This window comes from Streptomyces sp. B21-105, assembly GCF_036898465.1.
Classification (GTDB): domain Bacteria; phylum Actinomycetota; class Actinomycetes; order Streptomycetales; family Streptomycetaceae; genus Streptomyces.
The window spans coordinates 8,078,277-8,135,717 of the sequence record NZ_JARUMJ010000001.1; the positions used below are offsets into that span (position 1 = coordinate 8,078,277).

The window sequence follows — 57,441 nt, forward strand, 5'->3', positions numbered from 1 at the left end:
AAGACCATGTGCAGGTTCTCGTCGGTCGCGATGCGCGCCAGCATGCGGTCGCAGACCGGGTCGCCGGACTGGTGGCCGGTGTTGCGGTGCGAGACACGGGTCGCCAGCTCCTGGAAGGACACGTACGCGACCGAGTGCAGCATCGAGTGCCGGTTGTCCGACTCGAAGCCCTCGCCCATGTGGGCCATCCGGAACTGTTCCAGCTTGTCCGGGTCCACCGCGCGTGAGGCGAGGAGGTAGTCGCGCATCACGATGCCGTGCCGGCCTTCCTCGGCGGTCCAGCGGTGCACCCAGGTGCCCCAGGCGCCGTCCCGGCCGAAGAGCGAGGCGATCTCGTGGTGGTAGCTGGGCAGGTTGTCCTCGGTGAGGAGATTCACGACCAGCGCGATCCGGCCGATCTCGGTGACCTTGGACTGCTCCTTGCCCCAGGCCTCGCCGTCCTCGAAGAAGCCGGGGAAGTTGCGGGCGTCGCTCCACGGCACGTACTCGTGGGGCATCCAGTCCTTGGTGACCTTCAGGTGCCGGTTGAGTTCCGCCTCGACCACTTCCTCCAGCGCGAACAGCAGCTTGGCGTCGGTCCAGACGGCCGGATTGCCGAGGTGAGGGGAGGTGATCGTCACGAGAGACTCCAGGGGACGTGAAGCGGAGCGGAACCGTCCGGCGAGCGGGGCCGGAACTTACGGGATCGTAGGCTACGAACCCGTAGGTTACGAAGCCTCAGACTAAGCGGGGCGTAAACATCGCTGATCAGCCGGGTTCCCCGGGCCATTCGGGGCATGCCGAAGACCCTCCGGGGAATCGCAGGTCCCGAGGCTGAAAGGGTGAATGGTTCACCCGGTCAGGCGTACAGCTCCCGCAGTCGCACCGAGAGGCAGGTCACACATCCCTCGAGCTTCTCGAACTCGCCGATGTCGACGAGGACGGGCTCGTGCCCGAGGTCGGCGAGCAGGTCCGCCGTCTTCGGGGCGCTCGCCGCCATGAGCAGGTGGGGACCGCCGAGGAGCACCACGTGCGCGCCGGCCTCCTCGGGCACGGACAGGAAGCGCGGGAACAGCGACGGCCGGTCCACCTGCGGGATGTGGCCGATCACCGTGCCGTCGGGCAGGGCGGTGACCGCCGACTTCAGGTGCAGCACCTTGCTCACCGGCACCGCCACCACCGTCGCCCCGAGCGGTTCGAAAGCGGCCCGCAGCTGCTGGACGCCGGCCGCGTTGGTCCGCCCGCCCCGGCCGACGTAGATCGTGTTCCCGACCTTGAGCACGTCGCCGCCGTCCAGCGTGCCGGGCTCCCAGATCCAGTTCACCGAGCAGCCGAGGCGGGCCACGGCCTCCTCGACGCCGACGGTCTCGCCACGCCGGGACTCGGCGCCGGAGCGCGCGATCAGGGCGACGTTGCGGTACATCACCACCGTGTCCTCGACGAAGACGGAGTCCGGGCAGTCGTCGGCCGGATCGACCTCGACGGTCTCCCAGCCGTGCGTCCGCAGGGCGTCGGCGTACGCCTCCCACTGCTCCAGGGCGAGCTCCACGTCGACCTTCTCCCGCTCGAGGTGCGTCACCAGGCCTTCGGCGAGGAGCGGGCTGGGGCGGCGGATGAGGGCCTTCTTGCTGGGCACGTCCAGGTCTCCGAATCGGGTGGCCGACCGGCGCCTCGGGCGCGGCGCCGGTCAGCCATCATGCAGCGCGGGACCACCAGGACAAAACCCCTCAGTAACACTGTGGCCCTCCCGAGACCCGCGCGGTCGAGGCGGGACCCGATGCGAAGGACTGGCGAAGGGCCCGGCCCGCAGGACCTGACGGCGACCCGCACGCGCCAGGGCCCGACGCGCAGGACCCGACGCACGGCCCGATGCGGAGGACCCGACGCGAAGGGCCCGATGCAGGTAGCCAACGCGAAGCCCCCGACGCAGTGCCCTACTCCGCGTCCGCCACCTCCTCCGCCGTCGTCTCCCTCAGCGTGCCGTCCATCAGCAGCCAGCGCGTGATGCCGATCGACTCCAGGAACGGCAGGTCGTGGCCGGCCACGATGACCGCCCCCTCGTACGACTCGAGCGCCGTCGTCAGCTGACGCACGCTCGCCATGTCGAGGTTGTTGGTCGGCTCGTCGAGCAGCAGCAGCTGCGGCGCCGGCTCGGCCAGCATCAGGGCCGCAAGGGCCGCCCGGAAGCGCTCCCCGCCCGACAGGGTCGCCGCCTTCTGGTCGGCGCGGGCGCCCCGGAACAGGAAGCGGGCGAGCCGGGCCCGGATCCGGTTGTTGGTCGCTCCGGGCGCGAAGCGGGCCACGTTCTCGGCGACGGTGAGGTCGCCGTCGAGGACGTCGAGGCGCTGCGGCAGGAAACGCAGCGGCACGTGCGCGTGCACCTCGCCCGCCTCCGGCGCCAGCTCCCCGGCGATCGTGCGCAGCAGCGTCGTCTTCCCGGACCCGTTGCGCCCCACCAGCGCCACCCGCTCGGGACCGCGCAGATCGAAACCGCCCTCCACGCGCGCGCCGTAAGCGAGCCGAAGGTCCATGAGGGTGAGGACCTCGCGCCCCGGCGGTACGGCCGTGTACGGCAGGTCGACGCGGATCTCGTCGTCGTCGCGTACGGCCTCCACGGCGTCGTCGAGCCGGTCCCTGGCCTCGGCGAGCTTCTCCTCGTGCATGATCCGGTGCTTGCCCGCCGACTCCTGCGCCGCGCGTTTGCGCGCCCCCATGACGATCTTCGGCTCGCGCTTGCTGTCCCACATCTTCTGCCCGTACCGCTTCCGGCGGGCGAGCTTGACCTGGGCGTCCGCCAGTTCGCGCTTCTGCTTGCGCAGGTCGGCCTCGGCGACGCGCACCATGCGCTCGGCGGCCTCCTGCTCGGTGGCCAGGGCCTCCTCGTAGGCGGTGAAGTTGCCGCCGTACCAGGTGATCTCGCCGGCGCGCAGGTCGGCGATCTGGTCGACGAGGTCCAGCAGCTCCCGGTCGTGGCTGACGACGACCAGCACGCCGGGCCAGGACGCGACGGCCGCGTACAGCCGTCGCCGGGCGTACAGGTCGAGGTTGTTGGTCGGCTCGTCCAGCAGCAGGACGTCCGGCCGGCGCAGCAGCAGGGCGGCCAGCCGCAGCAGGACCGACTCGCCGCCGGAGACCTCGCCGGTCGTGCGGTCGAGGTCGACGTGGCCGAGCCCGAGCTCGCCGAGGGTGGCCAGGGCGCGCTCCTCGACGTCCCAGTCGTCGCCGACGGTCTCGAAGTGCTCCTCGGCCGCGTCGCCCGCCTCGATGGCGTGCAGGGCGGCCCGCCGGTCGGCGATGCCGAGCGCCTGGTCGATGCGCAGGGCCGTGTCCAGGGTGACGTTCTGCGGGAGGTAGCCGACCTCGCCCGCGACGCGCACGGCGCCGTCGGCGGGTGTCAGTTCCCCGGCGATCAGCTTCAGCAGGGTGGACTTGCCGGAGCCGTTGACGCCGACGAGCCCGGTGCGGCCGCTGCCGAACGCGACGTCGAGGCCGTCGAAGACGGGGGTGCCGTCGGGCCAGGAGAAGGCGAGGGAGGTACAGGCGATGGACTGATGCAAAGTGGGCCTCGTGGGTGCGTGTGCGGTCAGGGACGACACGTGTCGAGACACCGGAGGGCGGCGACCACCGCGGTGAGCGGGGGCGCGGAGAGAGCACGGAAAGCCCTGCTCCGCCGGGACGGCTCGAGGCCGAGGTCGCACACGGCGCACACACCGACAAGGGGTGTGGCGCGGGTGTCTCGGGACCTCAGACGAGCAACGTCCTACTCCGATCGGCGGCAACAGAAGCGCTTCACACCGTAGGAGGGCAGGGGAGGGCCGTCAAAGGGATTTACGCGGGCCAGCAGGCGCCCGGGTCAGCAGGCGTCCCGCATAAGCTCCGCCAGGTCGTGGTCCAGGTCGAGCTGACGGTGCTCCGTCCCGGTCGGCACGAGCTCGCTCGCCGCCCGCAGGAAACGGCGGATGTCGGCCGAGTGGACGTGCACGACGGCGGTCCCCTCGGGCGCGTGGAACTCCAGCACGGTGCGGTCGTACCCGTAGGGGCGCACCCGGACGTCGCCATGGCCCTCGGCGTCGTGCAGGCCCGCGGCGAGCAGCTCGCGCGAGAACGTCCAGCAGACCTCGACGCCCTCCAGGGTGGCCGGAGCCGGGAACGTCATCCGGACGGCGAACGGGTCCAGGCGGTCGTAGTGCAAGGTGGCGGGGATGTTGGGCATCCGGGGCGCGGCGGCGACCAGACGGGCCTCTACGAGCTGTTCGATGACGGTGGACAACGCCTTGCTCCCTTGTGACGGCGGGACGAAACTCCGGGCGGGTGGGACCGGACACTGGAAGAGACGCCGGAACCGGCCGATCCGTGCACACCACTTCCGAGTGACCTCGGTCACCGCGTTTCATGCACGGGAGTGACTCAGCTCTCCTGCCGTGCCCCGTAAGGCGGTTGGGGCGGACGACGCCTTCTGGACGCCGGCGGGAGCCTGGACTAGCTTCGCCCGCCATGAGGCGCTTGGGGAAGACGCGACGCACGTTACGGACAAAACACAACCGCAACCGCCACCGCACCCGCAATCGCGGCCGCGTGGTGGCGGCGGCCTGCGGGGCGGTGCTCGCCGCGCTCACCGCGCTGCCGGCGCACGCCCATCCGGCACGGCCGGCGGCGCCGCACTGGGAGCTCAAGGACACCGGCGTCACCGCGCGCCTGCGCGGTCTCGCGGCGGTCGACCGGGACACCGCCTGGGTGGCCGGCACGCAGGGCGTCGTCCTGCGCACCGCCGACGGCGGCGAGACCTGGCGGGACGTCTCCCCGCCGGGCGCGGCGGGCCTGCAGTTCCGTGATGTGGAGGCGTTCGACGCGCGCCGCGCCGTGGTGCTCGCCATCGGCGAGGGCGACGCCTCACGCGTGTACCGCACCGAGGACGGCGGGACGACCTGGACCGAGTCCTTCCGCAACACCGACCCCCGCGCGTTCTACGACTGCATGACCTTCTTCGACCGCCGCCACGGACTCGCCGTGAGCGATCCCGTCGACGGAAGGTTCCGCATCCTGTCGACCGGCGACGGCGGCCGCACCTGGAAGGTGCTGCCCGACGCGGGGATGCCGCCCGCCCAGGAGGGCGAGGCGGGGTTCGCCGCGAGCGGCCAGTGCCTGGTCGCGGCCGGGTCCCGGGACGTCTGGCTGGCGACCGGCGGGGCCGCACGCGCGCGGGTGCTGCATTCCTCCGACCGCGGGATGACCTGGCGGGCCGCCGACGTCCCCGTCCCCGCCGCGGATCCCGCGCGCGGCGTCTTCGCCCTCGCCTTCCGCGACCGCGCGCACGGCCTCGCCGTGGGCGGCGACTACCGCCCCGACCAGCCCTCCCCGCAGGCCGCCGCCACGACCACGGACGGCGGCCGCACCTGGCGGCCCGCGGCAGGCCCGCCGCCCGCCTACCGCTCCGGCGTCGCCTGGCTGCCGCACAGCCGCACCGCCGCCCTCGCGGTCGGCCCCGCCGGCGCCGACCTGACCACCGACGCGGGCCGCACCTGGCGCACCCTCGACACCGGCTCGTACGACACCGTGGACTGCACGCCCGACTTCGGCTGCTGGGCCGCGGGCGAACAGGGGCGCGTGGCACGCCTGGAGAGCTGAGCCCCTCTCCGGGTACACGGAAGTTCCTCTCCGGGTACGCGAAAGTCTTTTCCGCGTACGTGGAAGCCCTTTTCCGGGTACCCGGTGGAGACGAACGCGGAAGGAGTGAGCGTCCATGCCACGCGGTTCCAGCCCCAAGCGGGAGCGCCAGTACGAGCACATCAAGGAGAGCGCGCAGGACCGGGGAGAGAGCGCCGGCCGCGCGAAGGAGATCGCCGCGCGGACGGTCAACAAGGAGCGCGCCCGGTCCGGCGAGTCGAAGACCGCGAGCCGCACCTCCACCCAGGACATGTCGTCCGGCAAGCGGGGCGGTCAGCGGTCCGGCAAGGGTTCTCAGGGACCCACCTACGACCAGCTGTACGAGGAGGCCAGGCGGCGGGGCGTCAAGGGCCGTTCGGACATGAACAAGAGCCAGTTGCAGCGCGCACTCGGCGACTGACGCCGGCGCCGGCCGCGAAGGAAACATGATCGCGGGCCCGCCCGCGGGAGCAGTACGCTCGTCCTCACCATGACGACCGTCAGCATCCCCGCGGGCTGGCCCGCGACCGAGGAAGAGGCCCGCGCCGTCCAGGACGAGCTGCGGGCGCGGGTGCTGCTCGAGCCGGGGCCGCCCGTGGGCGCCGGACACGTGACAGGGGTCGACGTCGCCTACGACGACGCGCGCGACGTCGTCGCGGCGGCCGCCGTCGTGCTGGACGCGGCGAGCCTGGAGGTCGTCGCCGAGGCCACCGCCGTCGGCCGGATCTCCTTCCCCTACGTGCCCGGACTGCTCGCGTTCCGCGAGATCCCCACCGTGCTCGCCGCCCTGGAGGCCCTGCCGCACGGGCCGGGCCTGGTGGTGTGCGACGGCTACGGCCTGGCCCACCCGCGCCGCTTCGGCCTCGCCAGCCACCTCGGGGTGCTCACCGGCCTGCCCACCATCGGCGTCGCCAAGAACCCGTTCGCCGTCGCCTACGCCGATCCGGACGCCCCGCGCGGATCGGCGTCCCCGCTGCTGTCGGGCGACGAGGAGGTGGGGCGCGCGCTGCGCACCCGGGCGGGCGTGAAGCCGGTGTTCGTCTCCGTCGGCCACCGCGTCACCCTGGACGACGCCTGCGCCCACACCCTCGCCCTCACCCCCAGGTTCCGGCTCCCGGAGACCACCCGCCGCGCCGACTCGCTGTGCCGGCGAGCCCTTCAGGAGGCCACCGTCCGCAGCTGACCACGTCGTCCGAGTACGCCGTCCGAGCGTTGCCTGGGTACGCGGTCTGAGTACACCCTCTGAGTACCCGTACGGATGTACGCCCGGCGTCGCGTCGGCAAGCTGGGCAGCATGACCACCACGCATCGTGCTCCGAAGCCCCTCGCCGCCCCGGGACGCCCGGTCGAGCGCGCCGTCAACGTCGCGCTGATCCTCGCCGTCCTGGCCGGCCTCGGCTGGATCGTCGGGATGATCTACACGCTCGTGCAGTGGCCGTTCTGAGGGCGGCAGTCGACCGCCAGGACGCGGGCGCACCGGTCAGCGGCGCGCCGCGACGCGGAAGCGGACGCCCGCGCGGGTCAGCCGCCCGGTCAGCGCGTCGCCCATCGCCACCGCCGTGGTGAGCTGCCCCGCCGCCGGCGGGAGGTCGTCGCAGGCCAGCGCCATCGCCGCCTCGGCGAACATCTTCGCCGTCTCGTCGTAGCCGGGGTCGCCGCCCGCGACCTCGGTGTACACCCGCCGTCCGCCGCCCTCGCCGACGAACCGGACGGAGAACCAGCTCCGCGCCCGCTTCTGCGCGCTCGGCCCCTCACCGGGCCCCAGCCGGTCCGACAGCCAGCGCCGGGCGGGCGGCATCTGGGCCGCCGCGGCGAGCGTCCCGACCGCGGCGACGCCGCCCACGGCGACGGGCAGCCGCCGGACGGCCGCGTAGTGCCGGTAGCGGAAGTCCGGGCCGTAGCGCTGCAGCGCCCGGGCCGACCGGAGCACGATCTGCGGGTCGATGGTCGGCAGCGGCAGCGCCCAGGCGCCGACCTCTCCCGCGAACCGGGGCGCGCCCACCGGTGCGACGGCCCGGCGGCCCATGAGCCGCGGCTCGTGCCGTCCCCGTTCCCGTGCGGCGGCCAGCATCTGGCGGCCACGGGCGAACTGGCCGAGCGCGGAGGCGAAGGTGCCGCCCGAGAAGGAGGCGTCGGCCGTCACGAAGCCGTCCACGGTCAGCGGCACGCCTTCGGGGAGCTGCCGGACGGTGAAGTACACGCCGAGGTCGTGCGGGACGGAGTCGAAGCCGCACGCGTGGATCAGCCGTGCCCCCGTCTCCCGCGCGCGTGCGTCGTGCCGGACGTACATCAGGTCGACGAACTCCGGCTCGCCGGTGAGGTCGAGGTAGTCGGCGCCGGTGTCCGCGCAGGCGGCCACCAGGTCCTCGCCGTAGCGCACATAGGGGCCCACCGTCGTGGCCACCACGCGCGCGTGCTCCGCGAGCGCGCGCAGGGACGCCGGGTCCGCGACGTCGGCGCGCAGCACCCCGACGTCCACGCCGAGCCGTTCGCGCAGCCGCTCCAGCTTGCGCTCGTCACGCCCGGCGATCGCCCAGCGCAGCCCGGCGGGCGCATGGGCGGCGAGGTACTCCGCGGTGAGCGTTCCCACGAAGCCCGTCGCCCCGAAGAGCACGATGTCGTACGGACGGTCGGTCATTTTCAGCCTGCTCATGACATCCCTTCGCGGTGCAGCCCGTGCCGCTGTCGGTGGCTGAGGCTAGCGTGAGGGGTGCGGAGGCCGACGACGAGCCCGGAGGCAGCAGGTGACCGTGGACCGCGACGCCCTGAGGAAGTGGGAGAAAGTGCGCGCGTTCGCACTCGGACTGCCGGGTGCGGCGGAGGAGTTCCCGTGGGGCGGGAGCGTGGCCAAGGTGAACAAGAAGGTGTTCGTCTTCCTCGGCGTCGACGACGGCAGTCACCCGCTCGGCGTCACCGTCAAGCTCACGGACGAGACCGCGCACGGCCACGCGCTGGCCGCCCCCGGCGCCGAGCCCGCCGGATACGGCCTCGGCAGGTCGGGCTGGGTGCGCCTCCCGCTGGGGGAGAAGGGCGCGCCCGAGGCCGAGCTGCTCTGCGACTGGGTGGAGGAGAGCTACCGCACGATCGCTCCCCGGCGGCTCATAGCGGAGCTGGAAAGGCGCTGAGCCGTCGGTCGACGCGCCGCGAACCGGCCGCGACCTGACCTAAGCGCTTGCTCGTCCGGCTCTTGTGTCCGCGGGGACACGTTCATAGCATCACTGGTGTTACATCAGTTCTGTCACAGCAAGGGGGCCGGATGACGACGGGACGGACGACCGGGCACGGCCCGCTGGCCGGCGTGCGCGTGCTGGAGCTCGCCGGGATCGGCCCCGGCCCCTTCGCGGGCATGCTGCTGGCCGACCTCGGCGCCGACGTGGTCCGGGTGGACCGGCCCGGCGGCCCCTCTCTCGGCATCGACCCGGAGTACGACGTCACCAACCGCAACAAGCGCTCGGTGGTCGTGGACCTCAAGGCGCCGGACGGGCCCGCGCGCGTGCTCGACCTCGCCGCCCGCGCCGACGTGCTGATCGAGGGCAACCGGCCGGGTGTCGCCGAGCGGCTCGGCGTCGGCCCCGCAGAGTGCCACGCCCGCAACCCCCGTCTGGTCTACGGCCGGATGACCGGCTGGGGCCAGGAGGGCCCGCTCGCCCAGCGCGCCGGCCACGACATCGCCTACATCGCAGTCACCGGAGCCCTGGGCCTGATCGGCCGCCCGGGCGCGCCCCCGCCGGCCCCCGCCAACCTGCTCGGCGACTACGCGGGCGGCTCCCTCTACCTCGTCGTCGGCGTCCTCGCGGCGCTGCACCACGCGCGCGTGAGCGGCGTCGGCCAGGTCGTCGACGCGGCCATCGTGGACGGCGCCGCCCACCTCTCCTCGATGATCCACGGCATGCTCGCGGCCGGCGGCTGGCAGGACCGGCGCGGCGCCAACCTGCTCGACGGCGGCTGCCCGTACTACGGCGTCTACGAGACCGCCGACGGCGGGTACATGACCGTTGGCGCGCTGGAACCGCAGTTCTACGACGCCTTCGTGGACCTCCTCGGCCTTGCGGAGTTCCGTGACGCCCGCACGGACCCGACGCGCTGGCCAGAGCTGCGCGAGGCCGTCGCCGCCCGCTTCCGCACCCGCACCCGCGACGCGTGGACGGCGGTCTTCGCGGGCTCCGACGCGTGCGTGGCGCCGGTGTTGTCGCTGCGCGAGGCCCCGCACCACCCGCACCTGGCGGCCCGCGGCACCTTCACCGACCACGGCGGCATCACCCAGCCCGCCCCCGCGCCCCGGTTCTCCGCGACCCCCACGGCCGTGCGCACCGGACCCGCCCTGCCCGGCGCCGACACCCACCAGGTGGCCCGTGACTGGGACCTGCCCGACGGGGACATACCCGAGCTCGCGCCCGACCTCGAACAGCCCCTCCCGAACACCGCGGCCCGGGGCGACTGACCCCGCCCGGCCCGGCCCACCCTCCCGAAAGGCCCACCAGTGAGCACCGAAGCGTACGTGTACGACGCGATCCGCACCCCGCGCGGGCGCGGCAAGGCGAACGGCTCCCTGCACGGAACAAAGCCCATCGACCTCGTCGTCGGCCTCATCCACGAACTCCGCGACCGCTTCCCCGGCCTGGACCCGGCCGGGATCGACGACATCGTGCTCGGCGTGGTCAGCCCCGTGGGCGACCAGGGCTCCGACATCGCGCGCACCGCCGCGATCGCCGCCGGCCTGCCCGACACCGTGGCGGGCGTGCAGGAGAACCGCTTCTGCGCCTCGGGCCTGGAAGCCGTCAACCTGGCCGCCATGAAGGTCCGCTCGGGCTGGGAGGACCTCGTCCTCGCGGGCGGCGTGGAGTCGATGTCCCGGGTGCCGATGGCCTCGGACGGCGGTGCCTGGTTCAACGACCCGATGACCAACCTGGGCGTCAACTTCGTGCCGCAGGGCATCGGCGCCGACCTCATCGCCACCATCGAGGGCTTCTCCCGGCGCGACGTCGACGAGTACGCCGCCCTGTCGCAGGAGAGGGCGGCGACGGCCTGGAAGGAGGGCCGCTTCGACCGCTCCGTGGTGCCGGTGAAGGACCGCAGCGGACTGGTCGTCCTCGACCACGACGAGCACCCCCGCCCCGGCACGACCGCGGACTCCCTCGCCAAGCTGAAGCCGTCCTTCGCCGACATCGGCGAACTGGGCGGTTTCGACGCCGTGGCGCTGCAGAAGTACCACTGGGTGGAGAAGATCGACCACGTCCACCACGCGGGCAACTCCTCCGGCATCGTCGACGGCGCATCCCTGGTCGCCATCGGCACCAGGGAGGCAGGCGAGCGCCACGGGCTCACCCCGCGCGCGCGGATCGTCTCCGCGGCCGTCTCCGGCTCCGAGCCGACGATCATGCTCACCGGCCCCGCGCCCGCCACCCGCAAGGCCCTCGCGAAGGCCGGGCTGACCATCGACGACATCGACCTCGTCGAGATCAACGAGGCGTTCGCCGCGGTCGTCCTGCGCTTCGTCAGGGACATGGGCCTGTCTCTGGACAAGGTCAACGTCAACGGCGGCGCGATCGCGCTCGGTCACCCGCTCGGCGCCACCGGCGCGATGATCCTCGGCTCGCTCGTCGACGAACTGGAGCGCCAGGACAAGCGCTACGGCCTCGCCACCCTCTGCGTCGGCGGCGGCATGGGCATCGCCACCGTCGTCGAGCGCGTCTGACCACCCCAGCGGAACCCACAGACTTCTACGGAGACCCCGTCATGACACAGAGCACCACCATCCGCTGGGAACAGGACCGAACCGGCCTCGTCACCCTTGTCCTCGACGACCCCGACCAGTCCGCGAACACCATGAACGCGGCCTTCCGCGCATCCCTGGCCGCCGTCGCCGACCGCCTGGAGGCCGAGAAGGACTCCGTCCGGGGCGTCATCCTCACCTCCGCCAAGAAGACCTTCTTCGCCGGCGGCGACCTGCGCGACCTGATCCGCGTCACCCCGGACACGGCCCAGGAACTGCTCGACGGCGGACTGGAGATCAAGCGCAACCTCCGCCGCATCGAGACCCTCGGCAAGCCCGTCGTCGCCGCCCTCAACGGCGCGGCCCTCGGCGGCGGCTACGAACTGGCCCTCGCCTGCCACCACCGCATCGCGCTCGACGCGCCCGGCTCGAAGATCGGCTGCCCCGAGGTCACCCTCGGTCTGCTCCCCGGCGGCGGCGGTGTGGTGCGCACGGTCCGGCTGCTGGGCATCACCGACGCCCTCCTGAAGGTCCTCCTCAAGGGCACCCAGTACAGCCCGCGGCGCGCCCTGGAGAACGGCCTGGTCGACGACGTCGCCACCACGCACGACGAACTGCTCGCCAAGGCCCGCGCCTTCGTCGACGCGAACCCCGAGTCGCAGCAGCCCTGGGACCGGCCGGGCTACCGCATCCCGGGCGGCACCCCGTCGAACCCCCGGTTCGCCGCCAACCTGCCCGCGTTCCCGGCCAGCCTGCGCAAGGAGACCAACGGCGCCCCCTACCCCGCGCCGCGCAACATCCTCGCCGCGGCCGTCGAGGGCGCCCAGGTCGACTTCGAGACCGCACAGGTGATCGAGGCCCGTTACTTCGTCGAGCTGGCCGCCGGACAGACGTCGAAGAACATGATCCAGGCGTTCTTCTTCGACCTCCAGGCCGTCAACTCGGGCCTCAGCCGCCCCAAGGGCGTCGCACCCCGCCCGGTCCGCAAGGCCGCCGTCCTGGGCGCCGGGATGATGGGCGCCGGCATCGCCTACGCGTGCGCCCGCGCGGGTATCGACGTCGTCCTGAAGGACGTCTCCCTGGAGGCCGCGCTGAAGGGCAAGGCCTACTCCGAGAAGCTGTGTGCCAAGGCCGTCTCCCGCGGCCGCACGACCCAGGACAAGGCGGACGCGCTCCTCGCCCGCATCACGCCCACCGCGGACCCCGCCGACCTGGCCGGCTGCGACGCCGTCATCGAGGCCGTCTTCGAGGACACCGCCCTCAAGCACAAGGTGTTCCAGGAGATCGAGCAGGTCGTCGCGCCCGACGCCCTGCTGTGCTCCAACACCTCCACGCTGCCCATCACCGCCCTCGCCGAAGGAGTCGAGCGGCAGGCCGACTTCATCGGGCTGCACTTCTTCTCGCCCGTCGACAAGATGCCGCTGGTCGAGATCATCAAGGGCGAGCGCACCGGCCACGAGGCGCTCGCACGCGCCTTCGACCTGGTGCGGCAGATCAACAAGACGCCGATCGTCGTCAACGACTCGCGCGGCTTCTTCACCTCCCGGGTGATCGGCCACTTCATCAACGAGGGCGTCGCCATGGTCGGCGAGGGCATCGAGCCCGCTTCCGTGGAGCAGGCCGCAGCGCAGGCCGGCTACCCCGCCAAGGTGCTCTCCCTCATGGACGAGCTGACGCTCACCCTTCCGCGCAAGATCCGGGGCGAGTCCAGGCGGGCCGTGGAGGAGGCCGGCGGCACCTGGACCGGGCACCCCGCCGAGGCCGTCGTCGACCGCATGGTCGACGAGTTCGGCCGCACCGGCCGCAGTGGCGGCGCCGGCTTCTACGAGTACGGGGAGGACGGCAAGCGGGCAGGTCTGTGGCCGGGACTGCGTGAGCACTTCACCCGCGCGGGCGCCGAGATCCCCTTCGAGGACATGCAGGAGCGCATGCTGTTCTCCGAGGCCCTCGACACCGTCAGGCTCGTCGAGGAGGGCGTCCTGACCTCCGTGGCCGACGCCAACATCGGCTCCCTCTTCGGCATCGGCTTCCCCGGCTGGACCGGCGGCGTCCTCCAGTACATCAACGGCTACGACGGCGGACTCCCCGGCTTCGTGTCCCGCGCGCGTGAGCTCGCCGCACGCTACGGCGACCGCTTCACCCCGCCCGCCCTGCTGGTGGAGAAGGCGCGACGGGAGGAGACCTTCACGGACGCGCGCTGAACGCCCGGACCGTCACGGGGAGCCGTCCGCCGGCGGCTCCCCGAGCCACTCCCGCAGTTCCTCCGTGAGCGAGCGCTGGAAGGCCGTCAGCAGCGCCTGGACGACCAGCGGCTGCATGTGCGCCGACAGCGACCGCACCGCCCGCGCGTCGCGCTCCGGCACTTCCTCGCGCAGCAGCCGCGACAGCTCGTGGGCCGCCGCGCGCGCATGGTGGAGCAGGACGGCGCGCGCCGCGCGGATGGACTCCGGCGACAACGGCACGTCCAGCAGCCGGACCCCCAGCCGCAGCAGGCCGGGGTCGACCCCGTAGCCGTCGTCGTCGCGGCGTACGACGTTCATCGCGACGAGCCGGTCCAGATCCTCCTCGCCGAGCGTGCGCCCCGCCCGCCGCTGCAGTTCCTCCCGGGTCACCGTCTCCTCCGCGTCCGGCGCCCAGGAGGCCACCACGGCCCGGTGCACGGCGAGGTCGTGGGCGTCCAGACCGGGCGGCAGCCGCTCCAGGTAGCGCTCGATCGCCGCCAGCGTCAGCCCCTGCCCGCGCAGTTCCTCGATCAGCGCCAGACGCGCGAGATGCGCGGCCCCGTAACGCCCCACCCGGCGCGGTCCGATGACCGGCGGCGGCAGCAGCCCCTTCGTGCCGTAGAAGCGCACCGTGCGCACCGTGACCCCGGCGCGCGCGGCCAGCTCGTCGACCGTGAGGGCCGGCTCCTCGGTCTCGCTCGTCATGTGCAGCAGTATCGCTGTCACACCGGTGCTGTGAAACCCGCGACGGCGGCACGACCGACGGACCGACGGACCTGCGTACCGGTTCACCTGCGTACCGGTTCACCTGTGGGCGGCCTCGATGTCAGTGGCGTCGCCTACCGTGGCGTCATGTCGGAGATCACTCATGTCCGGGGCGACGCCATCGACGTGCTGGTTCTCGGCGGGGCCGGCGTGGACACGATCGTGTACGTGCCGCAGCTGCCGCTCCCGTACGCCGACAGCTACCTGATCGACAGCGGGATCCGCGCCCGCGCCGGCCAGACCGGCGACTTCGTCGCCCTCGGCCTCGCCGCCCTCGGCCTGCGCACCCACCATCTCGACTTCCTCGGCGACGATCCCGAGGGCGACCTGGTCCGCGCCCTCCACGCCGAGCACGGCATCGCCCTCACCGCGGTCCCGCAGCCCGCCGGCACCAAGCGCGCGGTCAACCTGGTGAGCCCGGACGGCCGGCGGCTGTCGCTGTACGACACCAGCCGCGGGCGACCCGGCGACCGCTTCCCCGAGGACACCTTGCGCGACCTCGCTGCGGCGAGCCGCCACGCGCACGTGTCCATCACGCAACCCTGCGCCGAGGCGCTGCCCGTACTGCGCGAAGCGGGCGTCGGCATCTCCACAGACCTGCACAACTGGGACGGCGAGAACCCCTACCAGGCGGCCTTCGCCCACGAGGCGGACATCGTGTTCGTCTCCGCGACAGCCCTGACCGACCCTCGGGCGACCATGCGCCGCATCGCCGAGCGCGGCCGCGCCGAAGCGGTCGTCGCCACCGCCGGAGCCGAGGGAGCGTATCTGCTGGCGGGCGGCGAGCTGACCCACGTCCCCGCCGTCGCCCCGCCCGGACCGGTGGTCGACTCCAACGGCGCGGGCGACGCCTTCGCCGCCGCGTTCCTGTTCGGCCGACTCCACGGCGAACCGCCCCGCCGGTGCGCCGAGTTCGGGGCACTGGCGGGGGCGTACGCGTGCACGGTGCCGGCCACCGAGAGCGCCGCGATGTCCCGCGCCGAGCTGCTGACACGGGCGAGCGCCCGCTGACCCGGCCGGCAGCAGCCATGGCCGCCCCCGCTCTCCGCGCAGTGTCTGTACGACGCGTTACCCACAACCGCCGCATGCCGGACAGGAGTTCACGGGCCCCGACATCGCGGCCTTTCCGACCACGACGACCTCACCGTCCACCCGAGTGTCCACGCCCGGACGCTGACCGACCACGCCTCGGATCGGCGACCGGACGGGACGACGACGCCCGCGGCGTCGACGTTCGGGCACCCGCCGGACGGGGACCCGGGCGCCCCGGGCGCCGCACGCGCACGGAAGCTAGGATCTGCTGTCTGATGACTGCCACTCTCGTCGCCAAGAACCTCGCCGCCGGGCACGGCGACCGCTCCCTCTTCTCCGGGCTCGACCTCGTGGTCGCCCCCGGGGACGTGATCGGGCTGGTCGGCGCCAACGGCGCGGGCAAGTCCACCCTGCTGAAGCTGCTCGCCGGGCTCACCGCGCCCGAGCAGGGCGAGCTCAGGCTGTCCCCGCCGACCGCGACCGTCGGCCATCTGCCCCAGGAACCGGAGCGCCGCCCCGGTGAGAGCGTCCGTGACTTCCTCGCCCGCCGCACCGGCGTCGCCGAGGCGCAGCGCACGATGGACGAGGCGACCCAGGCCCTGGTCGACGGGGCGCCGGGCGCGGACGACGCCTACGCGACCAGCCTGGAGCGCTGGCTCGACCTCGGCGGCGCCGACCTCGAGGAGCGCGCCGAGGAGGTCGCCGACTCGCTGGGGCTCGGCGTGGACCTCGGCCGGCCGATGACCTCCCTGTCCGGCGGCCAGGCCGCCCGCGCGGGCCTCGCCTCCCTCCTCCTGTCCCGCTACGACGTCTTCCTGCTCGACGAGCCGACCAACGACCTCGACCTGGACGGGCTGGAGCGCCTCGAACGGTTCGTGACCGGGCTGCGCGCCGGCACGGTCGTCGTCAGCCACGACCGCGAGTTCCTCACCCGCACGGTCACCAAGGTCCTCGAACTGGACCTGGCGCAGCAGCAGATCAACCTCTACGGCGGCGGCTACGACGCCTACCTGGAGGAACGGGACGTGGCCCGCCGGCACGCCCGCGAGGACTTCGACGAGTACGCCGACAAGAAGGCCGCCCTCCAGGACCGGGCGCAGACCCAGCGCTCCTGGATGGACAAGGGCGTCAAGAACGCGCGCCGCAAGGCGGCCAACGACAACGACAAGATCGGCCGCAAGTTCCGCAGCGAGGCCAGCGAGAAGCAGGCCGCGAAGGCGCGGCAGACCCAGCGCATGATCGAGCGCCTGGAGGTCGTCGAGGAGCCGCGCAAGGAGTGGGAGCTGCGCATGGAGATCGCGGCCGCCCCGCGCTCCGGCGCGGTCGTCGCCTCGCTGCGCGACGCGGAGGTGCGCCGCGGCGGCTTCACGTTCGGTCCGGTGACGCTGCAGATCGACTGGGCCGACCGGGTCGCGGTGACCGGCGCGAACGGCGCGGGCAAGTCCACCCTCCTCGGGGCGCTGCTCGGCCGGGTCCCGCTGGACGCCGGACACGCGGCCCTGGGTTCGGGCGTCCTGGTCGGCGAGGTCGACCAGGCGCGGGCGCTGTTCCACGGCGCGGAGGCGCTGCTGGACGCGTTCCGTGCCGCCGTCCCCGACACCGAACCCGTCGAGGTGCGCACCCTGCTGGCCAAGTTCGGCCTGAAGTCCGACCACGTCATGCGGTCGGCGGCCACCCTGTCGCCCGGCGAGCGCACCCGTGCCGCTCTCGCGCTGCTCCAGGGAAGGGGCGTCAACCTCCTCGTCCTCGACGAGCCGACCAACCACCTCGACCTGCCGGCCATCGAACAGCTGGAGTCGGCCCTCGACGCCTACGAGGGCACCCTCCTGCTGGTCACCCACGACCGGCGCATGCTGGACGCGGTCCACGTCACCCGCCGCCTGGAGGTCGCGGACGGCAAGGTGACGGAGCGGTAAGCCGCTACGCGGGCCCGTCGGCGTCCCGTGCCGCCCGCTCGACGCGCTCACGGTGCGCCGCCCACCACGCCGGATCCCCGTCCGCGGTGTTCGCGCCGCTCCTGCGCTGGCCCGTCGCCCCGTCGATCAGCTCCCGGACGATGTCGGCGTGGCCGGCGTGCCGCTGTGTCTCGGCGATCATGTGGGCGAGGCTGTGATGGAGGGTGAGCTCGGTGCCCGCGTCGCCGGGGATCCGGCCGACCGCGTCGAGCGGCAGGGCCGCGATCGTGGCGTCCGCGTGCGCGCAGGCCCGCCGGTACAGCCCGGTGATCTCCGTCCGCGTCTCGTCGGCCCGCGCCCGCAGATCCGCGTTGGGCTCGGCGTCCACCGTGATCCACAGCGGGGTGCCGGCGAAGGGCCGCCCGAAGGCCGCCCCGAAGTAGAACGCCTCGGCGCCCGCGAGATGCTTCACCAGCCCCAGCAGGTTCGTGCCGGTGGGCGTCACGGGGCGCCGTATGTCGTACTCCGACAGGCCCTCCAGCTTCCACATCAGTACGTCGCGGGCGTCCTGGAGGTAGGTCTGGAGGTCGGCCTTGGGATCGCGTCCGGTCATGGGTCAAGTCTGCTGATCGGATGATCCCGATCAACGCGTTTTCCGCGGAGACCGAGCCACACGCCACCCCCGCCGCCACTCTCCGAGCCCACAGCGCCGTGCCGGGCAGGCGCCGTGCCGGGCAGGCGCCGTGCCGGGCCCGCGGCTTGGAGCGTGCCGCGGGCCCGGTGCACTCGTCGGTCAGCCCCTGCCCCTCTTCGGGTCCGCCAGGCCCGCTCGGCGCAGGGCGTCGGCCATGGCGCTGTTGGCCGGCGGCGGAGCCTGGCGTGAACCTCCGCCTCCGCCACCGCCGCGCTGACCGCCCTGCTGCCGCTGCTGCGGCGGTCGCCCGCCGCCGCGCTGCGGACGGCCCCCGCCGGAGGGCTCTCCCTGGCCGCCCCGCGGGGCGGCCTCGTCGTCGAGCCGCAGTGTCAGCGAGATCCGCTTGCGCGGGATGTCGACGTCGAGCACCTTCACCTTGACGATGTCGCCGGGCTTGACGACGTCCCGGGGGTCCTTGACGAACGTCTTCGACAGCGCGGAGACATGTGCCAGCCCGTCCTGGTGGACGCCGATGTCGATGAACGCCCCGAAGGCCGCCACGTTCGTCACCACGCCCTCCAGGACCATCCCCGAGGTCAGGTCGGAGATCTTCTCCACGCCGTCCTTGAAGGTCGCCGTCTTGAAGGCGGGCCGCGGGTCACGCCCGGGCTTCTCCAGCTCCCTGAGGATGTCGGTGACGGTCGGCAGCCCGAACGTCTCGTCCACGAAGTCCGCCGGCCGCAGCGAGCGCAGGACGCCCGTGTTGCCGATCAGGGCGGCCACCTCCTGGCCGGAGGTCTTCACCATGCGCCGCACCACCGGGTACGCCTCGGGGTGCACGCTGGAGGAGTCGAGCGGGTCGGAGCCGCCGCGGATCCGCAGGAAGCCGGCGCACTGCTCGTAGGCCTTCGGGCCGAGCCGGGCCACCTTCTTCAGCTCGGAGCGGGAGGTGAAGGGCCCGTTGGCGTCCCGGTGCGCCACGATGTTCTCGGCGAGACCGGAGGAAATGCCGGACACCCGCGACAGAAGCGGCGTCGAGGCCGTGTTGACGTCCACGCCGACGCCGTTCACACAGTCCTCCACCACCGCGTCCAGCGAACGCGACAGCTTCACCTCGGACAGGTCGTGCTGGTACTGGCCGACGCCGATCGACTTGGGGTCGATCTTCACCAGCTCGGCGAGCGGGTCCTGGAGCCGGCGGGCGATCGACACGGCGCCGCGCAGCGACACGTCCATGTCGGGCAGTTCCTGGGAGGCGAAGGCGGAGGCCGAGTACACGGACGCGCCCGCCTCGGACACCATCACCTTGGTGAGCCGCAGCTCCGGGTGCTTCGCGATGAGTTCACCGGCCAGCTTGTCGGTCTCGCGGGACGCGGTGCCGTTGCCGATCGCGACCAGGTCGACCGCGTGCTCCCTCGCCAGCCGCGCGAGCTTCGCGATCGCCTCGTCCCACTTGTTCGCCGGGACGTGCGGATAGATCACGTCCGTGGCGACGACCTTGCCGGTCGCGTCGACGACGGCGACCTTCACGCCCGTGCGGAAGCCGGGGTCCAGGCCCAGCGTCGCGCGCGTGCCGGCCGGGGCGGCGAGCAGCAGGTCGCGCAGGTTGGCGGCGAACACGTTCACGGCCTCGTCCTCGGCGGCCGTGCGCAGCCGCAGCCGCAGGTCGATGCCGAGGTGGACCAGGATGCGGGTGCGCCACGCCCAGCGGACCGTGTCGCTCAGCCACTTGTCGCCGGGGCGACCGCGCTCGGCGATCCCGAACCGCGACGCGATGAGAGGCTCGTACGAGGAGGGGCCGGGCTGCTCGGAGGGCTCCTCCGGCTCCAGGACGAGGTCGAGGACGTCCTCCTTCTCGCCGCGCAGCATCGCCAGGATCCGGTGCGAGGGCAGCGCGGTGAACGGCTCGGCGAAGTCGAAGTAGTCGGCGAACTTCGCGCCCGCCTCCTCCTTGCCCTCGCGCACCTTGGCGGCGAGCCGCCCGCGCGCCCACATGCGTTCGCGCAGCTCGCCGATCAGGTCGGCGTCCTCCGAGAACCGCTCGGTGAGGATGGCCCGCGCGCCGTCCAGCGCGGCCTGCGGGTCGGCGACGCCCTTGTCGGCGTCCACGAACGCGGCGGCCGCCGCGAGCGGGTCCACCGAGGCGTCCCCGAGCAGGCCCTCGGCGAGCGGCTCGAGGCCCGCCTCGCGCGCGATCTGCGCCTTGGTGCGCCGCTTGGGCTTGAACGGGAGGTAGATGTCCTCGAGGCGCGCCTTGGTCTGCGCGCCGCGGATCTGCGCCTCGAGGACGTCGGTGAGCTTGCCCTGCTCGCGGACCGACTCCAGGACCGCCGACCGCCGCTCCTCCAGCTCCCGCAGGTAGCGCAGCCGCTCCTCGAGCGTGCGCAGCTGCGCGTCGTCGAGCATCTCGGTCGCTTCCTTGCGGTAGCGGGCGATGAAGGGCACCGTCGAGCCGCCGTCGAGCAGCTCCACGGCGGCCTTGACCTGCCGCTCCCGTACGCCGAGTTCCTCGGCGATCCTGCCTTCGATGGATCCTGCTTCGATGGACCCGGGTGTCGTCACGATCCCGTACCGCCTTCTCCACTGAGGTTTGCGCGGCAATTGTGGCAGGCGGCGCCGACAATCGGCGATCAGGGCACGGTCATCAGGCCCTGCGGCCGTGGGCCGAGCCCGACGCGCCGCCGAAGAGGCGGGCGAGCGCCCGGAAGGGCAGCGTCACCACGGTGGCGACGGCGCCACCGATCTGCCGCAGTACGTCTGCGATAGCACGGAACACGAGATTCCCCTTTCCTCGCCCGGTCGGTCACGGCCGGGTCCTGTCAGGACGGCTGCCTCGGCCGGGTACCTCGGGGCGGGCCGTCCATGCCGGTGATCAGCCCGGGGCATGGCAGGAAAGGTGGGAAATACGTCATTGCCGCCGTGCCGGGCCGGGCGAAGGACCGTCCGCATGGCGCAGGCCGTTCAGCTGGGCGTGGAGTACGACCCGCAGCCCCCTACGACGCGGGCGCCCCGGACGAGGCGCCCGCGCACCTGGTGGACGCGCCGAGGGCCCGCAGCCGCTTCATCCTGAGGTAGTCCAGGTGAAGCGCGGCTCCCGGCGCTGCAGGAACGCGGCGACGCCTTCCGCGGTGTCGCCGTTGCCGCGCGCCTGCGCGCTCCAGTGGGCGTCCCGGTCGGTGCGGCCGTTCGCGAACTCCTTGGCGGCGGCCTGGGTCAGCTGCGAGCGCGACGCCAGCAGGCGGGTGAACTCGTCGACCCGCTCGTCGAGCCCGTCCGCAGGGAGCACCTCGTCGACCAGCCCCGTGCGCAGCGCCCGCTCCGTGTCGATCAACTCGCCGGAGAACAGAAGGTACTTGGCGGTGGCGGGACCCACCAGGGACACCAGTCGCCGGGTGGCGGAGGACGGGTAGACGATCCCGAGCCGGGCCGGGGTCACCCCGAACAGCGCGCCCTCCTCGGCGAACCGCAGGTCGCAGGCGGCGGCGAGCTGGGCGCCGCCGCCGACGCAGTGCCCCCGCACGGCCGCCAGCGTCGGCTTCGGGAACGCCGCCAGGGCCTCCTCGGCCCGCACCGCCAGCGCCTGCGCCTCGTCCGGCGAGTCCTGGAGGGTGGAGATGTCGGCGCCCGCGCAGAAGGTGCCGCCCGCCCCCGTCAGGACGAGCACCCGTACGGCGGGATCGGCGGCCAGGGCGTCCAGCAGCGGGGGCAGCCCCGCCCACATCGCGGCCGTCATCGCATTGCGTTTCGCAGGGTGGTGCAGGACGACGGTGGCGACCGTCTCCGTGACGCCGTGCAGCAGTTCGGGCTCCATGCCCCGGATGCTAACCATCCCGATGGTCCCATGATCACCTCGGCAGCCGGGGACGGAAGCGGCGACGGTGGCAAAGGGAGTCAAAACGGCAAGAGCGCCGCCGCCGGACCACGTACGACCCGAAGAGGGCGCGAAGGCGGCGGGAACGCGAAAGAAACGGTCCTGCACTCGCCCCGGTCTTCCGGAGGCGGTCGATAACGCTCGATAACCGCTGACTTCTGTTCAGCCATCCGGAGCGGACCGCCTCGTTGCCAACATTTCGGACGTGGCGACAATCGAGCGCGAGGGCGGCGACCGGACGATGGACGATCACGGGCGCGGGCCCGACCCACGCCCAGAGGGCGGCCCAGGCGCACTTCCCGAGCCCCCCGCGGAGTCCGCGGAGTCCGTGCCGCGCCCCCTGCCCTACGAGGGCGTCTGGCGGTTCACCGCCTCCGCCGTGGACGCCTCGGTCCCGCAGGCCCGGCACGCCGTCCGGGACCTGCTGTACCGCCAGGGCGTACCGCTCTCCGACGACCTGGTCCAGGGGCTCCTGCTGATCGTCTCCGAGCTGGTGACCAACGCCGTCCGGCACGCGGCCCTGCTGTCGCCGGTGCTCGCCGTGGAGGTCGCCGTCGGAGCCGAGTGGGTGCGGGTCGCCGTGGAGGACGCCCACCCCTACCGCCCGACCGCCCTGGAGGCCGATCACGGCCGCACCGGCGGCCGGGGACTGCTCCTGGTGCGGGAGATCGCCAGGGAGGCGGGCGGGGTGTGCGACGTCGAGCACACGGCGGGCGGCGGCAAGGTGATCTGGGCCGCCCTGCCGCTCAAGCCCGTGCGGACGCCCTGAGCCTCACCAGCCGGCCGAGGGTCCCGTCAGCTCGCGGACCGCGGGCCGTGCCGAGTCCAGGACGGTCATGAACCAGGCGGAGAACGGCTCTTTCGCGTGGCGTTCCGCCAGTTCCGCGGGGGTCACGAAGGCAGTGTCGCCGACCTCGTCCGCCCGCGGTCGCAGCGGGGACTGCACCAGCCCGACGAAGAGGTGGTTGTACTCCTGCTCCACCAAGCCCGATTCCGGGTCCGGATGGTTGTAGCGGACCGTGCCCGCCTCGGCGAGCAACGACGGGGAGACGCCCAGCTCCTCGTGGGTGCGCCGGGCGGCCGCCGCGAACGGCGCCTCGTTCGGGTAGGGGTGGCCGCAGCAGGTGTTGGACCACACCCCGGGGGAGTGGTACTTGCCGAGCGCGCGCTGCTGGAGCAGCAGCCGGCCCCGCTCGTCGAAGAGGAACACGGAGAACGCGCGGTGCAGCTGTCCGGGCGGCTGATGGGCGGCGAGCTTCTCCGCGGTGCCGATCGTGACGCCGTTCTCGTCGACCAGTTCCAGCAGGATCGCTTCAGCGATCCCGGCAGACGAGTCGTGTGTCGCGGTGGCAGGTGTGATCGGCATACCCATCCTTAGCATCGGTTTTCGCGTCCCAGTCTGCCGCACTCGCCCGGCCCTCCCGGCTGTTCGCGGGAAAGCGCGCATGTCCGCGCGCGCGTCCCGTCGGCGCGGCGGGGGACCCCGAAGGCGATCTTGCCCGGCGGCGCGTCCACGGAACCGTACCGAACGGGTGTGCGCATCGAGTCGTGTGCCGCGAGTCGTGTGCCGCGGAAGCCCTCAGTGGCAGAGCCGCGCCTCGTGTTCGGCGTGCCCGCTCGGCTCCAGCTGGAAGGTGCAGTGCTCCACGTCGAAGTGGTCGCCCAGGCAGCCCTGGAGCTCGTGCAGCATCTTCTCGTGGCCGATCGCGTTGAGCGCCTCCGAACTCACCACCACGTGCGCCGACAGCACCGGCATGCCGGAGGTGATCGTCCAGGCGTGCAGGTCGTGGACGTCCTCCACCCCGTCCAGGTCGAGGATGTGGGACCGCACCTCGGCCATGTCGACGTCCTTGGGAGCCGACTCCAGCAGCACGTCGAGCGTCTCGCGCAGCAGCTTCACGGTCCGCGGCACGATCATCAGGCCGATGACCAGGGAGGCGATCGGGTCGGCGGTCTGCCAGCCGGTGGTCAGGATCACCGCCGCCGAGATCAGCACCGTCACCGACCCCAGCGTGTCGGCGGCCACCTCCAGGAACGCCCCGCGCACGTTCAGGCTCTCCGCCTGGCCGCGCATCAGCAGGGCCAGCGAGACCATGTTCGCCACCAGGCCGATCGCGCCGAACCAGAGCATCAGCCCGCCCTCGGTGGCGGCCGGCGTGAGGAACCGCTGGACCGCCTCGTACAGGACGTAGCCGCCCACCCCGAGCAGCAGCAGACAGTTGGCGAGGGCGGCCAGGATCTCGGCGCGGGCGAGCCCGAAGGTGCGGTTCGCGCTCGGCGGCCGGCCCGCGAAGTGGATGGCGAGCAGGGCCATGCCCAGCCCCAGAGCGTCCGTCGCCATGTGCGCCGCGTCCGCGACCAGCGCCAGGGAGTCCGCGAGCACCCCGCCGACGATCTGCACCACCATGACGCCGAGCGTGATCGCCAGAGCGCCGCGCAGCCTGCCGCGGTACGCCGCCGTGGCGGTGCCGGCGGGCGGTGCGTGCGTGTGGCCGTGGTCGTGCCCAGCCCCCATGGATGCAGCCTTCCTGTGGTCCGTGCGCGTGCTGCCCGGGCTCACAGTGAACTACGGGTGGGGGGTATCCGGCAACGCGGCACTGAACACCGTTGTCATGTGCCCTGACCTGCGGAAACGAAGTGCAGGTCAGGGCAGCTCCAGCCGGGTCAGGGGCGGTGCAGCCGCCAGCCCTGCCACGCCGACTCGACCATCTGCCGCACCCCTCGCCGGGCCGTCCACCCCAGTTCCCGGGCCGCCAGTCCCGCCGCGGCCACCGCGCGCGGCGCGTCCCCGGGCCTGCGCCCCTCCACGACCGCCGGGCGGGTGTCGCCGGTGACCTCGCCGATGAGGGTGACCAGCTCGCGCACCGAGACGCCCTCGCCCCGGCCGATGTTCACCGTCAGGTCGCCCGCCGCGTCCGGCGCGCTCAGCCGCCGGGCCGCCGCGAGATGGGCCTCGGCCAGGTCCGCCACGTGGATGTAGTCCCGCACACAGGTGCCGTCCGGCGTCGGATAGTCGGCGCCGAAGATCCGCGGGGCCTCGTCGCGGGTCAGCCGGTCGAAGACCATCGGGACGACGTTGAAGATCCCGGTGTCGGCCAGCTCGGGCGCCGCCGCCCCGGCCACGTTGAAGTAGCGCAGGCACGTCGTCGCGATGCCGTGCGCCTGCCCCGCCGCCCGCACCAGCCACTCCCCGGCGAGCTTGGTCTCGCCGTACGGGTTCACCGGCGCGCACGGGGTGTCCTCGGTGATGAGGTCCACATCGGGATTGCCGTAGACGGCGGCGGAGGAGGAGAACAGGAACCGCCGGATCCCGGCCTCGGCGACCGCCTCGAGCAGTGTGGCGAGACCGCCCACGTTGTCCCGGTAGTAGCGGGTGGGCTGCGCCACCGACTCGCCGACCTGCTTGTGCGCGGCCAGGTGCACCACACCGGTCACGGCGTGCTCCGCGAGGGTCTTGCGGAGCAGGTCGCCGTCGAGCGCAGAGCCCCTGACGAGCGGGACGTCCGCCCCGAGCCGGGCGGTGACGCCGGTCGAGAGGTCGTCCAGCACGACGACCTTTTCTCCGGCCCCCGTCACGGCCCGCGCCACATGGGCCCCAATGTATCCGGCTCCGCCGGTGATCAGCCACGTCATGCCTGTGACCCTATGCCGAGCGTGCGGAAGGCCCGGGCCGTGGGCGCTGTCCCGGATGTCGGATCCGGGGGGCGCGGTTTGTCGGCCGGGCCGCCGATCACCCATGATGATCTCGGCGAAGGCCGGTTCCACCGGGGGCCGGTGGCGCCGGGGGACCGTGTCGGCCGTGCCGGAACGGGCGGTGAACGCGGCCTTCCCGGCATCCGATAGCCTCTGCCGACATGCCGCCCGCCTGGTGCGGCGCCGGTGAGGTCGCCGGTGCAGCCAAGGGGCGCCCCCCCATCGTTCATGACCGGTGTGAAGCGCGCCGGACCCAGGGAGTGAGTTCGGTTGCCGACCGCCATCCTCACCGGCTCGCCGGTCCCCGGATCGTCGATCGAGGGCGACCTGCGGTCCCTCGGCTTCGACGTCCTGACCGCCTCCGACGCCGGTGACGCCGAAGCGCTCCTCGCCGCCGTCCCCGGCGACCAGCGCGTCGCCGTCGTGGATGCCCGCTTCGTCGGCCACGAGCACGCGCTGCGCCTGGGCCTCACCGACCCCCGCTTCCCGCTCGCCGCGATCCCGGGCGCGCTGACCGCGCAACCGGCCGGCCGGCAGGCACTGACCCGCGCGATGGCCCGCGAGAACTCCGCGAGCGGCGGCACCCTGCTGGCCGTCGACAGTCTCGCCGACCGCGTGGTCGCCGCCCTGGACGCCGACGGCGCCGGCGTGCACCGCCCCGAACTGGGCAGCCTCGTCGCGCAGGTGCCCGCCGACCCGCAGACCCGCAACGAGGCCCGGCAGGCTGTGGCCGCCCTGGACGACGAGGCGGTACGGCTGAAGTCGGCCGTCAAGGCCCGCGACGGCTTCTTCACCACCTACTTCATCAGCCCGTACTCCCGCTACATCGCCCGCTGGTGCGCCCGCCGCGGCCTCACCCCGAACCAGGTCACCACCGCCTCGCTGATCACCGCGCTGATCGCGGCGGGCTGCGCGGCCACCGGCACCCGCGGCGGGTTCGTCGCGGCCGGCGTCCTGCTGATCGCCTCCTTCGTCCTGGACTGCACCGACGGCCAGCTCGCGCGCTACTCCCTGCAGTACTCCACGCTGGGCGCCTGGCTCGACGCGACCTTCGACCGGGCCAAGGAGTACGCCTACTACGCGGGCCTCGCCCTGGGAGCGGCCCGCGGCGGCGACGACGTGTGGGCGCTCGCGCTGGGCGCCATGGTCCTGCAGACCTGCCGGCACGTCGTGGACTTCTCCTTCAACGAGGCCAACCACGACGCCACCGCCAACACCAGCCCCACCGCCGCGCTCTCCGACAAGCTCGACAGCGTCGGCTGGACGGTCTGGGTGCGGCGGATGATAGTCCTGCCCATCGGCGAACGATGGGCCATGATCGCCGTCCTCACCGCGGCCACCACACCCCGCATCACCTTCTACGCGCTGCTCGTCGGCTGCGCCTTCGCCGCGACGTACACGACGGCGGGCCGCGTCCTGCGCTCGCTGACCCGCAAGGCCAGGCGGACCGACCGGGCGGCGCAGGCGCTGGCGGACCTCGCGGACAGCGGGCCGCTGACCGAGGCGCTGGTCCGCCTCCTTCCCGGCAGGCCCCGGCCGACCGCGCCCCTCAGCGCCGCCGTGGGCGCCGTCCTGGTCACCCTCGGGGCCTGGATGTGGGGCCCGAGCTGGTGGGTCGTCCTGATGGCCGGCGCGTACGTGCTGGCGTGCGCCGAGGCCGTCACCCATCCCCTCAAGGGCGCCCTCGACTGGCTGATCCCCCCGCTGTTCCGCGCCGCCGAGTACGGCACGGTCCTGATCCTCGCGGCCCGCGCCGACGTGGACGGAGCCCTTCCGGCGGCTTTCGGGCTGGTCGCCGCCGTCGCCTACCATCACTACGACACGGTGTACCGCATCCGCGGCGACGCCGGAGCGCCGCCGGCCTGGCTGGTGCGCACCGTCGGGGGACAGGAGGGGCGGACGCTGCTCGTGGCCGTGCTGGCCGCGCTGCTCACCGCTTCGCAGTTCACGGTCGCGCTCACGGTCCTCGCCGTGGCCGTCGCCGTGCTGGTGCTCCTGGAGAGCATCCGCTTCTGGGTGGCCGCCCACAAGGGCGGCGCTCCCGCCGTACACGATGAAGGAGAACCCGCATGATCGGCCTCGTGCTGGCGGCCGGCGCCGGACGGCGTCTGCGGCCCTACACGGACAGTCTGCCCAAGGCGTTGGTGCCGGTGGGGCCCGCGGGCAGGGAAGGCGAGCCCACGGTCCTGGACCTGACGCTCGGCAACTTCGCCGAGATCGGGCTGACCGAGGTCGCGGTCATCGTCGGCTACCGCAAGGAGGCCGTGTACGCGCGCAAGGCGGCGCTGGAGGCCAAGTACGGCCTCAAGCTCACCCTCATCGACAACGACAAGGCCGAGGAGTGGAACAACGCCTACTCCCTGTGGTGCGGTCGTGACGCTCTCAAGGACGGCGTGATCCTCGCCAACGGCGACACCGTGCACCCGGTGTCCGTGGAGAAGACGCTGCTCGCCGCCCGCGGCGAGGGCAGGAAGATCATCCTCGCGCTGGACACCGTGAAGTCCCTCGCGGACGAGGAGATGAAGGTCGTCGTCGACCCCGAGCGGGGCATGACGAAGATCACCAAGCTGATGGATCCGGCCGAGGCCACCGGCGAGTACATCGGCGTCACCCTCATCGAGGGCGACGCGGCTCCCGAACTGGCCGACGCCCTCAAGGCCGTGTGGGAGACCGACCCGCAGCAGTTCTACGAGCACGGCTACCAGGAGCTGGTGAACCGCGGCTTCCGTATCGACGTGGCGCCGATCGGCGACGTCGAGTGGGTGGAGATCGACAACCACGACGATCTCGCCCGTGGACGGGAGATCGCGTGCCTGTACTGACCCGGCTGATCCCCTCGCCGCTCGTCGTGGACATCCGCCCGGGCGCCCTCGACGACCTCGCGTACGTCCTTGCCGACGAGCGGATCTCGCACTCCGGCAAGCTCGCGGTCGCCGTCAGTTGTGGCTCGGGCGCGCGGCTGCGTGAGCGGCTGGCCGCCTCGATGCCGGACGCCACCTGGTACGAGGTGGGCGGCGGCACGCTGGACGACGCGATCAGGCTGGCCGGCGACATCAAGGCCGGCCACTTCGACGCGGTTGTGGGCCTGGGCGGCGGCAAGATCATCGACTGTGCGAAGTTCGCCGCGGCGCGGGTGGGCCTGCCGCTGGTCGCGGTGCCGACGAACCTCGCGCACGACGGGCTGTGCTCGCCGGTCGCCACCCTCGACAACGACGCGGGCCGCGGCTCCTACGGAGTGCCGAACCCGATCGCCGTGGTGATCGACCTGGACGTCATCCGCGAGGCCCCGGTGCGGTTCGTGCGCGCCGGCATCGGCGACGCGGTGTCCAACATCTCGGCCATCGCGGACTGGGAGCTCGCCAACCGGGTCAGGGGCGAGAAGATCGACGGTCTCGCGGCCGCGATCGCCCGCCAGGCCGGCGAGGCCGTGCTGCGACACCCGGGCGGCATCGGCGACACCGGCTTCCTCCAGGTGCTGGCCGAGGCGCTGGTGCTCAGCGGCATCGCGATGTCGGTGTCGGGCGACTCCCGCCCCTCCTCCGGCGCGTGCCACGAGATCAACCACGCCTTCGACCTGCTCTTCCCCAAGCGGGCCGCCGCCCACGGCGAACAGTGCGGACTCGGCGCGGCCTTCGCGATGTACCTGCGCGGAGCCCACGAGGAGTCGGCCTACATGGCCCAGGTGCTGCGCCGGCACGGACTGCCCGTCCTGCCCGAGGAGATCGGCTTCACGGTGGACGAATTCGTCCGCGCCGTGGAGTTCGCCCCCGAGACCCGGCCCGGCCGCTACACGATCCTCGAACACCTCGACCTCGAGCCCGACCAGATCAAGGACGTCTACACCGAATATGTCAAGGCCATCGGTAGCTGAACTCAGACCGGTCGTCCACCCCCCGGGGGTGAAGGACCGTCGCAGCGGTGAGCACTGGATGGGACGCCTCTACATGCGTGAGGTGTCCCTGCGGGTGGACCGCTGCCTGGTGAACACCAGGGTCACGCCCAACCAGCTCACGTATCTGATGACCGTCTTCGGGGTGCTCGCGGCCCCGGCCCTGCTGGTGCCGGGAATCACGGGCGCCGTGCTCGGCGTGGTCTGCGTCCAGATGTACCTGCTGCTGGACTGTGTGGACGGCGAGATCGCGCGCTGGAAGAAGCAGTACTCGCTGGCCGGGGTCTACCTGGACCGGGTCGGCGCGTACCTGACCGACGCGGCGGTGCTCGTCGGCTTCGGTCTGCGCGCCGCCGACCTGTGGGGCGGCGGGCGGATCGACTGGCTGTGGGCCTTCCTCGGCACGCTGGCCGCGCTCGGCGCGATCCTGATCAAGGCGGAGACCGACCTCGTCGGCGTCGCCCGGCACCAGGGCGGGCTGCCTCCGGTCAAGGAGGCGGCGTCCGAGCCGCGCTCCTCCGGCATGGCGCTGGCCCGCCGGGCCGCCGCGGCGCTCAAATTCCACCGGCTGATCCTCGGCATCGAGGCGTCCCTGCTCATCCTGGTCCTGGCCGTGGTCGACCAGGTGCGCGGCGACCTGTTCTTCTCCCGTCTCGGCGTGGCCGTGCTGGCCGGCATCGCGCTCCTGCAGACGCTGCTGCACCTGGTGTCCATCCTCGCCTCGAGCAGGCTCAAGTGAGCGCGGCGGCGAAGGTCGGCGCGGTCGTCATCACCATGGGCAACCGCCCCGACGAGCTGCGCGCCCTGCTCGACTCGATCGCCGGGCAGGACGGCGACCGGGTGGAGGTGGTCGTGGTCGGCAACGGCGCGCCCGTCCCGGACGTCCCCGAGGGCGTGCGCACGATCGAGCTGCCCGAGAACCTCGGCATCCCCGGCGGCCGCAACGTGGGCATCGAGGCCTTCGGGCCCGGCGGCCGCGACGTCGACGTCCTGCTCTTCCTGGACGACGACGGACTGCTGGCCCACACGGACACGGCCGAGCTGTGCCGCCGGGCCTTCGACGCCGATCCGGAACTGGGCATCATCAGCTTCCGGATCGCCGACCCGGACACCGGCGTCACCCAGCGCCGCCACGTGCCCCGGCTGCGCGCCTCCGACCCGATGCGCTCGTCCCGGGTCACCACCTTCCTCGGCGGCGCGAACGCCGTCCGCACGAAGGTGCTCGCGCAGGTCGGCGGTCTCCCCGGCGAGTTCTTCTACGCCCATGAGGAGACCGACCTGGCGTGGCGGGCGCTCGACGCGGGCTGGATGATCGACTACCGGTCGGACATGGTGCTGCACCACCCGACGACCGCGCCCTCGCGGCACGCGGTGTACCACCGCATGGTGGCCCGCAACCGGGTGTGGCTGGCCCGCCGGAACCTTCCCGCCCCGCTGGTCCCGGTCTACCTCGGGTCTGGATGGCGCTCACGTTGGTCCGCCGCCCCTCGGGGCCGGCCCTGAAGGCGTGGTTCGGCGGTTTCCGGGAGGGCTGGAGCACTTCCTGCGGGCCGCGCAGGCCCATGAAGTGGCGTACGGTGTGGCGGCTGACCCGACTGGGCCGGCCTCCGGTGATCTGACAAGCTCGTCCCTGAGGGCCCCGGGACGTAACCCGGGCCCCCGGCTCATGCGGGTCCCCCAGGGGCTGCGCATTCCGAAGACGAAGGTTCCTACCTGTGAGTGAGACAACGCATGACGTCGGAGTCGCCGTGAGCGCGCTTCCGTCGCCCGACGAGGGCCTCACGGCGGCGCAGCTGGCAGCCAAGTACGGGCTGGCCGTGAGCGGCGCCCGGCCTCCGCTGCGGGAGTACGTCCGCCAGCTGTGGGGGCGCCGTCACTTCATCCTGGCGTTCTCCCGGGCGAAGCTGGCCGCGCAGTACAGCCAGGCCAAGCTGGGCCAGCTGTGGCAGGTGGCCACGCCCTTGCTGAACGCTGCCGTGTACTTCGTGATCTTCGGCGTTCTCCTCAACACCAGCCGCGGAATGCCCAAGGACGTGTACATCCCGTTCCTGGTCACCGGTGTCTTCGTGTTCACCTTCACGCAGACCTCGGTGATGAGCGGCGTCCGGGCGATCTCCGGCAACCTCAGTCTGGTGCGCGCGCTGCACTTCCCGCGTGCCTCGCTGCCGATCTCCCTCGCGCTGCAGCAGCTCCAGCAACTGCTGTACTCGATGCTGGTGCTGTTCGCCGTGGTGATCGGCATGGGCAGCTACCCGGACCTGTCCTGGGCGCTGATCGTCCCCGTGCTCGCCCTGCAGTTCTGCTTCAACATCGGCCTGGCGCTGGTGTTCGCGCGGGCCGGCGCCAAGACCCCCGACCTGGCGCAGTTGATGCCGTTCGTGATGCGGACGTGGATGTACGCCTCCGGCGTGATGTTCTCCATCCCCGTCTTCCTCGCGGACAAGCCGCAGTGGGTGGCGAACGTCCTGCAGTGGAACCCCGCCGCCATCTACATGGACCTCATGCGCTTCGCGCTCATCGAAAAGTACGGCGCGGAGAACCTGCCCGACCATGTCTGGGCGGTCGCGGGCGGCTGGGCGGTCCTCATGGCCGTCGGCGGGTTCGTGTACTTCTGGAAGGCGGAGGAGAGGTACGGCCGTGGTTGATCCGCTTCCGGGAGACCAGGCGGGACGCAGGGTCCCGACGGTCATCGCCGACCAGGTCCACATCGTCTACCGCGTCAACGGCGCGAAGAGCGGGAAGGGCAGCGCCACCGCCGCCCTCAGCCGTATCGTCAAGCGCGGCGAGGAGCGCGGCGTGCGCAGGGTGCACGCGGTGCGCGGCGTCTCCTTCGTCGCCCACCGGGGCGAGGCGATCGGCCTGATCGGCTCCAACGGCTCGGGCAAGTCCACCCTGCTGCGCGCCATCGCCGGGCTGCTGCCGCCGGAGAGCGGCAAGGTCTACACCGACGGCCAGCCCTCGCTGCTGGGCGTCAACGCCGCGATGATGAACGACCTCACCGGCGAACGCAACGTCATCCTGGGCGGTCTGGCCATGGGCATGTCCCGTGAGGAGATCAGGGAGCGCTACCAGGGGATCGTCGACTTCTCGGGCATCAACGAGAAGGGCGACTTCATCAGCCTGCCGATGCGTACCTACTCCTCCGGCATGCAGGCCCGGCTGCGGTTCTCCATCGCCGCGGCCAAGAACCACGACGTCCTGATGATCGACGAGGCCCTCGCCACCGGCGACGCCAAGTTCCGCAGGCGCTCCGAGGCGCGGGTGCGGGAGCTGCGCGAGCAGGCCGGCACGGTGTTCCTGGTCAGCCACAGCAACCAGTCGATCAGGGACACCTGCGACCGGGTGCTCTGGCTGGAGCGTGGTGAACTGCGCCTGGACGGGCCGACCGAAGAGGTCCTGCGGGAGTACGAGAAGTTCTCGGGCAAGTAGGGCGTGCTGCGAAAGTCCTGACGCGGGGCCCCGCCGGAAGAGTCCGGCGGGGCCCCGCGTCTGCAAAGGAAGCGTCAACTCCCGCGCCCGCAAGGAATCTTGACGCCGATCGGTGTGTTGTTGTGATGTGCAGGACACCCCTGCGCACCTCGCTGCGTTGTACAACGTAAGCTGGACCGGTCCCGAAACGCGTCAAGTGGGGCGATAACGCTCAGCCCCAAGGCCGGGGCCCCGTGCCGACGTGCGGGCGGCGTGTCCGAAATAGTGTGCCTTGGGTCGGCAGTGTAGAACGGGAGATGTGACGGCAATGGCTACGGAAACTCCCCAGCTCAGCGCAGGCCGCGCCGTTTCCGCAGCGGGCGGCCGGGGATGACGGCGCCCGCCGCGCCACGCACCGGCGACCCGGTCGACGGCACGCTGGACAAGGCCGCGCAGGAGAACTTCCCCGTGGCCCCCTTCTTCCTGCCCCGGGCCTGGCGTGCCGACCTCATGGCCGTCTACGGCTTCGCCCGTCTCGTCGACGACATCGGCGACGGAGACCTCGCGCCGGGCGGCGTCGACGCCCGGCTGCTCGGGGTGCCGGCCGCCGAGGCCGCGGACCGCACGGTCCTGCTGGACGCGTTCGAGGCCGATCTGCGGCGGGTCTTCGACGGGTCCGACGGCCCGCCCCGACATCCCCTGCTGCGTCGCCTCCAGCCGACCGTGCGCCGTCAGGCGCTCGGTCCCGAGCCCTTCCTCGGCCTGATCGCAGCCAACCGGCAGGACCAGCTCGTCACCCGCTACGAGACCTACGACGACCTCGTCGCCTACTGCGAGCTGTCCGCCAACCCCGTGGGCCGCCTGGTCCTCGCCGTCACCGGCGCCTCGACCCCCGAGCGGATCCGCCTCTCCGACGCGATCTGCACCGCACTGCAGATCGTCGAGCACCTCCAGGACGTGGCCGAGGACCTCGGCCGCGACCGTGTCTACCTTCCCGCCGCGGACATGAAGCGCTTTCACGTCCAGGAAGCGGACCTCGCCGCGGCGACCGCGGGCGCGTCCGTGCGCGCGCTGGTCGCCTACGAGGCGCAACGCGCCCGCGATCTCCTGAATGAAGGCGCCCCTTTGGTGGGTAGCGTCCACGGCAGGCTGAGACTGCTGCTCGCGGGGTTCGTGGCGGGAGGAAGGGCGGCGCTCGAGGCGATCGCCGCCGCCGAGTACGACGTACTTCCCGGCCCGCCCAAGCCCGGCAAGCTCCGGCTGCTGCGCGAGGTGGGCGTGACCCTGCGAGGAGAGGGGTGATCCGGGCCGTGGAGCCGTCTGTGCACGCGTCCGCTCCGGTGCTCGCCGCCTACAGCTACTGCGAGACCGTCACCGGACACCAGGCCCGCAACTTCGCGTACGGGATCCGGCTGCTGCCCACGCCCGAACGCCGGGCGATGTCGGCGCTCTACGCGTTCTCGCGCCGGGTCGACGACATCGGCGACGGGGCGCTGGACGGCGACGTCAAGAGCGCCCGCCTCGAGGACACCCGGGCGCTGCTGAGCCGCGTCCGCGCGGGCGAGATCGAGGAGGACGACACCGACCCGGTCGCGGTCGCCCTCGCGCACACGGCCCGGGCCTTCCCGGTCCCGCTGGGCGGCCTGGACGAGCTGATCGACGGCGTGCTGATGGACGTACGCGGCGAGACGTACGAGACCTGGGACGACCTGAAGGTGTACTGCCGCTGTGTGGCGGGGGCCATCGGGCGGCTCTCCCTCGGAGTGTTCGGGACCCAGCCGGGGGCGCGCGGAGCCGAGCGCGCGCCGGAGTACGCCGACACGCTCGGGCTCGCACTCCAGCTCACGAACATCCTCAGAGACGTCCGCGAGGACGCCGCGGGCGGCCGGACCTATCTGCCCGCCGACGACCTCGCCAAGTTCGGCTGCTCGGCCGGGTTCGACGGGCCGAAGCCGCCGGAGGGCTCCGACTTCGCGGGTCTCGTCCACTTCGAGGTGCGGCGGGCCCGCGCCCTGTTCGCCGAGGGCTACCGGCTGCTGCCCATGCTCGACCGGCGCAGCGGCGCCTGTGTCGCCGCGATGGCCGGCATCTACCGCCGGCTCCTCGACCGCATCGAGCGCGACCCCGAGGCCGTGCTGCGCGGCCGCGTCTCGCTGCCCGGGCGGGAGAAGGCCTATGTCGCCGTGCGCGGACTGTCGGGCCTGGACGCCCGCCACGTGTCGCGACGGAGAGTCAGGAGGCACACCTGATGGACGTGCCGGGCGACGACGTGGACCACGGTGACGCCACCGGGGAAAAGCGGCGCGCAACCCTCCGGTGCGGCGCGGCGTCCCTGACAGCGACGACCTGCGGTGCAGCATTCAAACACCACGGCCGGCCTGCACGGGAGGGGGCACGATGAACCACGAGCAGCTCGCGGACGCCGAGCAGGCGCCCGAACCTTCGGGGCGCACCGCCGTCGTCGTCGGGGGCGGGCTGGCCGGAGTCACCGCCGCGCTCGCGCTGGCCGACGCGGGCGTGCGCGTCACCCTGCTCGAGGGCCGTCCGCGCCTGGGCGGCCTCGCCTTCTCCTTCCGGCGCGGAGAGTTGACCGTCGACAACGGACAGCACGTCTACCTGCGCTGCTGCACCGCCTACCGGTGGTTCCTCGACCGCATCGACGGCAGCGCGCTGGCGCCGCTGCAGAACCGTCTCGACGTGCCCGTCGTCGACGCCGGCAAGCCCGAGGGGCGGCGGCTCGGCAGGCTGCGCCGCGACCCGCTGCCGGTGCCCCTGCACCTGGGGCGCAGCCTCGCCGCGTACCCGCACCTCTCGCTCGCCGAACGCGCCAAAGTGGGCCGCGCCGCACTCGCCCTCAAGGGCCTCGACCTCGCCGATCCGGCCCTGGACGCCCAGGACTTCGGCAGCTGGCTGACCGCCCACGGACAGTCGGCGCGCGCCGTCGAGGCCCTGTGGGACCTGGTCGGGGTCGCCACCCTCAACGCGGTCGCGGGCGACTGCTCGCTGGGGCTCGCCGCGATGGTGTTCAAGACCGGCCTGCTGTCCGACCCGGGAGCGGCCGACATCGGCTGGGCGCACGTCCCGCTGGGCGAGCTGCACGACGGGCTGGCCCGCAAGGCGCTCGACGCCGCGGGCGTGCGCACCGAGGTCCGTACCCGCGTCACCTCCCTCGTTCCCGACGGCGACGGGACGTGGAGCGTGCGGGTTCCCGGCGTGACGCTCCGCGCGGACGCCGTCGTGCTCGCCGTACCGCAGCGCGAGGCGTACGACCTGCTGCCCGACGGAGCGCTCCCCGACGCGGGACGACTGCTGGAGATCGGCACCGCGCCGATCCTCAACGTGCATGTCGTCTATGACCGCAAGGTGCTCGACGCGCCCTTCTTCGCGGCCCTCGGCACCCCCGTGCAGTGGGTTTTCGACCGCACCCACGCCTCCGGGCTGCGCGAGGGCCAGTACCTCGCCCTGTCGCAGTCCGCCGCGCAGGACGAGATCGACGAGCCCGTCGCCGCGCTGCGCGAGCGCTACCTGCCAGAGCTGCGGCGGCTGCTGCCGGGCGCGCGCGGCGCCGAGGTGAAGGACTTCTTCGTGACCAGGGAGCGGACCGCCACGTTCGCCCCCACCCCGGGCGTCGGGCGGCTTCGCCCCGGCGCCCGCACCGAAGCCCCCGGCCTGTACCTGGCCGGAGCGTGGACCGCCACCGGGTGGCCCGCGACCATGGAGAGTGCGGTCCGCAGCGGTGTGAGCGCGGCGGACGCCGCGCTCGGCGCCCTGGGCCGGCCCCGACCCCGTCGCCTCTTCGCTTTCGAGGAAGCGGCCCACTGCATCGTCCCGGGGGGCGACCCCCGCACCCCCGGCCGAGAACCGGCGGGAACCGGCGTGCCCCTGCGAGGTGGCACCGGGTGACGTTCGATCAGCACGGCTCGGCACACCCCCGCACCCCCTCCGGTACCGCGACAAGAGGAGAATCTGTGCCCACTGTGCCCCCGGCCACGTCGGCCGCCCGGCGGACCGCGGTGGACGTGACCGCGCTCCTGGAGCGCGGCCGCACCCTGGCCACACCGGTGCTGCGGGCGGCCGTCGACCGTCTGGCGCCGCCCATGGACACGGTCGCCGCCTACCATTTCGGCTGGATCGACGCGCAGGGCAACCCGACCGACGGCGACGGCGGCAAGGCCGTGCGCCCCGCACTCGCCGTGCTCTCCGCGGAGGTCGCCGGGCCGCTCCCGAGGTCGGCGTGCCCGGCGCGGTCGCCGTGGAGCTGGTCCACAACTTCTCGCTCCTGCACGACGACCTGATGGACGGCGACGAGCAGCGCCGGCACCGCGACACCGTCTGGAAGGTGCACGGTCCCGCCCAGGCCATCCTGGTCGGCGACGCCCTGTTCGCCCTCGCCAACGAGATCCTGCTGGAACTCGGCACGGCCGAGGCCGGCCGCGCCACGCGCCGGCTGACCACCGCCAGCCGCGCCCTCATCGACGGCCAGGCCCAGGACATCTCCTACGAACACCGCGACCGGGTCAGCGTCGAGGAGTGCCTGGAGATGGAGGGCAACAAGACCGGCGCCCTGCTGGCCTGCGCCAGCTCCATCGGCGCGGTCCTCGGTGGCGCCGACGAGCGCACCGCGGACACCCTGGAGAAGTACGGCCACCACCTCGGCCTCGCGTTCCAGGCCGTCGACGACCTCCTCGGCATCTGGGGCGACCCGGAGGCCACCGGCAAGCAGACCTGGAGCGACCTGCGCCAGCGCAAGAAGTCGCTGCCCGTGGTGGCCGCCCTCGCCGCGGGCGGCTCCGCCTCCGAGCGGCTCGGCGAGATCCTCGCCGCGGACGCCAAGAGCAGCGACTTCGACAACTTCTCCGAGGAGGAGTTCGCGGCCCGGGCCGCCCTGATCGAGGAGGCGGGCGGCCGTGAGTGGACCGCCGGGGAGGCCCGCCGGCAGCACGCGGTCGCCATCGAGGCCCTGAACGCCGTGGACATGCCCGAGCCGGTGCGGGAGCGGTTCACGGCGCTCGCCGACTTCGTCGTCGTACGAAAGAGATGATCACTATCGGTCGAATAGCCCTCGCGTAGTCGCCGGCCGGTGTGCGAGGAGAGAGCACCGGCCGACGGCGGACCCACAGCAGACGCAACGCCATGCACACTGCACGAAGGGGAAGCCATGACAGCGACGACCGACGGAAGCACCGGGGCGGCCCTGCCGCCCCGCGCTGCCGCGGCCAGCGAAACCGCCCTCACCATCCCCGCGCCGGCCGGGGTACAAGAAGCCGCCGCACGCGCCACGCAACGCGCCACCGACTTCCTGCTCGCCCGGCAGGACGCCGAGGGCTGGTGGAAGGGCGACCTCGAGACGAACGTCACCATGGACGCCGAGGATCTGCTGCTCCGCCAGTTCCTGGGCATCCGCGACGAGGCCACCACCCGCGCCACCGCCCTCTTCGTCCGCGGTGAGCAGCGCGAGGACGGCACCTGGGCCACCTTCTACGGCGGCCCGCCCGACCTCTCCGCCACCGTCGAGGCGTACGTCGCCCTGCGGCTGGCCGGCGACGAACCCGACGCGCCCCATATGGCCCGGGCCTCCGCCTGGATCCGCGACCAGGGGGGCATCGCCGCCGCGCGGGTCTTCACCCGCATCTGGCTGGCCCTGTTCGGCTGGTGGAAGTGGGAGGCCCTGCCCGAACTGCCGCCCGAGCTCCTGTTCTTCCCCAGATGGTTTCCGCTGAGCATCTACAACTTCGGCTGCTGGGCCCGCCAGACGATCGTGCCGCTCACCGTCGTCTCCGCGAAGCGCCCGGTGCGGCCGGCGCCCTTCCCGCTCGACGAGCTGCACACCGACCCGGCGAACCCCGATCCGCCCCGGCCCCTCGCCCCCGTGCACAGTTGGGACGGCCTCTTCCAGCGGCTCGACAAGGTGGTGCGCGGCTACCGCAGGGTCGCGGTGCGCGGGTTGCGCAAGGCGGCCCTGAACTCCGCCGCCCGGTGGATCGTCGAGCGCCAGGAGAACGACGGCTGCTGGGGCGGGATCCAGCCGCCCGCCGTGTACTCGGTCATCGCCCTGCACCTGCTCGGCTACGACCTCGGCCACCCAGTGATGCGGGCCGGCCTGCGGTCGCTCGACCGTTACGCCCTGTGGCGCGAGGACGGCGCCCGGATGATCGAGGCCTGCCAGTCACCGGTGTGGGACACCTGCCTGGCGACCATCGCGCTGGCCGACGCGGGAGTGCCCGCCGACCATCCGCAACTGGTGAAGGCCGCCGACTGGATGCTCGGCGAGCAGGTCGTGCGCCCCGGCGACTGGTCGGTGCGACGACCTCAACTTCCGCCGGGCGGCTGGGCGTTCGAGTTCCACAACGACAACTACCCGGACATCGACGACACCGCCGAGGTGGTGCTCGCGTTGCGCAGGGTCGCGCACCACGACCCGGAGCGGATGGAACGGGCCATCGCGCGCGGTGTGCGGTGGAACCTCGGGATGCAGTCGAAGAACGGCGCGTGGGGCGCCTTCGACGTCGACAACACCAGCCCGTTCCCCGACCGGCTGCCGTTCTGCGACTTCGGCGAGGTCATCGACCCGCCGTCCGCCGACGTCACCGCCCATGTGGTCGAGATGCTGGCCGTCGAGGGGCTCGCGCACGACCCGCGCACCCGGCGCGGCATCGCCTGGCTGCTGGCCGAACAGGAGCCGGAGGGTTCGTGGTTCGGGCGCTGGGGCGTCAACTACGTCTACGGCACCGGGTCGGTGGTGCCCGCGCTCACCGCAGCCGGGCTCTCCCCCCGGCATCCCGCCATCCGCAGGGCGGTGGCCTGGCTGGAGCGGGTGCAGAACGACGACGGCGGCTGGGGCGAGGACCTGCGCTCCTACCGGGACCCGGCCCGCTGGAGTGGCCGGGGCGCCTCGACGGCCTCGCAGACCGCCTGGGCCCTGATGGCGCTGCTGGCGGCGGACGAGCGGGACTCCAAGGCCGTCGAACGCGGTGTCGCGTGGCTCGCGCAGACACAGCGGGAGGACGGCTCCTGGGACGAGCCCTACTTCACCGGCACCGGCTTCCCCTGGGACTTCTCGATCAACTACCACCTCTACCGGCAGGTCTTCCCGCTGACCGCGCTGGGCCGGTACCTGCACGGGGAGCCGTTCGGCACGAAGCCCGCCCCGCACGCGGCCGTCCCCGAGGCCGAGGGGAGCTGATGAGCGCACAGCCCGTCCCGGCCCCGCTGCTGATCGCCTGCGCGCTCGGCATCGAGCACCTCGCCCTGCGCCTGGGCGACCGCAGCGGGGCCGACGGGCCGGTCACCGTCCTACGGACGGGCATGGGCCCGAAGGCGGCCGAACGCTCCGTCACCCGGGTGCTGACCGGCCCGGTGCTCGGCGGGGCGGCCGTGCTGGCCACCGGCTTCTGCGCCGGTCTCGCCCCCGGCATGCACCCCGGCGACCTGGTCGTCGCCGAGGAGACCCGGGACCCGCGCGGCCGGGTGCCCTGCGTCGGCGTCGACCTGCTGGTCAAGGAGCTCGTGCGGATCCTGCCGGGGCGCACCGTGCACACCGGCCCGCTCACCGGCTCCGACCACGTGGTGCGCGGACCCGAGCGGGCCGACCTGCGTGCGACGGGCGCGATCGCGGTCGACATGGAGTCGGCGTCCACGCTCTGGAGCGCCGTGCGCGCCGAACCGCGCCCGGTTGCGGCCGTACGGGTGGTCGTGGACGCTCCTGAACATGAACTCGTCCGGATCGGCACGGTGCGCGGTGGAATATCGGCCTTCCGCGTCCTTCGCCGCGTCCTGCCTGCTTTTTTCGAATGGCACCGTAATGTTCTGCTCCCCCGGAGGTGAGCCACATGGCCATGCCGCTGCGCCAGTCCATCAAGGTCGCTACATACCTGGCTGAACAGAAGCTCCGCAAGCGGGACAAGTTCCCGCTCATCGTCGAACTGGAACCCCTCTTCGCCTGCAACCTCAAGTGCGAGGGCTGCGGCAAGATCCAGCACCCGTCGGGAGTGCTCAAACAGCGCATGCCGGTCGCCCAGGCCGTCGGCGCGGTGCTGGAGTCCGGCGCGCCGATGGTGTCCATCGCGGGCGGCGAGCCCCTGATGCACCCTCAGATCGACGAGATCGTCCGCCAGTTGGTGGCGAAGAGGAAGTACGTGTTCCTCTGCACCAACGCCATGCTGCTGCGCAAGAAGATGGAGAAGTTCACGCCCTCGCGCTACTTCGCGTTCGCCGTGCACATCGACGGTCTGCGGGAGCGGCACGACGAGTCGGTGGCGAAGGAAGGCGTGTTCGACGAGGCCGTGGCGGCCATCAAGGAGGCCAAGCGGCGCGGCTTCCGGGTGACCACCAACTCGACCTTCTTCAACACCGACACCCCGCAGACCGTCGTCGAGGTGCTCAACTTCCTCAACGACGACCTCAAGGTCGACGAGATGATGATCTCGCCCGCCTACGCCTACGAGAAGGCGCCCGACCAGGAGCACTTCCTGGGGGTGGAGCAGACCCGCGAACTGTTCAAGAAGGCGTTCTCGGGCGGGAACCGGCGCCGCTGGCGGCTCAACCACTCGCCGCTGTTCCTCGACTTCCTCGAGGGCAAGGTCGACTTCCCGTGCACCGCGTGGGCCATCCCGAACTACTCGCTCTTCGGCTGGCAGCGGCCCTGCTACCTGATGAGCGACGGATACGTGCCGACGTACCGCGAGCTCATCGAGGAGACCGACTGGGACAAGTACGGCCGCGGCAAGGACCCGCGATGCGCCAACTGCATGGCGCACTGCGGCTACGAGCCGACCGCCGTACTCGCCACCATGGGGTCGCTGAAGGAGTCCCTGCGCGCGATGCGCGAGACCGTCAACGGAAACCGGGAGTGAGACGATGACCGCCGTCTCCCTGGGCGTCCCCGGGATGCCGGTCCGGCCGGTGGCGTCGCGACGCGAGTCGCGGCGGATCCAGGTCGGTTCCGTGGCGGTCGGGGGCGGGGCCCCGGTGCCGGTGCAGTCGATGACGACGACGCGTACGTCGGACATCGGGGCGACGTTGCAGCAGATCGCGGAGCTGACGGCGTCCGGCTGCCAGATCGTGCGGGTGGCGTGTCCGACGCAGGACGACGCGGACGCGTTGTCGACGATCGCGCGCAAGTCGCAGATCCCGGTGATCGCGGACATCCACTTCCAGCCGAAGTACGTGTTCGCGGCGATCGAGGCGGGCTGTGCGGCGGTGCGGGTGAACCCGGGCAACATCAAGCAGTTCGACGACAAGGTGCGGGAGATCGCGAAGGCGGCCGACGAGCACGGCACGCCGATCCGCATCGGCGTCAACGCGGGTTCGCTGGACCGCCGGCTGCTGCAGAAGTACGGCAGGGCCACCCCCGAGGCGCTGGTGGAGTCGGCCCTGTGGGAGGCGTCCCTCTTCGAGGAGCACGACTTCCGCGACATCAAGATCTCGGTCAAGCACAACGACCCGGTCGTGATGATCGAGGCGTACCGGCAGCTCGCCGCGCAGTGCGACTACCCGCTCCACCTGGGCGTCACCGAGGCCGGCCCCGCCTTCCAGGGCACGATCAAGTCGGCGGTCGCCTTCGGCGCGCTGCTCTCCCAGGGCATCGGCGACACCATCCGGGTCTCGCTGTCGGCGCCGCCGGTGGAGGAGGTCAAGGTCGGCAACCAGATCCTGGAGTCCCTGGGCCTCAAGCAGCGCGGTCTGGAGATCGTCTCCTGCCCGTCCTGCGGCCGCGCCCAGGTCGACGTCTACAAGCTCGCCGAGGAGGTCACGGCTGGGCTTGAGGGCATGGAGGTCCCGCTGCGCGTGGCGGTCATGGGGTGTGTGGTCAACGGCCCCGGCGAGGCGCGGGAGGCGGATCTGGGGGTCGCCTCCGGCAACGGCAAAGGGCAGATCTTCGTGAAGGGCGAGGTCGTCAAGACCGTCCCCGAGTCGAAGATCGTCGAGACCCTCATCGAGGAGGCGATGAGGATCGCCGAGCAGCTGGAGCAGGAGGGGGCCGCCTCCGGGGCCCCCGTGGTCACGGGGAAACCGGCAGTGACGGTGAGTTGAGGCAAGGCACCAACGGAGAGGGGGCCCGACGTGACGATCCTGGAGACCATCCGGCAACCACGCGACCTGAAGGCGCTGTCCGAGGCGGAACTCGGTGAACTGACCGACGAGATAAGAGAGTTCCTGATCCACGCGGTCGCCAGGACCGGTGGGCATCTGGGGCCCAACCTGGGCGTGGTGGAACTGACCGTCGCCCTGCACCGGGTGTTCGAGTCGCCGGACGACCGCATCCTGTGGGACACCGGCCACCAGAGCTATGTGCACAAGCTGCTGACCGGACGTCAGGACTTCTCCAAGCTGCGCGGGAAGGGCGGCCTGTCCGGCTATCCCTCGCGCGAGGAGTCCGAGCACGACGTCATCGAGAACAGCCACGCCTCCACCGCGCTGGGCTGGGCCGACGGGCTCGCCAAGGCGCGCCAGGTGCAGGGCGAGAAGGGCCATGTGGTCGCGGTCATCGGCGACGGCGCGCTCACCGGCGGCATGGCCTGGGAGGCGCTGAACAACATCGCGGCCGCCAAGGACCGGCCGCTGATCATCGTCGTCAACGACAACGAGCGCTCATACGCGCCCACCATCGGCGGCCTCGCCAACCACCTGGCGGCGCTGCGCACGACCGACGGCTACGAGAGGGTGCTGGCCTGGGGGAAGGACGTCCTGCTGCGCACCCCGCTGGTCGGGCACACCGTCTACGAGTCCCTGCACGGCGCGAAGAAGGGTTTCAAGGACGCCTTCGCCCCGCAGGGCATGTTCGAGGACCTCGGTCTGAAGTACGTCGGTCCGATCGACGGGCACGACGTCAAGGCCGTCGAGTCCGCGCTGCGGCGGGCCAAACGCTTCCACGGGCCGGTGCTGGTGCACTGCCTGACCGAGAAGGGCCGCGGCTACGAACCCGCCCTCGCCCACGAGGAGGACCACTTCCACGCCGTGGGCGCGATGGACCCGCTCACCTGCGCCCCGCTCGCGCCCGCCGGCGGGCCGTCCTGGACGTCCGTCTTCGGCGACGAGATCGTGGCGATCGGTGAGGAGCGCGACGACGTCGTGGCGATCACCGCGGCGATGCTGCACCCGGTGGGGCTCGGCAGGTTCGCCGAACGCTTCCCGGACCGCGTCTGGGACGTCGGCATAGCGGAGCAGCACGCGACGGTGAGCGCGGCGGGACTGGCGACCGGCGGCCTGCACCCCGTCGTGGCCGTCTACGCCACCTTCCTCAACCGCGCCTTCGACCAGCTGCTGATGGACGTGGCGCTGCACCGCTGCGGGGTGACGTTCGTCCTGGACCGGGCCGGGGTCACCGGCGTCGACGGGGCGTCCCACAACGGGATGTGGGACATGTCCGTGCTCCAGGTGGTGCCCGGGCTCAGGATCGCCGCGCCGCGCGACGCCGACCAGCTCCGCGCCCAACTGCGGGAGGCTGTCGCGGTGGACGACGCGCCGACGGTGATCCGCTTCCCCAAGGAGTCGGTCGGACCGGAGATCCCGGCGATCGGCACGGTGGGCGGCATGGACGTCCTGCACCGCGGCGAGGAGCCCGAGGTGCTGCTGGTGGCCGTCGGCGTGATGACGCCGGTGTGTCTGCGCGCCGCCGAGCTGCTGCGGGCGCGGGGCGTCGCCTGCACGGTCGTCGACCCGCGATGGGTCAAACCCGTCGATCCGGCGCTGCCCGGTCTCGCCGCCGAGCACCGGCTGGTGGCGGTCGTCGAGGACAACAGCCGGGCGGCGGGCGTCGGCTCGGCGGTGGCCCTGGCCCTCGGTGACGCCGAAGTCGACGTGCCCGTGCGGCGGTTCGGCATGCCGGAGCAGTTCCTCGCGCACGCCAAACGCGGCGAGGTGCTCGCCGACATCGGTCTCACGCCCGTCGAGATCGCCGGCCGGATCAGCGTGAGCCTTGCCGTGCGGGGCGTCACGTCCGCCGACGGTCCGCTCGCCGACCCACTCGAGGAGAAGGCTGAATGACCACGGAGTTCGACCTCGGCGCGCTGCTGGCCGAGCGCGGAGCCGAGCGCTACGAGCTGCACGGCAGGTATCTCAACCACCAGCTGCCGCGCATGCTGCACACCATCGGCTTCGACAAGGTGTACGAGCGCGGCGAGGGCGCCTACTTCTGGGACGCCGAGGGCAACGACTACCTGGACATGCTCGCCGGGTTCGGGGTGATGGGCCTCGGCCGGCACCACCGGGTCGTCCGCAAGGCGCTGCACGACGTCCTCGACGCCGGGCTCGCCGACCTCACCCGGTTCGACTGCCAGCCGCTGCCCGGACTGCTGGCCGAGAAGCTGCTCGCGCACAGCCCCCACCTGGACCGGGCGTTCTTCGGCAACAGCGGCACCGAGGCCGTGGAGACCGCCCTGAAGTTCGCCCGGTACGCCACCGGCCGGCCCAGGATCCTGTACTGCGACCACGCCTTCCACGGGCTCACGGCCGGCTCGCTGTCGGTGAACGGCGAGTCGGGCTTCCGGGACGGCTTCGCGCCCCTGCTGCCCGACACGCCCGTTCCGCTGGGCGACCTCGACGCGCTGGCACGGGAGGTGACGAAGGGCGACGTCGCCGCCCTGATCGTCGAGCCGATCCAGGGCAAGGGGGTGCACGAGGCGCCGCCCGGCTATCTCCGTGCGGCGCAGGAACTGCTGCACAAGCACAAGGCGCTGCTCATCGCGGACGAGGTGCAGACGGGCCTCGGACGGACCGGCGACTTCTACGCCTACCAGCACGAGGAGGGTGTCGAGCCGGACCTGGTGTGCGTGGCCAAGGCGCTGTCCGGGGGCTATGTGCCGGTCGGGGCCACCCTCGGCAAGGACTGGATCTTCAAGAAGGTCTACTCCTCGATGGACCGGGTGCTGGTGCACTCGGCGAGCTTCGGCGCCAACGCGCAGGCCATGGCGGCCGGGCTCGCCGTGCTGTCCGTCATGGAGAACGAGCAGATCGTGGCGAACGCGCGGGCCACCGGCGACCTGCTCAGGACCCGGCTGGCGGCACTCGTCGACACGTACGAGCTGCTGGCCGACGTCCGCGGCCGGGGTCTGATGATCGGCATCGAGTTCGGCAAGCCCAGGTCGCTGAAGCTGCGCAGCCGGTGGGCCATGCTCCAGGCGGCCCGCAAGGGACTCTTCGCGCAGATGGTGGTCGTACCGCTGCTGCAACGGCACCGGATCCTCACCCAGGTCTCCGGCGACCATCTGGAGGTGATCAAGCTGATCCCACCGCTGATCGTGGGGGAGCGGGAGGTGGACCGGTTCGTCGACGCCTTCACCGCGGTGATGGACGACGCACACAGCGGCGGCGGACTGATGTGGGACTTCAGCAAGACCCTGGTCAAGCAGGCGGTCGCCCAGCGCTGACGCCCAGCGCTGACACCGCACGGGTTGCCGCATCAGCGGTCCGTTTTGCCTCTGGGGCAAGAGATTTGCCGCAGAGGCAAGATCTCGCGTCCAATGGAGGCATGAGCCCAACCGAGTCCTGGCACCCGGCGGAACAGACCGAGGCACTCTCCGCCGTCGCCCCCCAGCTGCGCGCCCTGCGCCGCCGGGCCGCCCTCACCCTCGAGACCGCCGCCCGGGCGGCCGGGCTATCGCCCGCCCATCTCTCCCGGCTGGAGACCGGGCAGCGGCAGCCCTCGCTGCCGATGCTGCTCGCCCTCGCCCGGATCTACGGTACGACGGTCTCCGAGCTGCTCGGCGAGGCGGCCGCCGACCGCGACGCCGTCGTGCGCGCCGCCGCCATGGAGCCGACCCGCGCGGGCGGCTGGACGTACTGGCAGACCGGCGCCTCCGGGCGGGCGATGCAGGCCCTGCGCGTGCACGTCCCGTACGGGGCGCAGGGCGACATCGTGCGGGTGCACCCCGGCGAGGAATGGCTGCACGTCCTGCACGGGCGGCTGCGGCTGCGCCTCGCGGACACCGCCGACCTGCTCGGGCCCGGTGACAGCGCGCACTTCGACTCGCTCACCCCGCACCGCATCGCCGCGCAGGACGCCGACGGGGTCGAACTCCTCTTCGTCCACACTTTGCTGCAGAGCCCGACCGCCACGCTGTGCCTGGGCCCGAACCCGTCCGAGACCGGAGTGACGTCATGAGCGACATCGAGGAGAAGTTCCCCCGGGCCGTCTGGATCCGGCTGTTCATCTACATCGCCGTCGGGCATCTCTTCGCGGGGTTTCTCTGGCTGCTGTTCGAGGTGGGCGCCAAGCGGTAGGCGGAGCAGGTTGATCAGGTTGAGCAGCAGGCCGAGCAGTAGGGGGAGCAGGGGAGCGGCTGTCAGTCCACGAGTCGCTCGCGCAGTCGGGCGCGGGTCTCGTGGGAGAGACGGAGGCCCTGTTCCAGGTAGGGGTCGACACCGCCCCAGGTCTCCTCGATGGTCTCGAAGGCCGCCTCGAGGTACTCCGCGCGGGCGTCGAAGAGCGGGCCGAGCAGTTCCATGACCTCGGGGGAGTAGGCCGCGGCGGAGGTGGCGCTGCGGCGCACCCGGTAGCGACGGTGCTTGGCGTTGGACTCCAGGTAGTCGCCGAGGATCGCCTCGCGCTCCACGCCGACGGCGAGCAGCGTCACCGCGACGGACAGGCCCGCGCGGTCCTTGCCCGCCGCGCAGTGCATCAGCGCCGGCACGCTGTCCTCGGCGAGCGCGTGCAGCACCTGTGAGTGCTCCGCCGTGCGCTCCGTGACGATCCTGCGGTAGGAGGCGATCATCCGGCCGGCCGCCTTGCCTTCGCCGAGGATGCCGCGCAGCTGGTCGATCTCGCCGTCCCGCACCATCTTCCAGAACTCGGCGCCGTCCGCCGGGTCCGACAGGGGCAGGTTCACGTTGCGCACACCCGGCAGCTCGACGTCCGGCCCCTCCAGCTTCTGGTCCGCGGCGTTGCGGAAGTCGAAGACGGTGTGCAGGCCCAGGCCGGCGAGGAACGCGGCGTCCTCGTCGGTCGCGTGCGCGAGGTGGCCGCTGCGGAACAGCACGCCGTGGCGCACGCGCCGGCCGTCGACGGTCGCCAGACCCCCGACGTCCCGGAAGTTGCGCACGCCGGCCAGCTCGGGCTCGGTCGACGGGATCTGCTGCGTCACGGGGGCTCCCTCCCAGTCGGTCCGCGTCGGCGCGGCTCGTGGTGGCCGACGAGACCTCCTCGACCATACGACACGGGTCCCCGGGGCAACCGGTCGTCCGCCGGTCGTCCGCCGGTCCTCCACCGGCCGGTCGTCCATCGGGCGGCCGGATGGACGTCCGCCCAGGTGGAGCGTCGTCCGCCGGAAGTTGCCCGACGGGCCGACCGCATTCGATGATGTTGACGCTTGATCGCACCTGTTCGAATCAGTGGGGGTTTTTGATGCCCGAGATCGCCGACGCCGGCCGCACCTGGGTCCTTTCCGGGCCCACGGGCAGTTACGCCCTCCACCTCACCGAGGCCGACGAGCTGGTCCACCTGCACTGGGGCCCGCACATCTCGCTCGCCGACGCCGAGGCCCTGGCCGCGTTTCCCTGGTCGGAGCGCGGGGCGTCCTTCGAGTCCCCGCTCGACGGCCGCGAGGAGTACCCGGTCGAGGGCGGCCCCCGCTTCGTCCGGCCCGCCCTGTCGGTGCGCACCGACGAGCGTCGCGGCACCGAGTGGACCTTCGAGGCGCACGAGCGGGACGGCGACGAACTGCGGTTGCGTTTCCGGGACGCCGGACTCGCCGTCACCCTGCACTACCGGATGCGCGGCGACGTCGTCGAGCGGTGGACGACCCTGCGCAACGAGGGCGAGCAGCCGCTGGAGCTGCTCCGCGCGGACTCGGCCACCTGGACCCTGCCCGAGCGGGACGACTGGCGGCTGTCGCAGCTGCACGGCCGCTGGGCCGCCGAGTCGCGGCTCGCGCGCACCCCGCTCGGCCACGGCGAGACGGTCATCGGCAGCCGCCGCGGCCACACCGGCCACCAGCACCTGCCCTGGGTCGCCCTCGACACCGACGCCACCGAGGAGCGCGGCGAGGTCTACGGCTGTGCGCTCGGCTGGTCGGGCTCCTGGCGGATCGGCGTCGCCCGGCTGCCCGACGGGCGCGTGCAGATCACCGGCGGCGCCGGGTACGACGACTCGGGCCTGCTGCGCCTCGCGGCGGGCGAGTCCTTCACCACGCCGGTCTTCGCCGGACTGTGGAGCGACGCCGGCTTCGGCGGGGCCAGCCGCGCCTGGCACGTTTACCAGCGGGCCCATGTCGTCCCGGACGCCGAACAGGACCGGCCGGTGCTGTTCAACTCCTGGGAGGCCACCTACTTCGACATCTCCGAGGAGCAGCAGGCGACCCTCGCCCGGCGCGCCGCGGCGATCGGCGTCGAGCTCTTCGTGGTGGACGACGGCTGGTTCGGGGCGCGCACCGGCGACCACGCCGGGCTCGGCGACTGGCAGCCCAACCCGGACCGCTTCCCGAACGGCCTGAAGCCCCTCGCCGACTACGTGCGCGCCCTCGGCATGCAGTTCGGCATCTGGGTCGAGCCCGAGATGGTCAACCCGGACAGCGACCTGTACCGGGCGCACCCGGACTGGGTGCAGTTCCAGCCGGGACGAAAGCGGACGGAGTTCCGCAATCAGCTCATGCTGAACCTCGCGCGCGAAGACGTCCAGGAGTATCTCTGGGAACAGCTCGACGGGCTGCTGTCCAGCGCGCCGATCGACTACGTCAAGTGGGACTTCAACCGCTGCTTCACCGACGCCGGCTGGCCGGACGACCCCTATCCGCAACGCCTGTGGGTCGACCACGTGCGGGCTCTCTACAGCCTCCTGGACCGGTTGCGGGCAGCCCATCCGGGCGTCGCGTTCGAGTCCTGCTCGGGCGGCGGTGGGCGCATCGACCTCGGGATCATGAGCCGCACCGACCAGGTGTGGACCTCCGACAACACCGACCCGCTGGACCGCCTCGACATCCAGCACGGCTTCAGTCAGATCCACCCGGCCCGGGTCATGGCCGCGTGGGTCACCGACAGCCCCAACACGCAGCTCAACGGGCGGGTCAGCTCGCTGCGCTTCCGGTTCGTCAGCGCCATGGCCGGGGTGCTCGGCGTCGGCGGGGACCTCGCCGAGTGGAGCGAGGAGGAGCTCGCCGAGGCGCGCCGGTGGGTGGACCTCTACAAGGACGTCCGGCATGTGGTGCAGCAGGGCGACCTCTATCGGCTGCGTCCCCCGGCGGGCGGCCTGAGCGCCGTCCAGTACGTACTCGGGGACGAGACCGTCGTCCTCGCCTGGCTCCAGGCCCAGCGGTTCGGTGAGCCCGTTCCGGCGCTGCGGCTGCGCGGGCTCGACCCGAAAGCGTCGTACGAATGCCGTGAAACGGGTGAAATCCATCGAGGTGCGGTGCTCTTGCATCACGGAATGCACGCCGGACTGCGGGGCGACCTCGATGCGGCAGTTATCCGGCTGCGTCGCATCTGAGGTTTCTGTCCGAATTGGATTCTTCGTTACAACTCGCTCTGGAATAGGAAAAGCTGGACCAGTGTCACGTGAGCAGCGTCATATCTGTGACGGTAAGTCGCCCGTCATGTTCACGTAATGCATGTGGTTTTCCGGGGTGTTTGCCCCTATGGGGATCTTTGTATTCACGGAGCGTGACCGCGAATTCTCACAGCGGATCAAGAAAAATGCCCTGACCGTGCAACCTCTGCTTGTCCCTGTGCGTCTTGGTCGCTTACGTTCCACACCAATCCGGACGGACGCCTAATCCTGCCGCCGCCCGGAATCCGCACTCTCACCCGTACATGGCAGGAGCGGGGGACCCACAGGCACCACGCCTGTTCCGGTCCCGGAACAGGCTCGGGGTAAAGCCGCGTCCCGACGTGGCCGGACATCTCCAGTCCGCACCCGACAGCTCACCTCGTAGGCGCCGGAGAGGAATTCGTCATGCCCGCGAAGGGTAAGCACCGCCGTCCCAAGGCCCAGCGCCTCACTCGTTCCATAGCCGTCGCCGGAACCGGCGGGGCCGCGCTCGCCCTTCCGTTCATGGCCGCCTCCGGCGCCCACGCGGCCACTGCGGAATCCGCGCCCCAGGCGGTCTCCCGGGCCGTCGCGCAGACGGTTTCCCAAAAGGCCGTGCAGGCCGCTCCGGTGACCCGGAAGACCGCCGCCGCCACGACCTACACCGTGCGGTCCGGCGACTACCTCTCGAAGATCGCGACCGAGCAGCACGTCAGCGGCGGCTGGCACAGGCTGTACCGGGACAACCGTGAGGCCGTCGGCGCGGACCCCTCGCTGATCCATCCCGGCCTCAAGCTGACGATCGGCAAGAAGGCCGCGGCCGGCACCGCCAAGCCGTCCAGTTCCTCCTCCTCCTCCTCCTCCTCGTCCTCGTCCTCGTCCTCGTCGGAGTCTTCCGCGGACTCCTCGACGTCGTCGAAGTCCTCGGGGTCCTCGGGGTCCTCGGAGTCGTCGTCCTCCGCGAAGACGACCACCCAGGCCGCCGAGAGCAGCACGGGCGGCTTCACCCTGCCCGTGGCCGGCGCCACCGTCGGCACGCCGTACCACCAGTCGGGCAGCATGTGGTCCAGCGGCTACCACACCGGCGTCGACTTCGTCGTCCCGACCGGGACCTCGCTCAAGGCCGTCGGCGCGGGCACGGTCGTCTCCGCGGGCTGGGGCGGCGCCTACGGCAACCAGGTCGTCATCAAGCTGGACGACGGCTACTACGCCCAGTACGGCCACCTGTCCCAGCTGTCCGTCTCGGCCGGCCAGACCGTCGACGCGGGCCAGCAGGTCGGGCTCTCCGGCGCGACCGGCAACGTGACCGGCCCGCACCTGCACTTCGAGATCCGCACCACCCCGGACTACGGCTCGGACGTCGACCCGATCGCCTACCTCCGCTCCCACGGCGTCTCCGTCGGCTGACCCCCTCCGACGACCCCGCGCCTGACACGAAACCGAAGGCCGGCCCCGATCGCACGATCCGGGGCCGGCCTTCGGCGTGTCCGGTGTGGGTGCGGCGCGGACCCCACGGACCCGCGGACTCCAGGAACCCCGCCGACCCCCGCTGACTCCGCCGACTCCGCTCATTCATGATCGTTCGATTGCGGTCGTGTGGCGTGTCCGGTCGCACCGTCGACAGGCGACGCCGATACGGACACAGTGGTCCAGTCAGACGGCAAGCGCTTTCGGCGTCGGCCTCGGACCCGAGGGGACGCCGACCGGGCGTCGGCGCGGGGTCCGCCGCGCACGGAGGCCGCCCGCCGCCCCGGTCCCACCGAAGGAGCCGCATCCCGTGACGACGACGCGCAGAACATTCGGCACACTCGCCGCCTCCGCCGCCCTGGCCGCCCTCGCCCCGTCGACGACGGCGAGCGCCGCGCCCCGCCGCCGTCGGCTTATCGCCCACGACGACTTCCGGCACGGCCTCGGCCGATGGGCCGTCGAGCGGGAGCAGGGCGGTACGGTCACCGCCTCCTGCGGGAGCCTCGAGATCGACGTGCCCGCCGGCGCGACGGTCTGGTTCACGCAGCGGCTCGACGGTCCGTACGTCCTCGAGTACGTCGCCACGCCCGTCTCCGCCGGCGGGCCCAACGACCGCGTCTCCGATCTCAACAACTTCTGGAACGCCGTCGACGTCCGCTCCCCGGACGATCTCTTCGCCACCCCGCGTGGCGGCGCCCTCGCCGAGTACGACCACCTCAAGACGTACTACGTGGGCTATGGCGCCAACGGCAACACCACGACCAGGATGCGCCGTTACGTGGGCGAGGCGGGCGTGCGCCCGCTGCTGTACGACTACACCGAACCGCTGCTCGTCGCGAACCGGCCGCACCACGTGCGGATCGTCTCCGACGGCTCGGTCGTGCGCTGGTGGAACAACGGCCGGCTGGTCTTCGACCACACCGACCCGGAGCCCTACACGAGCGGCCACTTCGCCTTCCGCACCACCTGGAGCCACTTCCGCATCAACGACTTCCGCGTGTGGTCCCTTGTTCCCTGATTGGCAAATTCTTTAAGAGTGGCTTTTCTCACCGTCCGTCAATCCCTGCCTACGGTCGCGTAGGTCACATTCGAAGGTGAATCATGATCTGCTGTGGCAGACGATTCGAAGAGTGACAACAGATCAGTGATCGGGTCGTACGTGGCGGTGGGGGACAGCTTCACCGAGGGCGTCGGCGACCCCGGCCCCGACGGGGCGTTCGTCGGCTGGGCCGACCGGTTCGCGGTGCTTCTCGCGGACCTGCGACCCGAAGGCGACTTCGCCTACGCCAACCTCGCGGTCCGCGGAAAGCTGCTCGACCAGATCAAGCGGGACCAGCTTCCCCGGGCGGTGGAACTCGCCCCGGACCTGGTCTCCTTCTGCGCGGGCGGCAACGACATCCTCCGTCCCGGCACCGACCCGGACGAGGTCGCCGAGCGTTTCGAGCGCGCGATCTCGGCCCTGACCGCCGCAGCCGGCACAGTCATGGTGACCACCGGCTTCGACACCCGTGGCGTTCCCGTGCTCAAGCACCTGCGCGGCAAGATCGCCACCTACAACGGGCACGTCCGCGCCGTCGCCGACCGGTACGGCTGTCCCGTGCTCGACCTGTGGTCCCTGAAGTCCGTGCAGGACCGCAGGGCCTGGGACGGCGACCGGCTCCACCTCTCCCCGGAGGGGCACACGCGGGTGGCGCTGCGCGCCGGGCAGGTCCTCGGCCTCGACGTGCCGGCCGATCCGGAGCAGCCCTGGCCGCTGCTCCCGCCGCGCGGCGCCCTCGACGTACGGCGCGACGACGTGCACTGGGCGCGCGAGTACCTGGTGCCCTGGATCGGGCGAAGGCTGCGCGGGGAGTCGTCCGGCGACCACGTGACCGCCAAGGGCGCGCTCTCGCCGGACGACATCAGGATGCGCATCGCGGCCGTCGCGTAGCGGGTCGCGCGGCACGGCTCGCACGTGGGGGACGGCCGGCCGTCGGCGTCGTACGGCCGGCCGCTCCACCAGTGAGGTGATCGCACGGGAGTGGCGTGGGGGCGCGAGCGGGGTCCGGTGCTGGGATGACCGCACCCGCACCCGCACCCGCACCGTTCGCTCGCACCGCACCCTCCGCACCCGCACCCGCACCCGCACCGTCCGCGCCGACACCTCGAGGACCGGTTCCGTATGCCCCTTTCCCGTACGTCCGTCGCCGCGGCGCTCGTCGCCCTGCTCACCCTCGGCGTCCCGGCATTCACCGCGCCCGCGGCGGCGGCCCTGCCGGCCCACCCCGCGGCCGACGCCGCAGCGGCCGACGCCGCAGCGGTCGGGGTCACGGCGTTCGGGGTCACGGCGGTCCGCGCCGTGGCGGTCGAAGCCGCCACCGTGACGGTGACCGGTGAGGGCAGCGCGAGCGCGGAGCCCGACCTGGCGGTCGTCGGCACCGGCGTCGAGGCCACCGCCAAGACCTCGCAGGCCGCGATGGACGCGCAGACCGGCGCCGCCGCCGCGCTGCTCGCCGCGGTCCGGGCCCAGGGCGTCGCCGACCGGGACATCCGCACCGAGAACGTCTCCCTCCACCCCGTCTACGACTACACCGGCGGGGCCTCCCGGCTGACGGGCTATCAGGCCGCCCAGTCCTTCGCCGTCACGGTGCGCCAGGTGTCGAAGACCGGCGCGGTCCTACAGGCGATCACGGACGCCGCAGGCGACGCGGCCCGCATCGGCTCCGTGGTCTTCGACGTCTCCGACGCGGCCCCCCTGCAGGCCCGTGCGAGGGAGGCCGCGCACGCCGACGCCCGGGCCAAGGCCGAGCAGTACGCCCGCCTCAGCGGCCGCGCCCTGGGCCGGCTGATCTCGCTCAGCGAGGACGCGTCCAGCACGCCGCGCCCCAGGCCCCGGCCGGGGACACGCCCGGCGCCGGCATGGCCACCGTGCCCGCGGCGCCCGGCGAGATCAAGGCGACGGCGACGGTGACGGCGGTCTACGCGCTGGACTGAAAACCCGCTCAGGCCGCACGGTCCCCTCCAGGGGCCAGCGTTCCTGCGTGCCCGAGACGCCCGGCGTCAGTCCGATTTCCCGGTTCAGCGATTCGTCCACCCACTCCCGTGCCCGTGCCCGGGGCACCGCGCCCCCGTAGGACGTCAGTTGCACGGCGAGTCCGTCGAGCAGCGCTGTCAGACGCAGGGCGGTGCCGGCCGGGTCGGGGCACCGGAACTCGCCCGCGGCCACGCCCTCCGCGATCACCCCGGTGAGCGCGGCCTTCCACTCCCGGTCGAGATGGCGGGCGACCTCCCGCAGCGCCGGCTCGCGCAGCGACACCGCCCAGCCCTCGATCCACAGCCGCCAGCCCTTGGCCTGGCCGGTGGGCGCGTACCAGCGCACCGCCGACCGCAGCCTGCGCAGCGCCGTGGTGCGGCGGCCGACCAGCTTGCGCAGATGCGTCAGGTCGTCCTGGGCCGCGCGGGCGAACGCGTCGGCGACCAGCTGCTCCTTCGTCGAGAAGTGGTACAGCACCAGGGCGTTGCTCACGCCGAGGGCCGCGGCCACGTCGGCGATCCTGACCGCCGCCACGCCCCGCGCCTCGATCTGCTCGATGGCCGCCCGCAGCAGTTCCTCCCGCCGCTCGGCCACGCTCAACCGCACCCTCGCCACGTCCGTCACCCTACACAGGGGCTGTGAGCTGCCCCGACGCCGTCACCGCCCACCGCCGAACCGCTCTATGACCGCCCGCAGCCGCTCCTTCGCGAGTCGTTTGCGAGTCCTGCGTGCGTGCGCGGCCCGCCCGCGGCGCCGTCGGTCGGGTCAGTACCGGGACGCGGTCCGGGGGCTGTCCACGCGTTGTCCGACGAGGCGACCATAATGGAACGCCTCAGCGACTCCACCTGGAGGTACCGTGTCCGGTTTCCGTTCCCTGAGCTCCGGGCTCCGCGGTCTGCAGCCCGAGGCCTTCGGCGCGGATCCGAGCGGCGAGCGCCTGGCGCGCATCCGCAGATCGCCCCACTACCAGGACGGCGTCTTCCAGAACCCCGGCGGCCCGGCGCGCATTCGCCCGTCGGGCTCGATGCTGGACTTCGCCAAGGTCTTCTTCGACAAGGAGCAGCGCCCCGGCGGGCTCCCGCGGGCACCGTGGCGGTGCACGCCACCACCCTCGCCGACCTCGCCAAGCCGCCGGTGACCGGCCTCAGGGTGACGTGGATGGGGCACTCCAGCGTGCTCGCGGAGATCGACGGGCGGCGGGTGCTGTTCGATCCGGTCTGGGGCGAGCGCTGCTCCCCCTTCGCGTTCGCGGGACCCAAGCGGCTGCACCCGGTGCCGCTTCCGCTGGCCGCGCTCGGCCCGGTCGACGTCGTCGTCATCTCGCACGACCACTACGACCATCTGGACCTGCCCACGATCAAGGCGCTGGCCGGCACGGACACCGTGTTCGCGGTGCCGCTCGGCGTCGGCGCCCATCTCGAGCACTGGGGCGTGTCCGCCGGCCGGCTGCGCGAGCTGGACTGGCACGAGGCGACCGAGGTCGGCGGGCTGACCCTGACGGCCACCCCGGCCCGCCACTTCTGCGGCCGCGGCCTGCGCAACACCCAGCACACCCTGTGGGCCTCGTGGGTGGTGGCGGGCGTGGAGCACCGGATCTTCCACAGCGGGGACACCGGTTACTTCGACGGTTTCCGCGACATCGGCGCCGCGCACGGCCCGTTCGACGCGACGATGATCCAGATCGGGGCGTACTCGGACTTCTGGCCCAAGAACCACACGGAACATACGCCGCTGCCCGGAGCCTGGCCTGACATTCACATGTCGCCGGCCCAGGGGGTACAGGCCCACCTCGATCTGCAGGGAGGCAGTCCGGGCGGGGTTCTGCTGCCGATCCACTGGGGGACGTTCAACCTGGCGCTGCACGCGTGGGCGGAGCCGGGGGAGTGGACGAAGGACGCGGCAGAGGAGGCCGGGCAGGCGGTGGCGGTCCCGCGGCCGGGTGAGCCGTTCGAGCCGGCGGGGAAGCTGCCGGTGGAGGCGTGGTGGCGGGCGGTGTCCGGTCCGATCGCCCGTCCGTGGCACCGTCCCCGACGCGCTGAGGGCGTGGCCGAGACGAGCAGGGGTGATCTCGACCTCGCGGGTGAGCGGTGACGTCGGTCGAGGGCGAGCTCGGCCAGACGGCCCGGACGCTGGAACGTCTCACGGCTGAGAAACAGGACCGTGTGCTGGGCCGAGACCCGGCTCGACTCGCACATCAGGTGGGTCAACGTCTTTGACCCCGACGCTGCCCTCGCCGCACGGGCGGCGCTCCCACGCGTCGCGGGCGGTGGCGTAGCGCAGCAGGTCACCGGCCGAGGCGATGCCGGGACGGCGGGGCCCGGCCGCCACTGCCGGCCGCAGACCAACGGCAGGGTCGAACGCTTCAACCGCACCGGTGACACGCGCGCTGCCCCGGGCTCCGCCGATCCTGTGGGGGCGGCGTAGCCCGGGGCAGTGGAGTGAGTCAGTGCAGTGCGCTTTTCGCACCAGGAGGCGTGGCTGTCCGGCCTGTGGTGGCCGGCCGGACACGTCCACGCCCACCGGGTGTTGTTCACTGCTGGGTCAGGGCGACCTCGTCAGGTCGTGTTCGGCGTGAGGTTGTAGACGATCTGTCACAGGGAGCCGCTGCTCAGGGGCCAGTTCGTCAGCGCGGCGGCGTTGCCGTTGGACGCGGTGCTTGTGAGCGAGTAGGTCATCGCCGGGGGTGGCGGCACGGACGCGTAGTGGGCCGTGCCGGCCGCCTGGGCCGGCGGATCACTCGCATGAGGTGTGCTGCCGAACGG

The 57,441-nt window shown here is 72.3% G+C and carries 49 protein-coding genes, 4 pseudogenes and 1 riboswitch (1 of these 54 cut by a window edge); of the genes and pseudogenes, 38 read left to right on the forward strand and 15 right to left on the reverse strand.

The window, feature by feature from the left end; translation table 11 throughout:
• The 4 genes from QA802_RS36170 to ssgD form a co-directional block, all read right to left on the reverse strand.
• A protein-coding gene (locus QA802_RS36170; RefSeq protein ID WP_334531870.1) for an acyl-ACP desaturase crosses the window boundary here: on the reverse strand, window positions 1-620 show its 5' portion. Its footprint begins 355 nt before the window's first position; only the first 620 of its 975 coding nucleotides appear in the window; its start codon is at window positions 618-620; the stop codon falls past the left edge of the window.
• Between the two features lie 218 nt (window positions 621-838).
• Window positions 839-1,615 (reverse strand): dimethylargininase, encoded by a 777-nt coding sequence (ddaH, locus tag QA802_RS36175; RefSeq protein WP_334531873.1) that lies wholly within the window; start codon window positions 1,613-1,615, stop codon window positions 839-841.
• A 298-nt stretch (window positions 1,616-1,913) separates the two neighbouring features.
• Window positions 1,914-3,536: an ABC-F family ATP-binding cassette domain-containing protein gene (locus QA802_RS36180; RefSeq protein WP_334531876.1), complete on the reverse strand. Its 1,623-nt coding sequence runs from the start codon at window positions 3,534-3,536 to the stop codon at window positions 1,914-1,916.
• A 296-nt stretch (window positions 3,537-3,832) separates the two neighbouring features.
• Window positions 3,833-4,249: a spore wall synthesis regulator SsgD gene (gene ssgD, locus QA802_RS36185; RefSeq protein WP_319171671.1), complete on the reverse strand. Its 417-nt coding sequence runs from the start codon at window positions 4,247-4,249 to the stop codon at window positions 3,833-3,835.
• A gap of 305 nt (window positions 4,250-4,554) precedes the next feature.
• On the opposite strand from ssgD, the gene QA802_RS36190 reads away from it, so the two are divergent.
• The 4 genes from QA802_RS36190 to mmpA all read left to right on the forward strand — a co-directional run bounded on the left by QA802_RS36190 (window position 4,555) and on the right by mmpA (window position 7,066).
• Window positions 4,555-5,604, forward strand: a complete 1,050-nt coding sequence (locus QA802_RS36190) for a WD40/YVTN/BNR-like repeat-containing protein (protein WP_334535101.1) — start codon at window positions 4,555-4,557, stop codon at window positions 5,602-5,604.
• 115 nt (window positions 5,605-5,719) lie between these two features.
• Window positions 5,720-6,043 (forward strand): plasmid stabilization protein, encoded by a 324-nt coding sequence (locus tag QA802_RS36195; RefSeq protein WP_319171672.1) that lies wholly within the window; start codon window positions 5,720-5,722, stop codon window positions 6,041-6,043.
• Between the two features lie 69 nt (window positions 6,044-6,112).
• The gene (locus QA802_RS36200) at window positions 6,113-6,805 is read left to right on the forward strand and encodes an endonuclease V (protein WP_334531880.1); all 693 of its coding nucleotides are present in this window, start codon (window positions 6,113-6,115) and stop codon (window positions 6,803-6,805) included.
• A gap of 111 nt (window positions 6,806-6,916) precedes the next feature.
• The gene (mmpA, locus tag QA802_RS36205) at window positions 6,917-7,066 is read left to right on the forward strand and encodes a morphogenic membrane protein MmpA (RefSeq protein ID WP_334531883.1); all 150 of its coding nucleotides are present in this window, start codon (window positions 6,917-6,919) and stop codon (window positions 7,064-7,066) included.
• A 36-nt stretch (window positions 7,067-7,102) separates the two neighbouring features.
• On the opposite strand, the gene QA802_RS36210 is transcribed toward mmpA, so the two are convergent.
• The gene (locus QA802_RS36210; RefSeq protein ID WP_334531886.1) at window positions 7,103-8,275 is read right to left on the reverse strand and encodes a saccharopine dehydrogenase family protein; all 1,173 of its coding nucleotides are present in this window, start codon (window positions 8,273-8,275) and stop codon (window positions 7,103-7,105) included.
• 91 nt (window positions 8,276-8,366) lie between these two features.
• On the opposite strand from QA802_RS36210, the gene QA802_RS36215 reads away from it, so the two are divergent.
• From QA802_RS36215 to QA802_RS36230, 4 genes are all read left to right on the forward strand, one after another.
• The gene (locus QA802_RS36215; protein WP_334531889.1) at window positions 8,367-8,747 is read left to right on the forward strand and encodes an MmcQ/YjbR family DNA-binding protein; all 381 of its coding nucleotides are present in this window, start codon (window positions 8,367-8,369) and stop codon (window positions 8,745-8,747) included.
• Window positions 8,748-8,878: 131 nt separating this feature from the next.
• Complete coding sequence (locus QA802_RS36220) at window positions 8,879-10,063, forward strand: CaiB/BaiF CoA transferase family protein (RefSeq protein ID WP_334531892.1); 1,185 nt, start codon at window positions 8,879-8,881, stop codon at window positions 10,061-10,063.
• 39 nt (window positions 10,064-10,102) lie between these two features.
• Window positions 10,103-11,317: an acetyl-CoA C-acetyltransferase gene (locus QA802_RS36225; RefSeq protein ID WP_334531894.1), complete on the forward strand. Its 1,215-nt coding sequence runs from the start codon at window positions 10,103-10,105 to the stop codon at window positions 11,315-11,317.
• A gap of 41 nt (window positions 11,318-11,358) precedes the next feature.
• Window positions 11,359-13,536, forward strand: coding sequence for a 3-hydroxyacyl-CoA dehydrogenase NAD-binding domain-containing protein (locus QA802_RS36230; protein WP_334531896.1), 2,178 nt, complete (start codon window positions 11,359-11,361; stop codon window positions 13,534-13,536).
• Between the two features lie 12 nt (window positions 13,537-13,548).
• Here the strand turns inward: QA802_RS36230 and QA802_RS36235 are convergent, their stop codons facing one another.
• Complete coding sequence (locus tag QA802_RS36235; RefSeq protein WP_334531899.1) at window positions 13,549-14,262, reverse strand: MerR family transcriptional regulator; 714 nt, start codon at window positions 14,260-14,262, stop codon at window positions 13,549-13,551.
• 147 nt (window positions 14,263-14,409) lie between these two features.
• Here QA802_RS36235 and QA802_RS36240 point away from each other — a divergent pair, with 147 nt between their 5' ends.
• A complete protein-coding gene (locus tag QA802_RS36240) occupies window positions 14,410-15,333 on the forward strand; it encodes a PfkB family carbohydrate kinase (RefSeq protein WP_334531902.1) in 924 nt (307 codons plus the stop codon).
• Between the two features lie 296 nt (window positions 15,334-15,629).
• The gene (locus QA802_RS36245; protein WP_334531904.1) at window positions 15,630-17,270 is read left to right on the forward strand and encodes an ABC-F family ATP-binding cassette domain-containing protein; all 1,641 of its coding nucleotides are present in this window, start codon (window positions 15,630-15,632) and stop codon (window positions 17,268-17,270) included.
• Window positions 17,271-17,274: 4 nt separating this feature from the next.
• Here the strand turns inward: QA802_RS36245 and QA802_RS36250 are convergent, their stop codons facing one another.
• The 3 genes from QA802_RS36250 to QA802_RS36260 all read right to left on the reverse strand — a co-directional run bounded on the left by QA802_RS36250 (window position 17,275) and on the right by QA802_RS36260 (window position 20,659).
• Window positions 17,275-17,862: a DinB family protein gene (locus tag QA802_RS36250; RefSeq protein ID WP_334531906.1), complete on the reverse strand. Its 588-nt coding sequence runs from the start codon at window positions 17,860-17,862 to the stop codon at window positions 17,275-17,277.
• A 180-nt stretch (window positions 17,863-18,042) separates the two neighbouring features.
• Window positions 18,043-20,445: a Tex family protein gene (locus QA802_RS36255; RefSeq protein WP_334531908.1), complete on the reverse strand. Its 2,403-nt coding sequence runs from the start codon at window positions 20,443-20,445 to the stop codon at window positions 18,043-18,045.
• A gap of 82 nt (window positions 20,446-20,527) precedes the next feature.
• Entirely contained in the window at window positions 20,528-20,659 is a 132-nt protein-coding gene (locus tag QA802_RS36260; RefSeq protein WP_306947312.1) for an LPFR motif small protein, read from the reverse strand.
• A 174-nt stretch (window positions 20,660-20,833) separates the two neighbouring features.
• Here QA802_RS36260 and QA802_RS36265 point away from each other — a divergent pair.
• Window positions 20,834-20,958 (forward strand): annotated as a pseudogene (locus tag QA802_RS36265) (DJ-1/PfpI family protein); the annotation flags it as partial.
• Here the strand turns inward: QA802_RS36265 and QA802_RS36270 are convergent.
• The gene (locus QA802_RS36270; protein WP_334531916.1) at window positions 20,945-21,694 is read right to left on the reverse strand and encodes an enoyl-CoA hydratase/isomerase family protein; all 750 of its coding nucleotides are present in this window, start codon (window positions 21,692-21,694) and stop codon (window positions 20,945-20,947) included. The pseudogene QA802_RS36265 and the gene QA802_RS36270 overlap by 14 nt on opposite strands.
• 301 nt (window positions 21,695-21,995) lie before the next feature.
• On the opposite strand from QA802_RS36270, the gene QA802_RS36275 reads away from it, so the two are divergent.
• Entirely contained in the window at window positions 21,996-22,523 is a 528-nt protein-coding gene (locus tag QA802_RS36275) for an ATP-binding protein (protein WP_334535103.1), read from the forward strand.
• Window positions 22,524-22,526: 3 nt separating this feature from the next.
• On the opposite strand, the gene idi is transcribed toward QA802_RS36275, so the two are convergent.
• The 3 genes from idi to galE form a co-directional block, all read right to left on the reverse strand.
• On the reverse strand, window positions 22,527-23,120 hold the full coding sequence (gene idi / locus QA802_RS36280; protein ID WP_334531919.1) for an isopentenyl-diphosphate Delta-isomerase: 594 nt from the start codon (window positions 23,118-23,120) through the stop codon (window positions 22,527-22,529).
• Window positions 23,121-23,333: 213 nt separating this feature from the next.
• Entirely contained in the window at window positions 23,334-24,269 is a 936-nt protein-coding gene (locus QA802_RS36285; RefSeq protein ID WP_334531922.1) for a cation diffusion facilitator family transporter, read from the reverse strand.
• A 149-nt stretch (window positions 24,270-24,418) separates the two neighbouring features.
• On the reverse strand, window positions 24,419-25,387 hold the full coding sequence (gene galE, locus QA802_RS36290) for a UDP-glucose 4-epimerase GalE (RefSeq protein WP_334531924.1): 969 nt from the start codon (window positions 25,385-25,387) through the stop codon (window positions 24,419-24,421).
• A 330-nt stretch (window positions 25,388-25,717) separates the two neighbouring features.
• Between galE and QA802_RS36295 the strand changes: the two genes are divergently transcribed.
• From QA802_RS36295 to QA802_RS36385, 20 genes and pseudogenes are all read left to right on the forward strand, one after another.
• A complete protein-coding gene (locus tag QA802_RS36295) occupies window positions 25,718-27,520 on the forward strand; it encodes a DUF5941 domain-containing protein (protein ID WP_334531926.1) in 1,803 nt (600 codons plus the stop codon).
• Complete coding sequence (locus tag QA802_RS36300) at window positions 27,517-28,269, forward strand: phosphocholine cytidylyltransferase family protein (RefSeq protein WP_334522378.1); 753 nt, start codon at window positions 27,517-27,519, stop codon at window positions 28,267-28,269. Before QA802_RS36295 ends, QA802_RS36300 begins: the two co-directional genes overlap by 4 nt.
• Entirely contained in the window at window positions 28,257-29,318 is a 1,062-nt protein-coding gene (locus QA802_RS36305; RefSeq protein WP_334531928.1) for an iron-containing alcohol dehydrogenase family protein, read from the forward strand. The genes QA802_RS36300 and QA802_RS36305 overlap by 13 nt, the downstream gene beginning before the upstream one ends.
• Entirely contained in the window at window positions 29,296-30,075 is a 780-nt protein-coding gene (locus QA802_RS36310) for a CDP-alcohol phosphatidyltransferase family protein (RefSeq protein WP_319171692.1), read from the forward strand. Before QA802_RS36305 ends, QA802_RS36310 begins: the two co-directional genes overlap by 23 nt.
• 35 nt (window positions 30,076-30,110) lie before the next feature.
• A pseudogene (locus QA802_RS36315) lies at window positions 30,111-30,955 on the forward strand (glycosyltransferase family 2 protein).
• A gap of 96 nt (window positions 30,956-31,051) precedes the next feature.
• Window positions 31,052-31,981 carry an ABC transporter permease gene (locus QA802_RS36320; RefSeq protein WP_334531932.1) on the forward strand — a complete coding sequence of 310 codons (930 nt, stop codon included), beginning with the start codon at window positions 31,052-31,054 and terminating at the stop codon, window positions 31,979-31,981.
• Entirely contained in the window at window positions 31,974-32,765 is a 792-nt protein-coding gene (locus tag QA802_RS36325) for an ABC transporter ATP-binding protein (protein ID WP_334531935.1), read from the forward strand. Before QA802_RS36320 ends, QA802_RS36325 begins: the two co-directional genes overlap by 8 nt.
• Window positions 32,766-33,134: 369 nt before the next feature.
• Window positions 33,135-34,046: a squalene synthase HpnC gene (gene hpnC, locus QA802_RS36330; RefSeq protein ID WP_334531937.1), complete on the forward strand. Its 912-nt coding sequence runs from the start codon at window positions 33,135-33,137 to the stop codon at window positions 34,044-34,046.
• Window positions 34,043-34,993 carry a presqualene diphosphate synthase HpnD gene (gene hpnD, locus QA802_RS36335; RefSeq protein ID WP_334531940.1) on the forward strand — a complete coding sequence of 317 codons (951 nt, stop codon included), beginning with the start codon at window positions 34,043-34,045 and terminating at the stop codon, window positions 34,991-34,993. Before hpnC ends, hpnD begins: the two co-directional genes overlap by 4 nt.
• Entirely contained in the window at window positions 34,993-35,145 is a 153-nt protein-coding gene (locus QA802_RS41785; RefSeq protein WP_443042227.1) for a DUF6380 family protein, read from the forward strand. Before hpnD ends, QA802_RS41785 begins: the two co-directional genes overlap by 1 nt.
• A complete protein-coding gene (hpnE, locus tag QA802_RS36340; RefSeq protein WP_334531943.1) occupies window positions 35,142-36,647 on the forward strand; it encodes a hydroxysqualene dehydroxylase HpnE in 1,506 nt (501 codons plus the stop codon). Before QA802_RS41785 ends, hpnE begins: the two co-directional genes overlap by 4 nt.
• A 110-nt stretch (window positions 36,648-36,757) precedes the next feature.
• Window positions 36,758-37,785, forward strand: a pseudogene (locus QA802_RS36345) (polyprenyl synthetase family protein).
• Between the two features lie 117 nt (window positions 37,786-37,902).
• Window positions 37,903-39,927, forward strand: coding sequence for a squalene--hopene cyclase (shc, locus tag QA802_RS36350; RefSeq protein WP_334531946.1), 2,025 nt, complete (start codon window positions 37,903-37,905; stop codon window positions 39,925-39,927).
• Window positions 39,927-40,568, forward strand: a complete 642-nt coding sequence (locus tag QA802_RS36355) for a 5'-methylthioadenosine/S-adenosylhomocysteine nucleosidase family protein (protein ID WP_334531949.1) — start codon at window positions 39,927-39,929, stop codon at window positions 40,566-40,568. The genes shc and QA802_RS36355 overlap by 1 nt, the downstream gene beginning before the upstream one ends.
• A 5-nt stretch (window positions 40,569-40,573) precedes the next feature.
• On the forward strand, window positions 40,574-41,596 hold the full coding sequence (gene hpnH, locus QA802_RS36360) for an adenosyl-hopene transferase HpnH (RefSeq protein WP_334531952.1): 1,023 nt from the start codon (window positions 40,574-40,576) through the stop codon (window positions 41,594-41,596).
• A 4-nt stretch (window positions 41,597-41,600) separates the two neighbouring features.
• A complete protein-coding gene (gene ispG, locus QA802_RS36365; RefSeq protein WP_334531955.1) occupies window positions 41,601-42,776 on the forward strand; it encodes a flavodoxin-dependent (E)-4-hydroxy-3-methylbut-2-enyl-diphosphate synthase in 1,176 nt (391 codons plus the stop codon).
• A 30-nt stretch (window positions 42,777-42,806) separates the two neighbouring features.
• Window positions 42,807-44,729, forward strand: coding sequence for a 1-deoxy-D-xylulose-5-phosphate synthase (gene dxs / locus QA802_RS36370; protein ID WP_334531958.1), 1,923 nt, complete (start codon window positions 42,807-42,809; stop codon window positions 44,727-44,729).
• Window positions 44,726-46,111 (forward strand): aspartate aminotransferase family protein, encoded by a 1,386-nt coding sequence (locus QA802_RS36375; RefSeq protein ID WP_334531961.1) that lies wholly within the window; start codon window positions 44,726-44,728, stop codon window positions 46,109-46,111. The genes dxs and QA802_RS36375 overlap by 4 nt, the downstream gene beginning before the upstream one ends.
• A 101-nt stretch (window positions 46,112-46,212) precedes the next feature.
• The gene (locus QA802_RS36380; RefSeq protein ID WP_334531963.1) at window positions 46,213-46,845 is read left to right on the forward strand and encodes a helix-turn-helix domain-containing protein; all 633 of its coding nucleotides are present in this window, start codon (window positions 46,213-46,215) and stop codon (window positions 46,843-46,845) included.
• Window positions 46,842-46,964, forward strand: a complete 123-nt coding sequence (locus tag QA802_RS36385) for a DUF6126 family protein (protein WP_334531965.1) — start codon at window positions 46,842-46,844, stop codon at window positions 46,962-46,964. The genes QA802_RS36380 and QA802_RS36385 overlap by 4 nt, the downstream gene beginning before the upstream one ends.
• A gap of 62 nt (window positions 46,965-47,026) precedes the next feature.
• Here QA802_RS36385 and QA802_RS36390 read toward each other — a convergent pair whose 3' ends face one another.
• Window positions 47,027-47,824 (reverse strand): tyrosine-protein phosphatase, encoded by a 798-nt coding sequence (locus tag QA802_RS36390; RefSeq protein ID WP_334531968.1) that lies wholly within the window; start codon window positions 47,822-47,824, stop codon window positions 47,027-47,029.
• A 260-nt stretch (window positions 47,825-48,084) separates the two neighbouring features.
• Here QA802_RS36390 and QA802_RS36395 point away from each other — a divergent pair, with 260 nt between their 5' ends.
• The 5 genes from QA802_RS36395 to QA802_RS36415 all read left to right on the forward strand — a co-directional run bounded on the left by QA802_RS36395 (window position 48,085) and on the right by QA802_RS36415 (window position 54,616).
• Window positions 48,085-50,160 (forward strand): alpha-galactosidase, encoded by a 2,076-nt coding sequence (locus tag QA802_RS36395; RefSeq protein ID WP_334531971.1) that lies wholly within the window; start codon window positions 48,085-48,087, stop codon window positions 50,158-50,160.
• A 304-nt stretch (window positions 50,161-50,464) separates the two neighbouring features.
• A riboswitch (cyclic di-AMP (ydaO/yuaA leader) is annotated at window positions 50,465-50,623 on the forward strand.
• Window positions 50,624-50,625: 2 nt separating this feature from the next.
• Window positions 50,626-51,606, forward strand: a complete 981-nt coding sequence (locus QA802_RS36400) for a M23 family metallopeptidase (protein WP_334531974.1) — start codon at window positions 50,626-50,628, stop codon at window positions 51,604-51,606.
• 370 nt (window positions 51,607-51,976) lie between these two features.
• Window positions 51,977-52,684 (forward strand): DUF6250 domain-containing protein, encoded by a 708-nt coding sequence (locus tag QA802_RS36405; protein ID WP_334531977.1) that lies wholly within the window; start codon window positions 51,977-51,979, stop codon window positions 52,682-52,684.
• A gap of 126 nt (window positions 52,685-52,810) precedes the next feature.
• A complete protein-coding gene (locus QA802_RS36410; RefSeq protein WP_334531980.1) occupies window positions 52,811-53,596 on the forward strand; it encodes an SGNH/GDSL hydrolase family protein in 786 nt (261 codons plus the stop codon).
• A 231-nt stretch (window positions 53,597-53,827) separates the two neighbouring features.
• On the forward strand, window positions 53,828-54,616 hold the full coding sequence (locus QA802_RS36415) for an SIMPL domain-containing protein (protein ID WP_334531983.1): 789 nt from the start codon (window positions 53,828-53,830) through the stop codon (window positions 54,614-54,616).
• Here QA802_RS36415 and QA802_RS36420 read toward each other — a convergent pair.
• Entirely contained in the window at window positions 54,596-55,294 is a 699-nt protein-coding gene (locus tag QA802_RS36420) for a TetR/AcrR family transcriptional regulator (protein ID WP_334531985.1), read from the reverse strand. The genes QA802_RS36415 and QA802_RS36420 overlap by 21 nt on opposite strands.
• A gap of 241 nt (window positions 55,295-55,535) precedes the next feature.
• On the opposite strand from QA802_RS36420, the pseudogene QA802_RS36425 reads away from it, so the two are divergent.
• Window positions 55,536-56,770, forward strand: a pseudogene (locus QA802_RS36425) (MBL fold metallo-hydrolase).
• Window positions 56,771-57,441 lie beyond the last annotated feature (671 nt).

Coding starts and splice junctions, on each gene's coding strand:
- QA802_RS36285 (WP_334531922.1), bottom strand. CDS start 24,269: ATGGGGGCTGGGCACGACCACGGCCACACGCACGCACCGCCCGCCGGC.
- ispG (WP_334531955.1), top strand. CDS start 41,601: ATGACCGCCGTCTCCCTGGGCGTCCCCGGGATGCCGGTCCGGCCGGTG.
- QA802_RS36415 (WP_334531983.1), top strand. CDS start 53,828: ATGCCCCTTTCCCGTACGTCCGTCGCCGCGGCGCTCGTCGCCCTGCTC.
- idi (WP_334531919.1), bottom strand. CDS start 23,120: ATGCCGATCACACCTGCCACCGCGACACACGACTCGTCTGCCGGGATC.
- QA802_RS36275 (WP_334535103.1), top strand. CDS start 21,996: ATGGACGATCACGGGCGCGGGCCCGACCCACGCCCAGAGGGCGGCCCA.
- QA802_RS36230 (WP_334531896.1), top strand. CDS start 11,359: ATGACACAGAGCACCACCATCCGCTGGGAACAGGACCGAACCGGCCTC.
- QA802_RS36400 (WP_334531974.1), top strand. CDS start 50,626: ATGCCCGCGAAGGGTAAGCACCGCCGTCCCAAGGCCCAGCGCCTCACT.
- hpnH (WP_334531952.1), top strand. CDS start 40,574: ATGGCCATGCCGCTGCGCCAGTCCATCAAGGTCGCTACATACCTGGCT.
- QA802_RS36380 (WP_334531963.1), top strand. CDS start 46,213: ATGAGCCCAACCGAGTCCTGGCACCCGGCGGAACAGACCGAGGCACTC.
- galE (WP_334531924.1), bottom strand. CDS start 25,387: ATGACGTGGCTGATCACCGGCGGAGCCGGATACATTGGGGCCCATGTG.
- QA802_RS36195 (WP_319171672.1), top strand. CDS start 5,720: ATGCCACGCGGTTCCAGCCCCAAGCGGGAGCGCCAGTACGAGCACATC.
- mmpA (WP_334531883.1), top strand. CDS start 6,917: ATGACCACCACGCATCGTGCTCCGAAGCCCCTCGCCGCCCCGGGACGC.
- QA802_RS36310 (WP_319171692.1), top strand. CDS start 29,296: ATGTCAAGGCCATCGGTAGCTGAACTCAGACCGGTCGTCCACCCCCCG.
- QA802_RS36270 (WP_334531916.1), bottom strand. CDS start 21,694: ATGGAGCCCGAACTGCTGCACGGCGTCACGGAGACGGTCGCCACCGTC.
- QA802_RS36200 (WP_334531880.1), top strand. CDS start 6,113: ATGACGACCGTCAGCATCCCCGCGGGCTGGCCCGCGACCGAGGAAGAG.
- shc (WP_334531946.1), top strand. CDS start 37,903: ATGACAGCGACGACCGACGGAAGCACCGGGGCGGCCCTGCCGCCCCGC.
- QA802_RS36220 (WP_334531892.1), top strand. CDS start 8,879: ATGACGACGGGACGGACGACCGGGCACGGCCCGCTGGCCGGCGTGCGC.
- QA802_RS36210 (WP_334531886.1), bottom strand. CDS start 8,275: ATGAGCAGGCTGAAAATGACCGACCGTCCGTACGACATCGTGCTCTTC.
- QA802_RS36375 (WP_334531961.1), top strand. CDS start 44,726: ATGACCACGGAGTTCGACCTCGGCGCGCTGCTGGCCGAGCGCGGAGCC.
- QA802_RS41785 (WP_443042227.1), top strand. CDS start 34,993: ATGGACGTGCCGGGCGACGACGTGGACCACGGTGACGCCACCGGGGAA.
- hpnC (WP_334531937.1), top strand. CDS start 33,135: ATGACGGCGCCCGCCGCGCCACGCACCGGCGACCCGGTCGACGGCACG.
- QA802_RS36395 (WP_334531971.1), top strand. CDS start 48,085: ATGCCCGAGATCGCCGACGCCGGCCGCACCTGGGTCCTTTCCGGGCCC.
- QA802_RS36385 (WP_334531965.1), top strand. CDS start 46,842: ATGAGCGACATCGAGGAGAAGTTCCCCCGGGCCGTCTGGATCCGGCTG.
- QA802_RS36250 (WP_334531906.1), bottom strand. CDS start 17,862: ATGACCGGACGCGATCCCAAGGCCGACCTCCAGACCTACCTCCAGGAC.
- QA802_RS36245 (WP_334531904.1), top strand. CDS start 15,630: ATGACTGCCACTCTCGTCGCCAAGAACCTCGCCGCCGGGCACGGCGAC.
- QA802_RS36235 (WP_334531899.1), bottom strand. CDS start 14,262: ATGACGAGCGAGACCGAGGAGCCGGCCCTCACGGTCGACGAGCTGGCC.
- QA802_RS36300 (WP_334522378.1), top strand. CDS start 27,517: ATGATCGGCCTCGTGCTGGCGGCCGGCGCCGGACGGCGTCTGCGGCCC.
- QA802_RS36355 (WP_334531949.1), top strand. CDS start 39,927: ATGAGCGCACAGCCCGTCCCGGCCCCGCTGCTGATCGCCTGCGCGCTC.
- hpnE (WP_334531943.1), top strand. CDS start 35,142: ATGAACCACGAGCAGCTCGCGGACGCCGAGCAGGCGCCCGAACCTTCG.
- QA802_RS36240 (WP_334531902.1), top strand. CDS start 14,410: ATGTCGGAGATCACTCATGTCCGGGGCGACGCCATCGACGTGCTGGTT.